Source organism: Thermoplasmata archaeon, from assembly GCA_038851035.1.
Lineage (GTDB): Archaea > Thermoplasmatota > DTKX01 > VGTL01 > VGTL01 > JAWCLH01.
This window is the reverse complement of record JAWCLH010000023.1, coordinates 1-45643: the sequence shown is the minus strand read 5'-3', so window position 1 is coordinate 45643 and position 45643 is coordinate 1. Positions and strand designations below refer to the sequence as shown.

The following is a 45643-nucleotide window of genomic DNA, read 5'->3' as shown; positions in this document are numbered from 1 at the left end:
TTTGTACCTGAACTCCGTGTCCTGCGCAACGCTCTGGTCCTTAATAGGCTCGATGACAGGATAATCATTTACATTCTTCACTGTCAGTTTGAAGCGCGTGCTGCCCTTGCAACCCCGCGGGTCGGAGACTGTGATGTTGACGGTGTAGTTCCCGACATCGTCATTTGTCGGTGTGAAGTTGATTTCGGCGCTCTGGGGACCGCGCGGGGTGATGTTGAAGAGGGGGCAGTCCTCACTCCAGTTGAGCCTGTCGCCGTCAGCGTCCTCTGCGAAGATGAGCAGCTTGAAGTTCTTCCCCTGGCTGACAACCTGATCCATTATCGGGCTGAGGAGGGGATATCGATTTACGTATATGTCCCGTGAGCCAACGGGTCTTTCTGAAACAGCAAGCCAGATCGTGTGCGGGCCGCCGGCCGGTGTCCAAAGATAGGAGACACAGGTCTCTTCAGAGGGGCTCAGGTCCACTTCCCTCGACCAGATCAGGTCCGAGCTATGGAAATCATCCCCCTCACGGAAGGAAACATTGATTCCGATTATCTCTGATATAAGATTCTCGAAAGTAGCATTCAACCAGACACTCTCTCCTTCATCAATGAGCTCGGGCGTGACCGAGAAAGAGACGAATCTGAAGGGTCTCTCTTCCTGCCCGATGCTCACCTGCGGCTCCTGTAAGGCATATTTACGAACTAGGAAGTAGTCGAAGTCTGCGTTGAAGCTACCCCCCGAGGACCAGGATTTACCCCCCAGACCCCAGTAGGCAGGCATGGATGGGAGGCTATAGGAACCGGTATTGGTCCAATTTGTCATATCAATGGACCAATCATAATAAAGGGTTGAAGAGCTCTTTCTGAACCTTAAATAATGCACCGTTGCGCCCGTATCGCCAACGTTGCCTCTGAAGCCATCCGCCTCAAATTTACAGGAAGTAGTGGAGGTGTAGGCTCCCCAATATCCCTTGTTCTCCCTTCCAAGGCTGAAATCTCGTATATATGCCAATAGTGAGTGTCTGGAATTTGCGCCAACTCCGCTCCCATCTTCTTTGGTTTGGACAACGAAATTGGAATTTGGGGATGGATGGGTCCAGTACATAAATGGCGCTACATTCACGCTTTCCCAGGTATCGCTAGTCCCCACGACCTTGATTCTCAACCACCCGGGTCTCTCAGTGAGCGAGTAAGAGTCGTCTCCGCCAGGGTTCCAGAACACCCACCCATTTTTCAGTGAGCTGCTTTCAAAGTCATCATAGAAATCGAATGTCCTGTCACCGCTTGAGGTTGAGGTGGCCGCGGGATTGGCATAGTACATATGAAAAACCGTCCCAGGACCGGGCTGGATGATGGGAACCCTCACCCAGACACTAGCCTCCACCCCATCGTTTTTCTTTTCTACGAAATAAGGCAGCTCTACGTTCGCGCCAGATGACCGATTGTAGAAGATAAAGCGCAAGTCAGAGAAGTCCGTTTTCATCTTGCTTTCGTAGAATATTTTTAATTGAATCTGATACTCGTAAAGGGCCTGTCCACCGCCGACTAGGCTGACGGTGATTGGCTTGCGGGCGATCCAAGCCGCATCCCACCATGGGACGAACTCGCCATTTCTTCCGCTCGTATCGCTTCGCGAGGAAGTTATGAAGTCGTGTGGGGAAGCCGCCTGAGAAAAAATCAAATGTCCGGTGATGAGTAGAGCAATAGCAATCGTGGAATGGGGACAGGGGATGATATGGAACACTTTTACTAATCTCATAATGGATGAATTTAACTCTATATATATAAATATTCTCGCCCGCCTACTCGCTCTGCAACTTGGCATAAAAAATCCACCAGACCAGCCCGAAGAGCACATATCAGCACCTCTCCACTAATTATCCACCTCTATTCCCCATAGAAATCCTCTCATAGCAAACGAAAAATCCATCCCCGGGGGCAATTTAAACTAGACACGTCTCATTAACCTCCTCAAAACAGGCGCTATCGAGCTATCCAGCGCCGGAGCACTGCATGCAACTCAACCCACCATCGATGCTCTCGCCGGGATAGGATAGTCATAATGGGGAATCCAGGCCCCTCTATAAGGATATTGAAAAAAGCCATTGGTCATAGAGCATTATTGCAAAAATGAAGAAGAAATACGTCAGAACCGGCTTTCTCGTGGTTGTTGGAATCACGAAATCGTTCCTCATCCGGACCCCCATCTCCATCCCCCAGTGATGGTCGCAGTTCTCAATCATCCTCGGAATCAGCCCTTCGGAGACATTTCCGGTTGTGAGAAAGACGAACAGCTCGTCCCTCTCGGAAAGCCCCGCTTTTTTTTTTCTGGTTGGGGGGCCATCGCCATCGTGAGCGGTACCGACCTCTGTCCTCCCCCGACTGGGAAAGGGCCTATCGAGTAGCGGAAGCCCCTCTGGAGAGCGAGGTATTTTTTTGACCCGCTCGTTCCGGGGAGCGGTCATCTCGAACACGAGTCTCAGCTCCAGAATGTCCGTTATCACCTCAACGGAATAGAAGCCACTGTCAGCAACACAGCCCCAATGTCGACCAGCGGCATCATCATCTTCAGAACGGGCTTGACCGGCTCATTGGCATCCGCAAGGGACGGGACCGGGAGTATCGCCAGGGTGAACCTCTGACCCTGAACCACAACGTCGAGGACGGGATGCTGATAAGCATAGTTGGTGCCACGGCATTTTTTACTCCCCTTTACCTCCGGAGGCCTTTCGTTTCCATAGTAAGGCTGGTCGTGGCAGTCAATTGCCGCAAGGATGGGCTTTCCCAGCAGACCTTTGCTTTGAGCTCGGCTCTGGCAACGGTATGGACGACAAAAGCATCGAACATCTCGAAGACCTGCTCTCTATCAAGCTTTTCTAACCAGTGGAATACTGCGTCCTGTGAGGTGGTTCTACCCCCCACAACTCCCCTAATCCACTTGTACCTGCCTCTACTGAGGTTCTTTGAGCGGCGGAGAAAAGCAGCGTCTCAACGATGTCCTCGAGGCCGTAAATGAAATGGGGGGAGCTGCGGCTCCCCAGTAACCGGGAAATGAAGGAAGCGAAAAGGTTAACAATCCACGGGCCATTCTTCATCCGGGACGCTGTTGTTATAGTTTTGCCAACATAGTCAACAGCGTCCCACCTTGAATTCCTTTCGGTTCTACTATCGGCAATTCGCGTACCCCAACTTTGGCATTCAACGCATTCAACGCATTTTTACTGGAATGGGACTTGCGGGGGGACTGGAGACAATGTCTCCCGCCGGGGAGCACCCGCCGAGCGATGCGGCATCCCCCCTTTCACCCACCCCCCCGCGCGGGATATATAGCCCCGGAACCAGAGTGATTGCCGTGGCCGTGGAAATCGAGAGCGAGCGCACGCCCTCTCCGGGGCACCCAATCCGCCCTCTACATCGCGAGGGGGTCAGGGCGGCGGGAGAGAGGGGGGGAGGGGCGGGGTCCGCGGCCCCCTCCGCCGGTACGGGCGCCCCTTTCAGGGAGTTCAGAGTTCGCCGCGGCGAGCTGGCGATTCTCAGGGGCGCCGGACCGGAGCTCATCTACGAGATGGCGGTGCGCTGCTTCCTCGGCCTCGGGAGGCCCTCGATTATCGTGGACGGGAGCTGCGCGGCCGACCCCTACGAGGTCGCCGAGCTCGCGCGCGGGCTGGCGGGGAGGCTAGGCCGGGAAGAGAGCGGCGAATCTTTTCCGGGCGGCGCGGGTGGAGGGGGTGGGTGGAGGGGCGGAGGCGGCGACGGGGCGGGTGAGGAGGGGAGAGCGAAAATGGGGGGAGCGGAGAGGGCTGGAGTGGTGGAAAGGGAAACGGGCGCAGGGGGCGGGAGAGCGCTGGGGGCCGGGGAGGGAGGTCGGGGCGGAGGTGGGGGCGGAGCGCTGGAAGACGGGGGTGATGCGACGCACGGAGGGGCGGGTGGAGCGTTCGGGGGGCGGGATGGGGAGTGGTGTGGAGGGGACCGCAGAGCGCGAGAGGGAGAGGATGGGGAACGGGGCGGGGAAGGCCGCGGGGGGGAGGGCGCGGGGGGGTATGGAATTCTGGCGGGCAGGAGCCGGGAGGTTGTCGAAGAGGTCCTGCGGAGCATTTATGTCGCGCGCGCCTTCACCGCGCACCAGCTCGAGTCGCTCATTGTGGAGAGGCTGGGGCCGATGGCGGAAAGAATCGGGCCCGCCTTCGTCGGCGTTCTGGGCCTCGACGCCCTCTTCCTCGACGGCGAGCTGGACCCGTACGAGGCGAGGGCGATGCGCGCCAGATGCCTCCGCTCGCTCAGGTGGCTCGCGAGGGACCGGGGCCTGATGGCCGCGGCGACGGAGGGATTCCGGGCCGGGAGGTTCGAAGGGTGGTGAGGGGGCGTTGCTGGGGAACGATGGGCCGGTTCTGGATGTGGTGTTAAGGATTGGTAGAGTTGGAGATGGAAACTAGTGCGGCCTCGCCGGAGGGGTTGGAAAGAGCTCCCTGAGCCCCGGCTCAGGCTGGACGGGGAGGACGGCTATCGGCGGATAGAGAGTTCGGGGGCCGTACAGGCCATTTGCGACGCGCGGGCGTCGGGAGGATTGAGCAGCCGGACGGAGTCTGATGGTCCGCAGGACAGCAGGGCCCGGATGCGGCGCGGGACCGAGCGCGGGCTGGGCGGCGGCTGCATCGCCCGGCCCTTCCGGAGCTACTCGATCGACGCCAGCCCTATTCCCAGAATCAGCGCGCATATCAGGTTGATGAGGACGACGGCCGCCCCGAAGGAGATTATCCTGTTGCCCCTGGCGGGATTTCCGCTCCGGGTGACGGCTCCGCAAACGCAGGCGATAATGCCGAATATCATGCCCAGAACAAGGAGCTCGAGGGGAATTATCGAGAAGAGGAGATAGCCGATGGAGGGCATTATCATTCCTATTGCACCGAAGACCGCTCCCACAAGGGCCACCGCGATCATCCCGGTGGATTGTCCGGCCTGCGGCGCGCCCGGCTGCTGGCCCGGGTAATATGCGGGGGGAGGGGGGGAGCCGGGGTACTGGGGCGCGGGGTACTGGTACTGGGGGGGCTGGTAATATCCGTACGGCGGCGGAGACTGCGCCGCCGGGGCGTAGCCCTGCGGAGGCTGCTGGGGCTGCGCCGGTGGGGGGTAGTACTGCGCCGCGGGCTGGCCTTGCTGGCCCTGAGCCGCCGGGGGGTAATACTGCGGCGCCGGCTGGGGCTGAGCCGCCGGAGGCTGAGCGGGCGGGTAATAACCGGGATAAGTGGTCTGGCCGTACGCGGGGTACTGGGGGGACGGCTGCTGCCGGACAGATGGTGGTGGCGGGGCCGCCATGGTCACTGCCCCCCTCCCCCGTCCGGTCCTCCCCTCCTCCGCGCCCGGAGCACCACAACTGTCGCGAGGGCCGCGGCCACCGCCAGCGCCCCGAGCCCCGGCTGGCTCCGGATCTCCTTGGGCTTCTCCTTCACCTCGATTGTCACTGTGGAGGAGCGCTGTTGGCCCTCCCGGTCCTTCACCGTCACGAGAACGGTGTAGGTGCCCTTCTTCTCATACCTGTGCGTGACGCTGGCACCGGTGCCGTTCGTCCCGTCGCCGAAGCTCCACTCGAATGTGTAGGGCTCGGTCCCGCCGGACGCGGAGGCCGTGAACTGGACCCTGAGCGGCGCGGGGCCGGAGGTCGGGCTGGCCGAGGCCGCAACCACCAGCTGCGAGCCCCCGCCCCCGCCGACCGTGATGGTGATTACCGGGGCGGTCTTCGTCACGGACTTCGAGTCGGTCACCGTCAGGACGACGTCGTAAATGCCGTCTGATGTGTAGGTGTGGCTGACGGGCGAGCCCGAGCCCGTGGCTCCATCGCCGAAGCTCCAGCTGAATGTGTAGGGCGGGGTGCCGCCGCTCGCGACGCCCGTGAACTGGACGGAGAGGGGCGCCGGGCCCGAGGTCCTATCGGCCGAGGCGGAGGCGGAGAGGGGCGCCGCTCCGCCGGAGGTCACGGTGATGGTGAGCGCCGCGGCTTTCTTCGTCTGGCTCTCGGAGTCCGTGACGGTCAGGACCGCGGAGTACGTGCCAGCGGCGGCGTAGGTGTGGCTCACGGAGGCGCCCGCGCCCGTCTCCCCGTCGCCGAATTCCCACGCGTAGGTATAGGGCGGGGTGCCTCCGGTCGCGGAGGCCGTGAAGGAGACCGTGAGGGGGGCCTCGCCGCTCGTTTTGTCCGCGGACGCGGAGGCCTCCAGCGGAGCCGGCGCGGCGCCCGGCGTTATTGTCTTCGTGGCCGAGCACTCCCTCTCATCCTGGTCCGTCACCGTCAGGCGGGCGGTGTAGGTGCCCGGGGTGCTGTAGGTGTGGAGCGCGCAGAAGCCCTCCGCGGTCGCCCCGTCGCCGAAGTCCCACTCGTATCTGAAGGGGTAGGGCGTCCTGTCGTCGCACACGACCAGCCCCCTGAACTCCACGGTCAGGGGAGCGGCGCCGGTCGTCCTGTCCGCGTCCACGGAGCAGAAGAGGGTCCCGTCGGGGACGTTCCCGCACCTCGGCGGCGGGGTGCTCATGGGTCTCATGTCGGCGGCCATGCCGCCCCCGAGCTCGTAGCCGGTGTCCACGAAGCCATCCCTGTCCGAGTCGGGCCTGCTGAGGTCGCTCCAGTGGTTGCCGTGGGCGCTCGACAGACCGTTCCACCAGTTTTTCTCCCTGTCCCACTCTTTTTCACCGGAGAGGTTCCATATGTTCTCGCTCTTGTCGCAGTAGGCCTGGCGGCCGCCCGCATTGTTGTCCTTAAAGTGATTGTCAATTATCGTATTGTAGCGGCTTCCTTTGAGGCTCACCGCGTAGGACGAGGCGCCTGTGAAGTTGTTGTTGTTTATCGTGCCGTTGGTACAATACGCGAGCTCGATTCCTGTGGTTCCGCGCAGGAAATCGTTGTTATAGACCGGTACGGAGGAGGGGACGTTCGACATGGAGACACCGGTCGGGACATCCTCGAACGTGTTTCTGTAGATGGAACAGAATCCGCTGCCGTTCACGGAGACGCCGACCGTCCCTCCAGAGAAGACGTTGCCGGTGACATGCCCCCACTTTCCTTTATTATAGTCGCCCTTGCAGTTATCCATGCTGAGGGCGGTCTGGACACCGGAGAAACTGTTGTTCATGACATAAAGCTTCTCCAGAGACCCTGTGACCTTTACACCTGCGATCTGGTCCTTGAAGGTGCTGAACTTGATTTTACCGGACGGATGTTCCTCGAGCGTGACGCCCGTCCCGCCGGAGAAGGTGCAGTCCTGCACCTGAAGGGATGTTCCGCACCTGACGCCTATTCTGTTCCCGGTGAAGGAGCAGTTGGAGATTGTGGCTGGATAATACATGCCATTCAGCTGGACCCCGACGTCGTTCCCTTCGAAGACGCAGTGCTCCACGGATATGATGGCATCCGTGAAATTGATAGATAGACCGGCGAAACCGGCGGGGGTGTTCTTTATCCTGCAGTTCCGTATGGTCAGGTAGGTGGTTACGAAATAGATCTCGATTCCGTGGCTCGATGCCGGTGTTATCTCCCAGCCGCTTATCACGTACGGGTCGTCCTCATGGCCCGAGCCCCCGGTGACGCCGTTCTCCGGAGTGAACCCCTCGGAGCCCTCTATTTTTATCGGCGCGCGCGGCGTGTAGGCCCGCGCGCCTGCCGGTCCCTCACCGGCCGGCTCCATCGCCACGGACGGTGGGGCCGGAACCATCATAAATAGCACAACCAGCATACTCAGAAATCCCATTCTGGAGCCCTCTCTGTGAGCCTTCCCTTCCATCCTCTCACCTCTTCACCGTCGGGGCCGCGGGCGGGGGGCGTCGCAGAGTGGCTCATTACTGCGCCGGCCTATCCGGACGCAGCCTCCTACTGATGAGCTTCCTACGCATAGTGAGCTTAGGAAGATAGGGTTTAATTGGTTTTAGAATATTTAATTTTTCATTCTCAACTCCGGACCGTCGGCCAGCGAGCTTTTTGGCTTCAGTTTCGATGATGGGCTTGCGCCCATCGGGTGGTAAGTTGGCTCGGGTGGCTGCGTCAGGTGTCTAGGGCGGGCGCCGGGCGCCCGACCAACATCTATATTATCAGGATTAATGGTATCATAGCCCAACTATGATATTCGGCGACTTGACGAAGAAGGCCGAGAGGCTATCGCGCGAGCTCGGCCCGGCCGGGACGGAGCGGAAGCTCAAGCTCATCAGGGAGCTCTCGGCGCTTGCGGACGAGGACCCGAAGGCCCTCGTGGCGGCGGTTCCGCGCATCGTCGAGGCTCTCGGGGATCAGTCGGGGGAGGTACGCGTTGCCTCCCTCAACCTGCTGAATTCGCTTGCCAAGAGCCGCTCGAACCTCCGGAGGGAAATCGTTGCGGCGGTGCTGGATGGACTGGCCCGCTTCAGGGAAAACCCCGCCGAAGCACTGACCCTGCTGCGCAAGCACGCCTCCTCCGCGAGCGAGGTCGTTGAGGAGCGCATGCCGGAGCTGGTGGGGCTTCTGGAGAGCGAGAAGAGCGACACGCGCGAGGCCGCGGCGATGGTGCTTGAGGAGCTCGGGGTGCCGGCGCGCAGGTACGCTGCCGGAATCGCTGAGACGAAGCTCATCATCGAAGAGGCGGCGCGCTGCGGGGCGAGGGTGGATAAGGCGGAGTACCTGGTCCGGGCGGCACGGACGAGCATGGAAAGGGGGTTCTACGACGAGGTGGATAAGAACCTCGAGCTAGCGCGTGAGTTTGCCAACACCGGGCGGAAGATGGTCAGGCTGTGGAGGGTGCCCTTGCCAGAGGTGAGGGCGGTTGCAATCGCGCCGGACGGCGGCTTCGCCTGCGCTGCGGCGGGCGACGGGAGGCTCCACGCATTCGAGCGAACGGGAAAGCCTCTATGGTCCCAGCCCCTCCCCGAGCGTGGGGTTGCTCTGAAAGTGTCCCATGATGGGAAAACGGTTGTGGCGGGCTGCGGCGACGGAAGCTTGGTTTGCTTCGACGCCGTGGGGAGGAGACTCTGGGCGTTTAGGATGGGGGGAGCGGCGGTCTCACTCGACGTCACAGAGGATGGCACGGTACTCTGCTCCGCTAGCGACAACAACATATACGTCGTCAGCAGGGAGGGGAACCTCACCGGGAAGCACTGGACCGAGAGGCCGGGCTGGCGGCTCGCGGTCTCTGGCGATGGGGACCTCCTTCTGGTGACATTCAAGGACCACAACGTCTACTGCTACGATAGAAACGTGTTCCTCAGGTGGAAGCACATGGGGGGCATCTGGAGCGCCGTGGCGATTTCGCGGGACGGCGAGACTCTCGCGGCGGGCTCGCAGGGAAACGACCTTGTTGTCTTCTCCAAGATTGGGGCGGTGAGCTGGAAGTCCAGAACGGAGGACTCGATAACCCATCTGGCCATCTCGGCGGACGGGAGTGCGGTGTATGCCGCGGATGGCCGGCACCTCTACTCCTACGATCGCGCGGGGAGGCTACTATTCAGGTACTCAGGCCGGGACCCGATGCTCTCGATGGCCTCGAGCGCGACTGGGGAACTCCTCGCTGTCGGCCTGCGCGACAAGCTCGAGCTGATCCGCAACCGAGAGATTCTCAGGATGCTCGCGGAGCGCTCTTCTGTGATAATCGAGAACGCACAGAAGCTGGGGGCGGAGGTCTCGAGGGCCGCCTCGCTGTTCGAAAAGGCGAGGACCGCATTCGATGGCGGCGACTATGATAGAGGGACGGAGCTCACCTCGAAGGCGCTCGAGATAGTCGAGGCCGCGAGGAGCGAAAGGGCGGCGGCGCTCGTGAGCGCGGTCGAGCAGATGATTGCCAACGCGAGGGGAATGGGCGCCGACACTTCGAAGAGCGAGGGAATTCTCTCGGCAGTGAGGGAGGCTCTGGCAAGGGGGCAATTCGAGAGAGGAATTCTCCTCCTTGGGCAGGCGAGGGAGGAGGCGGAGATAGCCCGCAGGGTGAGGGAGGGTGTGCTGAGGGCGGAAGCGGAGGCGAAGGCGAGACGGACGCGTGAGGCGATCAAGGAGGCGATGGACGCCACGGACGAGGCGGTCGAGCTTGGAATGGACCCTGGAAAGGCCGAGCAGCTGCTCCAGAGAGCCATATCAGCCGCCGACGCCGGGGAGCACGAGCGGGCGATGCAGCTGCTCAGGCAGCTCGAGGCGGAGGTGAGGGAGGAGAAGGAGAAACTGCCCGCGAGAATCGAGGAGGGGTTCCGGGCCGCGCTCAAGAGTCTGGAGCAGCCGACATTGACCCCGGAGGAATCGGACAAGACCAGGCGGGCCCTCCAGGCTGCGATTCACTTCTTCGAGAAGTCGGGGGAGCTCCGCAGACTCGCGGAGGCCTACGAGAGGCTCGGTTACCTCGAGGAAAGGTTAGGCAAGCTCCCCTACTCCAAGATGCTATACCAGAAAGCGGTCAACACCTACTTCAGGATAGGCGAGCTCGACCAGATCGTCACGCTTCTGGTCGAGAGGATGAAGAGGATAGAGGCCGTCTCGGACAAGAGGGTCCCTGAGTACACAATCGAGGAACTGTTCCTGATATATAGGGACGGGAGGCTGATTCACCACAACACCCGGAGGCTCAGGCCCGAGGTCGACAACCAGCTCCTCGGCGGGATGCTCGTGGCGATTCAGAACTTCATCGGCGAGTCCTTCCGGCTGAGGGACGCGGAGGTCCTGAACGAGCTCAGGTACGGCAAGACGAGAATTCTGCTCGAGAGCGGGAAGTATGTCTATGTGGCGCTCGTGGTCACGGGGAGGGAGCCGGAGGAGAAGAGGAGGGAGATGAGGAGGGTGATTCAGGAGCTCGAGGAGAGGTACGGCTCCATGCTGGAAAAGTGGGACGGGGACACCAGCAAGCTCTGGGGAGCGAAGAAGCTGGTGGACACGCTGATAACCGGTATCTGATGCGGTATAGGGGCTGGCGCAGGATGGACCTCGCGACTCCTTTTCTTGTCGGCGCGATCGGAATCACGGGGGTTTGCGCCCACTATCTAAGGAGAGAGCCTCGTCTCTTCGCAGCCGTTTATATTTGGTGCATGGGCCTCCTGATTGCAGTGATGCTCTGGAGCCCCGGCCGCGGCGACCGCGTTGCGTCGGCCCTGATGAGCGTTTCCCTGCTCACGGGACTGGTTATGTTGGGCGTGGGATACCTGATGCATAACAAGGCCGAGGGCCACCTCACGTCAATCGTGGGCTGGCAGGCCTTCGGTATCTACTGGATGCTCGAGGTTCCGAACTACGTAAGTCTCCACCCCGACGACCCGATAAACGTGCTTCTGTACGCGCCCGCCCTCGCGCTCTTCACTGTCTTCTCGATATACGAGTGGAGGGCTTGGAAGAGCGGTGGGGACCGTAGGGCGCTGAGGTTCATCACGGGAATGACCTTCGTGGCCGCTGGGACCTACTTCCTATTTGCGAAGGTGCCCGCCCTATCGAGCGCGCTGATATGGGCCACCGCCGCCCAGACTTCCTGGCTCTACAACCTCCTCGGCGCAAGCACGGTGGTCGGGGGTCCGGTCGTAGACGCCGCCACGGGCGAGATATCCGTGCCCGTCATCGGCTCGGGCATCTCGATAATCCTTGCCTGCACTGGCATCGAGGCGATTGTGATTTTCCTAGGGGCCTTCCTCTGCATCGAGCCCCGCGAGAACCCGTGGAGCGGCTACAAAAGAATCGGAAAGCGCATCAAGAAGTACATGAAGATGAGCTGGCCCGAGAGGCGCGCCCGGGCCCTGCTCTACACGATTCCACCAATATGGGTTCTCAACCTGGTGCGCAACATAAGCATCATCTGGCTGGTGAACAGCGGGACAACGAGCTTCGACGTCGCCCACGGGTATCTGGGAAAGCTATTCAGCTTCCTCGTCCTTCTCGCGCTCGCAATGATAGTGTTCGACCTTGTGCCGGAAATATACGACGATCTGCTCGAGCTTTACCGGCTCGGGAGGGCTGAGGAGCCCCGGACGACCGACGGGATGCCTGAGGATGGTGGGAAACCGGTTGAGCGGGTAGCTGGGGCCAAGGGGGAAAGCGCGGTGGTAGAGAGAGCGGGCGGCGGGGTGGAGGGCGTGGAATCGGACGGGGGCACCACCGGCCGCGGCCGAGGGACTGGAGGCACGAGGAGAATGGGGGAGGGGGAGGGAGTTGAGGACGGTGTGTCTGTGTCGGGCGGGGTCGGAGGTGGAGAGGCGAGTCGTACAGGAGAGAGAGAGGAAGAGTAATAAACACAAAATCCAGTTGCACTGCGGAGCGGGGTAAGGGTGCTGGCGAAGGGGTGCCTCCGTATTGTGGCCGTTCCCGCGGTGTTAGCGCTGGTTTCCCTGCTCATCGCCATCTGGAGCGCTATCCCCGCGATCATCCTCTTTGCCGTGTTTACTGGAATCTCAGTGGTATTCGCCATTTTCTTCCGGGATCCGGAGAGAAAAATTGGCCAGGGCATCGTCTCGCCCGCGGACGGCCTCCTCACACGCGCCGAGGCTACGGAGGCCGGAGCGTACTTCTCGATATTCATGAACATACACGACGTCCATGTTAACAGAGCGCCATGGCCCGGGAGGGTGGTGGAGGTGAGGCGGGTGCCCGGCGGCCACGCCCCCGCTTACAGGAAGAAGGCGGACAGGAACGAGAGAGTGGTCATCACGCTCGAGAGCAGCCTCGGTAGAATTCTCATCACGCAGATCGCCGGGGTCTTTGCGAGGCGCATCGTGACGTATGTGAGGGCGGGGCAGGAGCTCTCGAAGGGGGATAGAATCGGCATCATACGGTTCGGGTCCCGTGTGGATCTCTTCGTCCCCGCCGGCTGGCTCAAGCTCAGGGCGCGAAGGGGAGAGAGAGTGAAGGCGGGAAGCACGACTCTGGCGGAGGCCCCCGGAAGGGGGGAGGGGAGGGGGAGCCGTTGAGAATTCTGCGCATGGTCTCGATCGCGGACCTCTTCACCTTGACCAACGCTCTTCTCGGCTTTCTCGCCATTCTTTTAGTGCTGGAGGGAGAGGTGCTCTTCGCCATTTATACGATTCTCCTTGGAATTCTCTGCGATGGTCTCGACGGCCTCCTCGCCCGAAGGTTCAGCCGTAAGTGGTACTTCGGAGACTACCTCGACTTGATGGCCGACACCACCTCTTTCTGCGTGGCGCCCGCGGTGGTGGTCTTCGTCACCTCCCGAGGTGCGATGCGCGAGCTCGCCGGCGCCCATTCGGATATCGTCCTATTCGCTGCATGCGCAACCTCCGTGGTCTGCGGCCTCCTCAGGCTGGCGCGGTTCTGCTACATGGGCGGTGGCCACTCCTCCGTCTTCACCGGCCTCCCCTCGCCCGCAAGCGCCCTCGTGGTGGCGCTGCTCTCACTGCAGGGTGAGCTGAGCGAGACACCATTGCCCGGAATTCTGAGGCCCCTCGCTCTCGCGCTACTTGGGCTGCTGATGATCAGCGACCTCCGGTACCCGAAGGTGCGAGGGACCTATGCCGTCTCCTCTGGTGTGGTGATATTCCTTGTCATCGTCACCGAGAGAGCGGGGGCGGGGGCGCCCCTATTCGAATTCCTCCTCGACCTCGCCCTGCTTCTCTCAGTCGCCTATGTGACCTTTGGCCCATTCGCGACGGGTCGGAGGCCCGGGGCCCGTGCCCCAGCCGCAAGGAACGGCTGAGGGGGAGGGGTCGAGGACCGACGCGACGCAAGGTTCATAGATATGTGGGGCGTTGAGCGGCTCTCGCGGGGTGTTCCCTTGGATAGGGCGAGGAAGTACTTTCACTGCACCGACGCGGAGAGGGCCGTCTTCGAGGGCGGAATCAAGCTCGCGATGGTCTACCACCAGTTCGTGGGAGTTCCCGTGACGATGGCCAGCGCCGGCTCCCTCGAGAAGGCGATTGTGGAAGCTGTGAAAATCCAGCCCTGGGTGGTCAGGGCGAGCGCAAAAATAGATAGAGCCGCCCTTAGGGGGCTTGCCGGCAGGTACAGGTACAAGACCCTCGACGGCTCCATGCTCCGGGTCGAGGTGGTCACGCGCTACGGCAGCGCGGAGGCCCACTGCTGCATGCACTTCGTGAGGGAGATGAGCTATCCCTTGATGTACGTGAAACGCGTAAGGAGCCACGTGGCGAGAGGGGACGGGCGTGCAAGCCGAGAGACTCCGGGGGCCGGCGGCGCGGTGCGGGGAGCACCCCGGGAATGGGCTAAAAGGTAAATAACCCGATGCACATATCGAGCTCAGAAATTGGAATTCGGGGGAGGAATCGTGAGAAAAAGGGAGGGCGTCGCGCTTGGAGTTCCGGGGGAGCTGTCCGAGTTCTTCAGCAGGCCAGGAGGAAAATCGCTCATCATAAAGGGGCTGGCCGGCACGGGAAAGACCACGCTCGCCCTCCAGATTCTCGAGGAGATCGCCGACCCGGAGGCGAGCTTCTACCTGTCAACGCGAGTATCTGACGCCTCGCTCTATGTCCAATTCCCCTGGCTCAGGGAGAAGGACATGAGGGCCAGAATCGTGGATGCGAGCAGGGAGTTCCTTGCCACGATATACAGGGAGGAGAAAGCGGAGACTAAGGTGCAGAAAGAGAAGGCAGTCAGGATAAAGGGGGCGCAGGAGTTCCTCCGGTCCCTCCATGGCCCCAGAGAGGAGGCGCCCGAGGAGGTGGACAGGACCTGTCTCTCCAAGCTTCTCGAGCGCTACACGATTCCCGAGATATCCAGAATCTACGACAGGGTCGAGGCGTGCCTCCCCCGGAAGAGCTTCTTCGCTATTGACAGCGTCGAGGGCATCACGACGCGCTACGGCCTACCGCCCGAGGAGCTGGTCCACGCGCTCCAGAAGGACTTGGTCGAGCACTCCAACGTCGACATGCTGGTCATTCTTGAGAAGGGCGTCGCGACCTCGATAGACTATCTCGCCGATGGCGTCGTTGTTCTGGACATGATGGAGGTCGAGGGGAGGCGGGTCAGGGAGATGCGCATCGAGAAGCTCAGGGCGACGGAGATTCAGCGCCCCCGGTACCTCATCAGCCTTCACGGGGGTAGGTTCAGGACCTTCGAGCCCTTCAGGGCCATTGGCGAGCCAAAGCGCTGGGAACCGATTCCCGACGGCCCGGGCCACTACAGCACAGGCACGCCCGACCTCGACGCCCTTCTCGGTGGTGGCTTCAGGAAGGGCAGCTACAACGTCATCGAGGTCGCAGGGAACGTTTCCACGGAGGAGTACTATTCGCTCGTCAGGCCGATCCTGCTCAACTTTATATCCCAGCAGAGGGGTGCCATCGTGGTCTTGCCGGGCGGCGACCAAGCCGACACTCTGCGAGACGACCTAACCCGCTTCCTGGACCCCTCCCTATTCGACAGATTCGTCCAGATCGCGGACTACTTCATCCAGGAGACCCGGAAGCCCTACATCCTCGCCCTCGGGACCAGAAACAAGGAGGAGGCGCTGCGCAACTGGAGGAACGTCCTCCAGAGCCTCAGGGGCCCGGAGAACAGACCGATAATGGACTTCGCCGCCTTCGACACCTTGGAGTACCTGCGCGGTAACGACATCGCGATAAGGGACCTCTTCAACACCGTTGGCAGAATCAAGATATCCGAGGACGTGGGCGTCGGCATCCTCAAGCCGGGCCTGAAGCTCACGCAGGAGATCATGAACATGGCCGACACATACATCAGAATTCTTGACATCAACAACTCGGTCTGCATGTACGGGGTCAGCCCGAGGACGAACGTTTTCGTGATCACCCCGGACCCGGAGAGGGGCCCGCCCAGCGTCAGGCTGAGCCCCGTTGTGTAGCCCCCACGGGGCACGCGATGGTGCGTCCGAACGAGCCCTCAGGACCCCGAAACGGCGCCGCTCGCCTCGCGCCTCGACCCCGCGGGGCGCAGTCACGGACAGTCAAAAACAATCAGAAATGAACGTCCTCGATGAGCTCCAGCGCCACCTCGGAGGTGTCGCTACGGTAGTGGAGTGACTTCACCGCCACCCTGTACTCGCCGAACTCCGACCTGAACAGCGGCTCCCCCTTCGCCAGCTCCCTCTCGAGTGCTCTCAGCTGCTCGAGAGTCATTCTTCCGGTAAGAGAGAACTCCGCCGACTTCCTGCCCTCGAGAATGATGTCGTCGCCGTCCGCGCCCTGCTCGATTCTCCGGCCTATCCTGTAGTCCTTCCTCATCTCGACCACGAAGCCCGCCAACAGCAGGTCGTTGAGGTAGACGTCCACCGTGCTCCTCCGCCGCTGGCAACACAATCGAGATACTTAAAAATTGGCACTGGGCGGGGTGTGAGGGGCCTTGCGCTCCACAGCCACTAACAGGACGGTGAAGGCGGCGGCTAGAAGAACGGGAATGGTGCAGAGCTCCCAGCCACCGAGCGTCACTTCCCTCAACGGTGACGCAGGAGGAGCCGGGGGGGATGGTGGCTCTGGAAGCGGGAGGACGACAAGGACCACCTCGCTCGTGCTGACGGCCCGGGGCTCCCCCCTCGATGTCGCCCTGAATACCAGCCCCATCTCTCCGGCTGGTGCGCGCTCGGAAACTGTCAGGGTGACCGCGACTGCAGCGGTCTCTCCATGCCCCAGAGGAACTGGACCCGTGAGCCTCGCCACCGTCACTCCCTCCGGGAGTCCGGAGGGGAAAACGTCGAACGCGTCCCTCCCGTTGCCCAAATTGGTCACCGATATATAGAAGAAGGCGGCCTCGCCTGGGTAGACCACTTCCTTCCTGGGCGAGGGTCTGGAGGCGGAGGCGTAAACCTGCTGGACATGGACTTCGAAGCCCTCCCTACGCTCAATGCCGCTCTCTGAGCGCACCGTGAGGGAGACCCGGAAATCGCCGGCGAGCTCGGACGGCGGGACGCGCACGCTCACGCTCCCGTTGAAGCTCTCATATCCCCCTAGTGGGAGCGAGGGCTCGAGCGGCGATTCCCAGCCCGGAGGTAGCTCGAGTTCGACGCTCACATTGTCTGGCCCGTTGCCTCCATTGGTGACGAAGAACAGAGCGGACACGCTCCCACCGGGGGGCGCGGACACCTCGAGCGGCAGGAGGGCAAGGGTGATGTTATAGAACTGCGCAACCGAGACCCTCAGCTCCACACTCGCCGCGAGGGCTCCGGAGCTGGTGGCGGTGAGGATAGTGGTCGAGGAGTTGCCCGCGAGGCTCGCGGGGTGGGGCGTGACCCTGACCTCCAGCGTCTCCCAGCTCCGGGCTGGAATCGAGAGCGTCTGGGCGCTCTGCTCGACAGACCAGTCGGAGCGGTCCCCAAACGCTTCGACGTTCACGACGTCGGGACCGTTGCCGGTGTTCGAGATGGTGATGTTGAAGGAGGCGGTTTCCCAGGGGAGAATCTCGACCGACGGGGGAGAAGAAGGAATGGAGATGCCATAGACCTGTCTCGTAACAGCCCTCGCTGAAGCCTCGGCGCGGTAGCTCGAGTTGCCCGTGGAGACCGCGGCCAGCGTGAGAACGCAGTCCTCGCCCGCGAGTGCCGCCTCGGGGCAGACGACGACCAGGCCGACCTTTGCCTTCTCGCCCGGCCCGATGCTCAGCGATGTCCTCTCCACCGAGGCGCTCCACCCAGGGGACGAGGAGGAGGCGCCGAGCTGGACCGTGTCCGGCGCGGTGCCGGTGTTCTCCACAACCCCCTCCAGAACATAGCTCCCCCCTGGGTCGAGGAGAATCTCTGGCGGCGAGACCGAGGCCCCGACGCCGTAGTGGAGGACCGTCCGGGCGATTTCTATATGATTATTCCCCTCGTCGAGTTCGTCGACCAATCCATCCGGGTCCACCGAGAGCGAGAACGCGTGAGCCCCCCTGAGAGCCGTCCACTCCGCCCCCACCTCCACCGTCTCGCCCGGAGGGAGGGAGGGTAGGTCCCCGGTTGCGAGCGGCTGCCCATCGATGTATATCTTGTAGGGGAAGGCCGAGGCCGTCCCGTGGCCCAGGTTGCGGACGGTGAATGATAGCGTGGCTTTCTCCCCCTCTATTAGCGTCGCCGGCGAGACCGAGACCGACTCCGCCGCCGGGTCCGCCGATATCTCTGTGACAGCTCCGGATATCACGAGGGCGAAGTCCTGGGGGCCGTAGGGAACACTGCGCGCGCTCACATTCACCCACCACTTCCCATTCTTGGGGAACGGGAGCAGTAGGCCCTCGACGTTGTTCCTCTCGTCTGGGGACCCCCCGGGAACGGAATGGCCACCGGCGAAATTGTTTCCGTAGTAGACATTTCCGTCGGGGTCCGTGACGACGAGGTCGAGGTCGTTGACAAGCGCCTTACTCGCGTAGGGCGTCCCAGGCCTGTCCGTCCAGACTAGAGTGACCTTGAGCTCGCGCTCGTTGTGGACCCTGAGCATCTTCGACGACGTCCCGCCTTGGTTGAGAGGAGAAGTCTGGTCAAAGGCGAGGATGCTACGGCCCCCATACGGAACGATTGAGCGGGTGACGTTTACCCTCCCCCAGCCCTGGTCCGGCCCTGGGTAGGCATAGCCGGGAAGAGGCTCGGCCCCATTTATCAGGAGAGCCTTGATAAGTGCCGGAGTGGGGTCCACGCCGTGGTGCTGCCTCCAGAAGGAGGTGACGAGGGCACAGGCGCCCGCGACGTAGGGGCAGGAGGCGCTCGTCCCTCCCCCGACGAAATAGGAGGAGGAGTCGGGGTCGTCCGGGACCGTGCCTAAATAGCCCTTGTATGCGTTGTACAAGGCACTGGTGGTGTAGGTGTCCACGCCCGGGGCCACGACGTCGGGCTTGATTCTTCCGTCGTCGCAGGGGCCGCGGCTGCTGAATGTAACGATGGTGCCGGAGGAGACGTATCCATAGCTCCCGGTGCGGTCGTTGCCGGTCGCGCCCACCGAGATAACGTTCTTCGCCGTCGAGGGCGGGCAGACGGTTATGCTCGTCGGGCCGGAGTTGCCCGCAGAGAAAACCACGACGAGGGGCTGGTCTCCGGGCGTGTTCGGGTCCGAGTCGCGGACGTATCTATCATAGTCCGCGCAGTCGCTGATGTAGTCCCCTGTAAAGTAGTTCAAGCCCCAGCTATTGCTAGAGATGAAGGCCCCCAGCGAGTGGGCGTCGCGGCAGAGCCTCTCGACGCTGTAGGTCCAGTTTGGTATCGCCTGACCGATGAGGCCCGCGCCGGGCGCGATGCCGGCGTACTTACCCGGCTGGCCCGACGGGTCCGAGGGGCGCCAGGCGCCGCTGCCCGCCACGATGCCGGCGCACATCGTTCCGTGCCCCCTCGCAGAGGAATACTCGTCGGTCCACGCGGTGTAGCCGCTGTAGTCTTTGTAGGCGACCTTCCTTCCCTCGAAGGCAGGATGGGAGCCGTCGATGCCTGTGTCAACTATCGAGACATTCACCCCGGCTCCCGTCGTTCCCTCGAAAGAGCCGCTGTTGTAGCTCCAGAGCGACAGGCCGTTGTTCTCATAAGGGCCGTCGTTTCTCTGGCGGGCGCCCAGGGTACGCGTCGCGAGGTCGTTCAGGAACTCGGGGGCAGGGGCTGGCTCGAGCCAGTATACCTGTCCGAGGCTGGCGAGCGCTAGAACCTTGTCCTCCCCACCCCTCGAAACGAAGTATCCATCCCCCCAGAGAAGCACCTCGACGCCAAGCTCACGAATTCGGGGCTCGATTGCAGCCCTCTCCCCGGCGAAGAGGACCTTCAACCTCTCATAACCCTCCGGGAGCTCCCGCAGAGGGGGAGAGAGCTTTTCTTCGAGAAGCAGGTGGCGCAGGGATTCGATGTGGAGCAGGGGGGAGGAGGAGAGGGGACCGGGTCCTCGGGGCAGGAGCAATAAGAATGAATAGGGAGGTAGGTAGCCGATGACCTCTGCCCCTAGCCCTTCGATAATACGCGCGCAGTCTGGGGGGAGCGGCCCCGCGAGCTCCAGAATGATAACGGGCTGGGAAGACGAGGGTGCAGAATGAGTGGCGAGGGAGGGCGGGGCGGGGGCTAGTATTAACGCAAGGAGGAGAAGGGAGGGGAGGACAGCAGCCACGCTGAAAAGATTGCGGTCTTTCTATATAATTTATGCGGTGCGGGTATCACGTAAACGGCGCGTGAGCAGCACGAGATAATTCTCGTTCGTCTCAGCCGCGACTTGCCCAGTCAGTCTACAATGGTACGGGAGGCTTAGGCGGTTGGAGGAGACACACCACATGTCCGGGCCGTCTAGGGGCCCTTGCACCTACAGAAAGAACTCGGAAGTAAGAAATTGGGCACTCGCGAGAGGCCGGAGCCCCATTTGAGAGAAGAAAGCAGGAAGCTCAGTTGAAAGGGTTCTTATTCGAAACCGGCCGAATGAACCGAATCGAAAGGCCGGCCTTGTTCACGAGCTTCAACTCTTGGAGCTTGTGAAGGGTCTCGTTGAAGGTCTTTCCCGAGGCCACGACCTTCTCATCATTCAGCAGGGCGACGAACTTGCCCCCGAAGTGCTTCTGCATTTCTTTGAAGTTCGTTACATCCATCAAGACCTCTATTGCATTTCATAAATATAAATTTTACCCAATATACAATTCAAATTTTTCTGATTATTTTGGTTTAATCCCCGTTAGCGGCCCTGTGAAAATAAAATTCATGAAATATAAATATAGCATTGCAATTGTTTATCATGGAACTGCATTGACATGGCAAAGCATGGCAGGGGGCTGAGACGTCTGCTTTTCCATCACCCCGTTAGTATCAGGCCAGTGGGCTCGCCTTATAGTGCCCTGCACGCCAGCGCCCTGCAGAACCTCTCCCGGGCCGCCCTCGCCCCCAGCTCGAAGGCCCTCAGATTCGCCTCCACGGCCTTTGCCGGCACCATTCTTCGGATGGCATCGCGCAGCGGCTCGGGAGGAATCGGGAAGGCCTCGAGGACGCACATCGCGCCGAGCAGGACAACATTCTCAGTCAGCGGGTTCCCGGCCCGGTTCGCGAGCTCGAGAGCGTCGAGGGTGAGCACGTGGGGCGTGACGGTCTCGAGACGCCTCACGACCTCCTCCAGGCCCAGGTACTTCTGCGGAGCCTTCCTGTCCCTGACAAGCTCCGAGGTTTCCGTGACGGGGTGCATGACCCGGGAGTTGATGATGGCCACGCCCCCGTCCCTCAGGTACTCTATATACCTCAGGGTCTCGAGTGCCTCGAGCGAGAGGAGGGCGTCGGCGCTGCCCACGGGAATCAGCGGGGAGCGAACTCCAGGCCCTATCCTGAGATGGACCTGTATCGAGCCCGAGCGCTGGGAGAGGCCGTGCTGCTCGCCCGTGACGACGCGCATGTTCGAGAGAGCGCCCGCGCTACCTATGATGCTGGACAGGAGCACGAGCCCCTGACCTCCGACCCCGGCCATCATCAGGCTGAACTCCCCCTTCTGGGATGAGGGGCCGGGGCGCTTCGGGAGCTGTGATCCGGCCGCCTGCGGTCCGGTTTCGCCCTCCGGCATCAGCCACCACCTCCCCGCGGCTCCGGAGCCTCAGTCCTCTCCTCCCTCGCCCCCCCTTCAACCAATTTCTCCCGACCCGCCCCTCCTCCCGGGCCCCCTCTCGTATCCCCCCCGCTCCCGACAGGCCTGATGGCCCCGATGGGGCAGAGGCGGGCGCACATCATGCATCCATCGCAGAGCTCGCGCGATATTGCGGCCTGTCCATCAGCGTCCAGGGATATCGCGGGGCAGTTGAAGTCGCGGACGCAGGCGTAGATTCTTTTACACAGTTTTTTATCGACCTCGTTTGGAGTAATTGCCACACCCTTCCGGCGCTTGTTCCTGTCCCCATACAGGGCGCACTCCCTTCGCGAGATTATCACGCCCAGTCCCGGCCTCGCGAGGGCCTCCTTGATTTTTCCGGGGGTGTTCTTGATATCATACGGGTCTATGACGGTGACGTCCCTCACGCCGATTCCCCTCACAAGGGCCTCGAGGTCTACTCTCTGCTCCCCCTCCTCGCCCTCCTCGTGGGGGCTGGCGGGGTTGTGCTGCTGGCCCGTCATTGCCGTGACCGAGTTGTCCAGAATCACGAGCTTGAAATTCGCCCTCTGATGAACGGCGTTGACGAGGCCGGGGAGGCCTGCGTGCAGGAAGGTCGAGTCGCCGATCATCGCAACCACGGGCTCCTCTACAGAGTGCTGGAGGCCCTCGGCGACGCCTAGCGACGCTCCCATGCTCAGGAGCGTGTCACCGTAGTTGAGGGGCGCGAGAGGGGCCATGGAATAGCAGCCGATGTCCGTGGGCTGGACGTGCTTCATACCCCTCAGAGCCTTCCTGAGAGCATATATTGTGCCGCGGTGCGGGCAGCCGGGGCAGAAGGTCGGGGGGCGGGAGGGGAGGCCCTCCTTCAGCCTCTCGGCCCTCGCCAGAACCGCCTCGTAGTCCACGGGTGTCTTGAGACCGAGGACCCGAGCCAGCGCGGAAGCGACGATGTTCGGGTTGAGCTCGAGTGCCTCGGAGAAATGCCCGCTCGCCTTGCCGATTATCTCCAGCGACGGGTTGGCTTCCTTCGCCAGCGCCCTCACGCTGTTCTCGAGATAGGGCGCGAGTTCCTCCACGACGACCAGCCTCTTCAGGGGCCTGATGAAACTGGAGAGGAGCCCCCACGGAAGGGGAAATGTGGTTCCGAGCTTGAGGATTGGTATCGATAGCCCTAGAATTCGGCAGGCCTCCGCGGCGTAGTTGAATCCGGCGCTGGAGGCCAGAACACCCGTCCCCCTCGCCTCCCCGGCCTCCTGCACGCCCGCGTCCACGCCCGTCTCGCCCCTGCCCAGCCCGACCCAGACGCTGTTCAGCCCGGAGGCCTCGAACTCCTTCCGGACCTCCTCCGTCCTCCGGAGCATGTTCTGCTTGAAGGCCCTCGCCCTGTCTGCGACGGTAACGAAGCGCGCGGGCCCGTGGGGCCAGCTCACTTTTTTGAACGGGGTCCGCTTCAGCTCATCGAGCTCGACGATACCGCTCTGGTGGTTCACCCGGGTCACCGTTCTTATCAGGAATGGCACGGCAAATTTCTCGGAGAGCGCGAAGGCCTCCCTGACCATCTCCTTCGCCTCCTGCGGGTCGGAGGGCTCCAGCATCGGAACATAGGCCGCGGGGGCGAAGAAGCGCCCGTCCTGCTCGGACTGGGACGAGTGGGCGTGGGGGTCGTCGGCCATGACGATGACCATCCCGCCCTTGACACCTGTGTACGAGAGGGAGAAGAACGAGTCCGAGGCGACGTTCATCCCCACGCTCTTCATCGAAGTCATCGAGCGAAGGCCGGCCATCGCGGCCCCGGCGGCGGTCTCTAGCGCGACCTTCTCGTTCGCGGATATCTCGGCGACCATGTCCATCTCCTTTGCCACTGACGCGAAGGTGTCGAGAATCTCGCTCGTCGGAGAGCCGGGGTAGCCGGCGTAGAGCTTCACGTCGGCCTCCAGCGCGCCGCGCACCATCGCCTCGTTCGCCATCATGAACGCCCTGCCCGGTTCCCTCGAGACCACGTCCCGCTCGCTCAAATCGCCACCCCGTTATGAAGATGCTCACATAACATCGTGTGTTGATTTAATGTTTTTGAGAAGGGGATGGGAGGCTCCGCGCGTGAGCGCGGTGGACAGTGTAGACCTCAAGGGCAGGTTACGGCGCCGGGCCCCGAGCAGCCCGAGCGCCCTGAACGCGCTCCTCTCCTTGTCCTTTATCTCGAGCATCAGGTCATACCCCATGCCCACTGTGCTCCTGAGAAAAGCGGAGAAGTGCGCTGCGTCAAGGGTCCGGGCGTGCGCGCCGGGCCGCGCCCCCGGCTCCTGGCTGCTGTAGTCAACCATCGGCGGCCCGTCGGCCCCCGTCCATGTCGCGGTGGCGAGCGCTAGCGCCGCGCGCGGCTCCCCATCTCGTCCCCTCCTTCTCTCCATCGTCTCGTGGTGGAGGGCGTCGAAGACCACCGGGGCCCCCGTTCTCCTGTGCAGCTCCATGACATCCTGAATTCCGAAGAGCCTGTCGTCGTTCTCGACGGCGAGTCTGCGCCTGACCTCCTCCGGGAGCCCGAGGTGGACCTCCGCAAACCTCCGCAGCGCTCCCTCCCTGTCGCCGTAGAGACCGCCGGCGTGAATCTGGACCTTTGCGTCCTCACCGAGTCCCATCGCGTCAAGAAGCCGGGCGTGGTAAACGAGCTCCGCGACGCTGCTTCTCACGACCGACGGCCTCGGGGAGTTCAAGAGCACGAACTGGTCGGGGTGCATGGAGATGCGCATACATTTTTTCCGGATGAAGTCGCCCAGCTCGCGCAGCTCGCTCCCGAAGACCCTCCACCACCTCACGTCGCACACTTTGTGGGAGGCGAAGGGGACGGTGTCGGAGCTTATCCTGAAGAACAGGAGGCCGCGCTCGGCGTTCCACACGAGGATTTTTCGAAGGCAGGAGAGGTTGGAGGCGACGGTGCTCAGGAGCCTCCGCTCCGAGTAGTGCGCCAGCCTGAAGCCAGAGGCTGGTGTGCAGCCGATGGAGAGGTTGATGCAGGGGTATCCGATTCTCATCCTCCCCCACCGGCGATGCCTGTGAGGTCGGGGTGTGCCCTCAGTTTCAGGCGCCTTCAGTCTCACGGGTCCAGCCCAGAGCCGTGAAGGAAATTAACTTATTGGTGGAGGGTGGGGTGGGCGGGAACGGGGGCGCGGCTCCGGCCCCCATCACGCGCGGGGTCCCGGGCGCGCGTGAGGAGTAGGGCCACGAGAACGAGATAAACCGCCGCCACGGCGAAGGGCAGGGGTCCGATTTCCGGCCCGTCTGAAAGCTCTGCCGCGGCGCCTAGAACCAGCGGCCCGGCGACGAAGCCCGCGTCGTTGAAGGTCCTGAAGAAGCCCATCGCCGCAGGCAGCCTCTCACGAGGAACGAGGTCCGTAATCCAGGCGGCCATGGGCCCGGAGAGGCCCAGCGTCAGGCCATAGCCGAGCATCACCAGTGCGAAGGAGCCCACTCCCCTCGTGAAAGGAATCATCGCCCCCAGCAGTGCCGTCAGAAGAAGGCAGGCCATCATCGAGGGCTTCCGGCCGTGCCTGTCGGTGTAGGTTCCGGACGGGGTCATGGTGGTGAAGGTCGCGAGCGCGGTCAGGGTGAGAACGCCGCCGAGGGCAGCCTCGCTCATTCCGAGGTTCTTGTAGGCGAAGAGGGGGACGAGGGTGCTGGTGACGCCCGCCCGCGTGAAGAAGAGGGAGAAGGTCGCGAGATTGACCAGCAGCACGGAGCGGTCCCCCATCACATTTCTTATGTCGGCGAGGGCTAGGGCCTCCCTCGCCCGGGGCACCTCCGTCCTCTCGACGAGGAGGAGCACGAGGAGGAAACCGACGGCGGTGACCAGAGCGTAGAGCAGGAACGGAGCCCTCAGGCCGAGGGCGGCCGCGGTCAGGCCTCCGACGCCCGGCCCCGTGATTCCGCCGAGGAGCAGCATGGCGGTGAAGACGCTCATGTACCTCCCCCGGCTCTCCTGAGGCACGGACATGGCGAGGAGGGTTGTGGACATGGTGGTGTAGAAGGCCGAGCCGGCCCCCTCGAGAATTCTTCCCGCGAGAAGGATTAGATAGTTCGGCGCGAGGGCGCAGACGACGGATGATGCGCTGATGAGGGCGAGACCGAACAGCATCAGGGACTTGGGGTGGTAGCGCGAGCCGAGGAGGCCGGCCGGGATGTCAAGGCTGAGCCGGGCGACGGCGAAGGCGGATATCAGGAGGCTCACGCCCGTGACGCTCGCGCCGAACTCCAGGGCGTAGAGAGGCAGGATAGGCGATATCAGGGTGTAGCCCATCATCACCAGAAAGACGAAGGCCGAGAGCGTCGCGACCATTCTGAGGTGCCGGTCCATTGCGGACCGGGCATCGCCTCCGGTGGGATTAACTTTTGGAGCGGCACAATAATGCTTCACATGGTAGGAGACGGCACAGGAGGGAGGAAGGGCCAGAAGGAGGATTGGAAGGAGCATGGGCACCAGCTGGTAAGAGTTCAAATAGGGTAAGGGCGATTGGGACCACGGAAGATAGGGATGGGGGGCCAGCGTTGTGGCCTGCAGAGTCGTCCAGTCCTTTCTCTGGTGGTGAAAAGATGACGGAAGAGGGAAAGAGGGGAATGCCTCTCATCGGGGACAAGATGCCGAGGCTTGAGGTGCACACGACCATGGGCAGGAAGACCATACCTGACGACTACAAGGGGAAGTGGCTGATACTCTTCAGCCACCCCGCGGACTTCACGCCCGTGTGCACCACTGAGTTCGTGGCCTTCGCGAAGCGCTTCGAGGAGTTCAAGAAGCTCAACTGCGAGCTCCTCGGACTCTCGGTGGACCAGGTATTCTCGCACATAAAGTGGGTCGAGTGGATAAAGGAGAACCTGAAGGTGGAGATACCATTCCCGGTGATAGCCGACTCCGCCGGAAAGGTCTCGGAGGCGCTCGGGATGTTCAACCCGAACAGGACCGCCACCGTGCGCGCGGTCTTCTTCGTGGACCCCGAGGGCACGATTCGCCTGATGCTCTACTACCCGGCGGAGATCGGCCGGAACTTCGACGAGATTCTGCGCATAATGAAGGCCTTCGCAATTTCTGATAAGTACGGCGTGGCAATGCCTGCGAACTGGCCGAACAACGAGCTCATAGGCGACGAGGTCATTGTCCCTCCGGCGAACAACGTCAAGGACGCGGAGGAGAGGCCCAAGAAATACAAGTGCTACGACTGGTGGTTCTGCCACAAAAAGCTCTAGCCGGCTTTTTACCCAGACCCCGCCCCTCCGAGCTGCGGGACGAGCCAGCGAGGGCACTGAGGCTGTGAAGCGGTCCGGGGCAATCGTTAAGAGCCTACACGACATATTGACAGGCCAAAGGGTGAAATGGATGCGAAGGCGCTTGGTGGAGGTAATGGTCGCGGCCCTGCTCATGCTCGCGCCGGCCATTGGCCCGCCATCCGGCGGGGTCTATCTGGGCCCGAGGGTTGTGGTCGACGTCGGCAGCACAAATCTCGACGAGGGCGCCTCGACGGTCGTTTATGTGACCGTCTACAACGATTCAGGCGTGAGGGTCGCCGGGGCCACGGTGAACGTCGAGGCCGAGCTGGGCACCTTCGACCGCACCAGCGCACAGACAGGCTCGCAGGGCGTGGCCAACTTCGTCTACACCGCCCCGCTCGGCATTTCCGAGGCGAGGTCGGTCAGAATCAACGCCACCGCGATCTACGACCTCCCCCCCTACACGAGCGGCTTCGCAATGGTCTGGGTGAGGACGGTGGCGCGGGTGGGAATTGACGGCCCGGACCAGGTCCGGTCCGGCGGCCCGGCGGTCCGCTACACCATCCGCGCAACAAACGGGTCTTCGCCAATCGCCGGCGCATCGATATTCGTGGAGGCGCCCGCTCTCGGCGAGGTCGTGGACCAGCAGAGGATTACAAATGACGCCGGGACGGGGTGGTTCGACTATCGCCCGCCGGCGTCCCAGACGGGCGAGGTGGTGCTCCGGGTGAGGGTCCAGCCCGAGACCGGCCCGCCTGTGACCGGTTCCAAAACCATACAGGTGGTCGCGGAGATCGCCCAATTGACCGTGTCCATCGAGACGGACAGGGACCCCCTGCCCTGCTGGGGGAGCTCGAACCTCACCGCCACGGTGCGCAGGGGCGGCCAGCCGGTCCCGAACGCCACCGTGACGTGGCTTGCGTCGCAGGGGTGGAGGTCGGCATCCAGCACTGTGACGGATTCCGACGGCCGCGCCAGGATACATTACACGGCCTCCAACTCCAGCGGCTCGCTCTGGGCGGGTCCGGTGACGGTCTCCGTCACGGCGACATACGGTTCCGAGAGCGCCCGGGCCAACCTGACCTTTCAGGTTGCCCCATACGCCGTCGGTTGGACGGCCGAGCTGGTCTATTCCTCCGAGGGGTCACAGCTCGTGCCCGGGGAGAGGCTCGTGGTCAACCTGAGCCTGCGTCTCCCGCCGAGCAGGTCCTGGGAGTTCATTACCCCCGTGTCGGTGCGGTTGAGGCTCTGGACGGAGGGGGGCTCGGTGATTCACAACCGCACCGTCGGGCAAGGGCTCTCGATTCTTCCCGGGCTCGACTGGAGTTCCGGGCCGATTGAGCTCCTGACGATTCCGGACCCGCCGACCGTATCACGGTACTATCTTCAGGCCACAGTCTACTCGGAGTATGGAGGTTACATATATCACGAGTTCGCCGGACCGGTCGTTATCCGTGTGATAACACAGCGCGGGGGCTGGACCTTTCTGCATTATATGGCCGATGACAACGACCTCAGGGGCTGCGCCAACCGGTCCCTGAACAGACTGGAGACGGGCGGGCCCGATGGCCAGTGCCAGTATCTGGTGGAAAAAAGTGGTGTGTGGGGCGAAACCTACCGGTACAGACTCAGAAGGGACACGGACGAGCGCAACCTCAATCTGCAGCTGCTGGCCACGCTCCCGGAGCTTGACATGAGCTCACCGGAGACGCTCCTGGACTTCCTGAAGTGGGGCGCTGACTACGCGCCCGCCGAGAACTACTTTATCGTCATCTGGGACCACGGGGGCGACTGGAGGGGCGTGTGCTGGGAGGGCCCCCTCGACAGCCACATTGACCCCCTCGAGCTCGAGCAGTGCCTCAGGGAGTTCAGGAGCCACGCCCGGAAGCCGCAGATTCTTCTCTTCGACGCGTGCCTGATGTCGTCGGCGGAGGTCTACTGGAGAATTCTGGACGATGTGAACTACGTCGTGGGGAGCGAGACGGTGATCTACGCCAGCTCCGAGATTCTCACCCCGGAGGGCCTGAGGCGCTTCTTCTCGCACTACCCCCCGACTCCGGAGCAGGCCTGCAGGGATGTCATGAACGGCTTCAGGGAGAGCGACCATCTCAACTATCCGATGGGCACTGTCAGGACAGAAATGGCGGTTCCGTTTCTGGCCGCCCTGAACAGATTCTGCGACAGGTTTATTGAGAACTGGGACGCGCTGGGGGGCATATTGTTCCAGAGGGTCACCCTCGCGTGGAAGGTGGATTATTACGCCGCAGACCTGAGATCCCTGTTGACGCAGATCCGGAGAGATATTCTTTCCCTCCCGGATGCGGGCAGGTACGCGAGCGTTGTGGCCTCGATTGATGATACGGTTTCGGCAATGGATGCGATGTTCCTCGACAGGCATCTCGAGGGGGATTATAAACAGCTGGGGTTCGGCTGCGTGAACATCTTTCTGGCCATACGCAACTCGACCTATCAGAAGCTGAGGGATGAGTACCTGAGGACCACATTTCCTCACGACTACGGCTGGGTGAGGCTTTTTGAGCTCCTGTTCCCTCCGGCCCCTGAAGAATCACAATCACATGACTATACAGTATGGCCCCCCGTCAGGGGAATCGTCCATTTCCCTCTTGTGAATGTTTCACTGACGGGTATCGGAACAGACGGGGAGAGCCTGACGGGGAACATCAGCGTCGGCATCGACGTCAACAACAGCGGGAACAGCGCGGGCTTCAGCATCGTCGTGGACCTGGTGTCCCTGAACGGCACCCTCTCAACATTTCCGTCCAGCATTGTGCTGAGAAAGGTGATTCCGGTGGCGCCGGGAGAAAGAGGGGGAACGAAAAAAGTAATGGACCTGACGGTCCCATCCGATGACATGGTCCTCACAATTCTCTCCCTCGTTGCGGAGGACGGCACGGTCTTCCATCAGCAGGAGCTCGGAAGGCTCATGATGCGCTCCACTCCGCGCAGCGGGAGCCCGCCTGGGCTGGTCATAAATGCGTCCAGAATCGCGCTGCTCGAGGGCGAGAGTGTCTCGCTGAGCGCCGCCGCCACCGACCCGAATGGGGACCGCGTCGACGTGTGGTGGGACCTCGACCTGCGGGACGGGGTGGGCCTCGACGCCTCCGGCCTGTCGGTCACGGCCTCATTCAGGGGCGCGTGGAACCGGACCGTGACCTGCATCGCCTCCGACGGAAACTGGACGGTCGTCCGCCAGCTCGAGCTGAGCGTGAGCCCCGACCCGTCCAATCGCCCCCCGTCGGCCGTCCTGAGCTTTGAGCTCGTTGACGCCTCCACGGTGCTCTTCAACGCCTCCGGCTCCTCGGACCCGGACGGAGACCCGCTCGAGTTTTTCTTCCTCTTCGGCGACGGGAGCTCATGGGGCTGGACCTCCTCGCCCCTCGCCACCCACATCTACGAAAAAGGGAGTTATGAGTGCGTCGTGATGGTGCGCGACAGAGCGGAGTACGGCGGGGCCTGCGCCGCTGTTGCGTTCAATATCACCGGCGGGCCCCCCCGGCCCGGGAACCGGGCGCCCGTCGCCTCCCTCTCGCTCTCCGCAGTGAGAGTGAGGGCCGGTCAGGCCGTCACGGCCGACGCCTCGGGCTCCTCGGACCCCGACGGCGAGACACTTGAGTACAGGTTCGACTGGGGCGACGGAAACGCCACGGACTGGTCGCCCTCGATGACAGCCAGCCACGCATACGCGAGGCCCGGGAGCTACAATGTCACGCTGAGCGTCCGGGACGCCGGAAACCTGACAGCCGGAAACACCACCACCATCTTTGTCAGGCCGGCGCCCGGGACCGGCGCCCCCGGAAAATTCATTCCGGGCCCGGGCGCGGCCGCAGCCTCCCTCGCCATCACCATGGTAACCGCGATACGGGCTCGCCGCCGGAAGCTCTCTCCTGATGCAACAGACCAAGCCCCGGCCGGTCTCTACCGGCGCGTGTGGAATTTCTGGTTGGGTGGTCCGGCGAACTTTCGAACAAATCCCTTCCGGATTGGTAGAGATTGAATTCTCAGGCACAGTGGAATCGGCGGTGCTGGCAGTCATAGCATAAAAAGAGACTATGAATCGCGCAAATAAAAAAAGAAATATTTTAATATTAAAAAAAACAATAACTTTCATAACGTTATATAAGTTAAATAGGTGTGTTGGTACAAATATTATTTTGAAAAAGCCCTGGGCATCGTCAGCATCCCGGGCAATCTGGGGTGACAGAATGAGTGAGAGGAAGGAGAAGGCGTTGGACAGGCCCTTTGTGCAGGGCCAACTGGGACGAAGTCTTCTAACAGAACGCCCGCAGGATGGGGGCCATGCCAACCGCGCTCTCTTCGACCGCTTAAGTCTTTTAAATGTACCCGGCAAGAAAAGACTTCAAAAAAATATATCAGCAGAATTTAATCATTGAAAAAGGGTGGCAATTATGGGCGTTGACCTTGTACCGAGATTGAAGAAGATGAGGCGTTACGGCATTCACTTTACCGCTGGAGGTGGGGACATGATCGCGTGCTTTATGCTGTTCACGGGCGCCGGCGGGAGCGTTCTGGAAGCGATTGAAAAGAATTACGGATACGTGAAAAAAGCTGACGCCCTTCGGCTGGCTGATAGACTTGAGAGTCTCTATGAGCGTCTCAGGAAAGACGACCTGCGCCCTTACATTGAGCACAGAGCCCCGGTTTCGAAAAAGAAGCTGGAGGCGTTGGTCCTGTCCATTGCGAGGGATATCGGTCTCCCGAAGCCGCCGAAGTAGCTGAGGGACGAGATGGTGGGGGTCATCTCCGACCCTTACTGGGAGCCGCATATTGACTTCCCCGACCTGATAAACCTGTGCCGGAAGGGCGGGGGCTTCTGGTGGTGCTGAGACAAGTGTGAGTTGGCCCATCCGGATTTCCGGGAGACATCTGCCCACGCCGCACATGTCTCCCTCTCTCGGATTTGGTCTTCCCAATCCAGCCACCAAATCCTCGATGAACCGGGGTTCAAATCCGGATTTCGTGAGTCGGTAAAATGGGATAGTGGGCCCATCCGGATTTGAACCGGAGATCTCCTCCGTGTCAGGGAGGTGTCATACCAACTAGACCATGAGCCCACGGGTCTACGGGTCACCGCCGCTGCAGCGCGCCATAATAATCTGCCTGTTCAAATTTCTTTCGGATGAAGATGGGTGATGAAGAGGCTCGAAATGAAACTGATGGGCAGGAAAGACTCGTGTTCGGAGCAGGGTTATTCGTTATCGGTCAATGTGCCTGACCGAGCGGACAGACCGCGAGGACGAGCGTCGGGCACAACAGCCGAGGCCGGATACGGCCGAGGCTGCGAGCCGAACGGAGTCTGGCAAGCACGCTTAGCCATTTTCATCCAATTTTCTCTTCCCAACTTCGGGGAATAAAGAAGCCAGCGGGAGGGCAGTGACTCGTTGGAATTCTTATATTAACTCTTGCCGGTTCCGATAATGTATATATATTACACAATTGATAATTATACGGGTTGATGGAATGAGCCTACGGCTCTTTCTCTGTGCGGCGCTTGCACTCCTCCTCTGTGCTCCCACACTGCCTCCGGTGGGCATCTCCAGCGGGACTGGAGGCAGGGCTCTTTACACAACCCTCACAAGCTTCGATGACGGCAGCACGGAGGTGGTGATGCACTTCTATGAAGCCGGCAGCAACGCCAGCGCTTCCATCTCCATCCCCGCTAGGGCCATAATGAAGCGAGCGACAGTCCAGCTCTGGGGCCACATGCTAGGGACAATGGGCTGCTTTGTTGACGACACCACGGAGGACTTCCTTGCCGGCAACGCGACGAACATCACGGTCCACAACGGCAGCCTTCTCCTCAGGCCATTCTTATCCACCAAATGGTACAACACGGGCAGCAGGCCCTCTTATATCGCCACCGGGGACCTCAACTCCGATGGCCTGACCGATGTTGCCGTCGTCAACTCGGGCTCGGACACAGTCAGCGTCTTGCGGCAGAATAGGACCTTTCGGACTCTGGAGGCCCAGCTCACCTATAATTTCGGTCCAGGACTCGCGGCCGCGGCCATCGGGGATCTCAACGGCGATAGCAGGGAGGACCTTGCCGTCGCCTGCGCGGGTTCTGGGACCCTCGAGGTTCTCTATCAGGCCAGCGACGGCTCCCTGGGCTCAGCGACGAGGTATGTTTCCGGCGGCGGCGCCCGGGGCCTCGCTATCGGCGACTTCAACCGGGACGGGAGAAAGGACGTCGTGGTCGTGAACTCGAACGACGGGACCATCTCGCTCTTCCTCCAGAGCCCCCCGGGGCTGCTCGAGAGAAAGGCCGTGATCCAGGCCGGCTCTGCGCCATGGGCGGTTGCGGCCGGCGATGTGAACCTCGACGGCAAGGACGAAGCGGTTGTTGTCTGCAGGGGCGATAGCACATTGGTCGTTTTCAGGCAGGACCCATCCGAGTTCCTTGTTAGGGATTCAATATACGAGGTCGGCGCGGGGCCGGTCTGCATCGCGATTGGGGACCTGAACCGGGATAGCAGAAAGGACGTGGTAGTGGCCGAGCAGAACTCGAGCTCCATCGGCCTCCTGCTCCAGTCCTCCAACGGCAGCTTAGGCCCGAGAACCGCGGTACCTCTGGATAGCGCACCCGCTTCCGTCGCGTGCGGCGATGTTAGCTATGATGGGAGGAGCGACGTCGTGGCTGCATGCCCAGCCTCCAACCGCACCGTCGTTCTCCTCCAGCAGAGCGAGGGCCTGCTAGCGCCTCCTGACGACTACAGAACAGGCAGCTCCCCCTCCTTCTCAACAATCGCGGACCTCAACCTGGACGGGAAGTGCGATATCGCGGTCGCGAGCTCCGGCGACGGAACCCTAGGCGTGCTGCTGATGAGGCCCACGCCCCCCGCGAAGCTCAACCAAATGGTCTCCTACGCGGCCAGCTCCGCCCCCATCGGACTCGACATCGCCGACCTCAACGCCGACGGGCTCGAGGACGCTGTTGTCGGAAATGCCGGGAGCAACACAGTCGGCGTCTTCTTGCAGGGGCAGGATGGCAGGCTCCAGGCGCAGAGGAGCTACTCCCTGTCCACCCCGCTCGGCCTGACCACATGCGATCTCAACTTGGACGGGAGGACCGACATCATAGGAGCGAGCCAGGGCTCCAACGAGATTGTGATTCTCTACCAGACATCGAACGGCGACTTCACCGGATCGCCGGTCAGGTGCCCCGTGAACCTCTCGACTGGGGGCCTATACATCGTGGACGCTGGCGACCTGAACTCGGACGGCCGTCCCGACATCGCCGTCTCCGGCGTGGTCACGAACCTCGACGAGCCCAATGTTGTGGTCGTCCTGATGCAGAACCCGTCGACGGGGGAGTTCGACACACAGCTAAACCTCACCTGCGCAGGCGCCAGAGGGGTTGCGATCGGCGATGTGAACCACGACGGCAGGAACGACCTCTGCTGCGTCGCCTCCACGGACACGGAGCTCCATATCCACCTCCAGCAGCCCGACGGAACCTTGCGCGCAACGCCCGTGCGCTATTCCACCGATTCCTACCCCCACGGTCTCAGGGTCGCGGACATCAACCACGACGGAAGAAATGATGTCGTTGTGGCGTGCTGGAACGCCAACTCCCTCAATATATTCTATCAGACTGCCTCCGGAGAGCTCGCTCCGAGGAAGGTGCTCTCCGTCTCCAGCCTTGGAGTGGACGTCGAGGTTGGGGACTACGACAGCGATGGCCTGAGGGATCTAGCCGTGAGCCACTACTCCGGCTCGAGCACCCTCAGCCTCCTGAACCAGACGAGGGAGGGGGCGTTTCTGGGCCCGACGAGCCTCTCCACTGGCAACCGACCTGCGATGATCGCGTCGGGGGACTTGGACGGAGATGGGAAGCTCGACCTCGGCGTCGCCAACCAAATCAGTGGGAACATCGGCGTCTTCACTCAGCAATTCTCTGCTGACACGAACGGCATCTATGTATCTAGAACCGTCGAGCTCCCCTACGAGGTCTCCGAACTCACGCCCTCTTGGCTCGCCACCCTCACGGGCACAAACCAGAGCCTCTCGGTCGAGGTGACGAACGACGGCGGAATGAGCTGGACACGAGCCGTGAACGGCCACCCCGCGACATTTGCGGAGCCAGGGCACATTCTGGGCTACAAGGTGGCGATGAGCACGATATTTCTAGATCGGAGTCCACGCCTAGAGAACATGACTATCCATTACATTATGTCTAGTTATCCCGTGGACCCATCGCTGGACATCGGCGATGTGGGCCGGCCGATATGGAGCTGGTCTGGGCCCTTCGGCCCGGACCCGCGCCCCGCGATCATCGACTTCACCGAGAGGGTCAACGCCACCCTCCACACCGTCTCCCCGGGCGGGGACGGGCTCGTGAGAATTCCGATTGTGGTGCGCTCGGGCTCTCTAGGTACCCTCCGCCTCACGAACCTAAGCGTGAGTTACGACTTGGCTCCTGAGAGGCCGGTGCTCCTGGGCCCCGTCGGGGGAGAATTCGTAACCACCCTCACCCCCGCCTTCCGCCTCCTGGCCAACGACAGCGACACGACCGAGCTCCAATTCAAGATCGAGATTTCCACGGACAATTTCACCACATTCAAGGTCCACAGCCAGGTGGTGACAAACGATGGGTGGGACAAGAGCGCCTACAGGCCGGGGGAGCCCGCCACATTCCAGCTGAGCCACTTCGACAGGCTCCAGTCCGATGGACCCTACAGCTGGAGGGCATATGTGTGGGACGGGAGCGTCTGGTCCCCGCCATCGGAGCCGGGCTTTTTCCGCGTTGACACAAGGCCTCCGGTTGCGAGGGTGGAGCAGCTCTCCTCATACCAGAACACCACCAGATTCACAGTCAGATGGAGCGGGAGCGACCCGGAACCCGGCTCCGGCCTCGCACCCACCGGCACGTTCGACGTTCAGTTCAAGGACCGGGAGAGCGCACCGTGGCAGGACTGGCTCACGGGCACGAATCTCACCTCGGCCGAGTTCCCCGGCGCGCAGGGGAGGACCTACTACTTCCAGGTAAGGGCGAGGGACGCGGCCGGGAACACGGGCACCTTCCCGATGGGCAATGGGGACACGCAGACAATGGTTGACGCGACCCCCCCATCCGGGAGCGTGGTTGACGACGGCGACGTGACCCAGGAGCACACACGGCTCCACGCGATATTTTCTTTCTCGGACGTGGAGAGCGGGATAGTCAGGTACGAGTACTGGATAGGGACCGCGCCGGGGAGTTCCGAGAACCTGACCCTGCCTCCCACGGTGACCGAGAGCAGCGAGGTCACCGCCACCAGCCTCTTTCTTTTCAATGGAACCAGATACTATTTCACGGTCCGCGCGCTCAACGGCGCGGGTCTCTGGTCGCAGCCCCAGAGCTCCGACGGAATTCTCGTCCGTCTGAGAGCGCCCGCAGCCTCCGTGACCTACACGGGCGGGGTGCAGGCCGAGCGCCTTATCCACCTCAATCTCGCATCCTCCGACCCAAACCTCGTCGGAATTCTCGACGGGGACCTCGAGTTCCGCTCGGCGCCCGTAATCGGGAGGGCCCCAGGCGAGTGGACTTCCTGGACCGAGTTCGGCCAGGGGGACTGGGGTGAGCCACCTAGCCAAGTGGCACCGCTAGAGTTCGAGGGAGAGCCGGGGAGGTTCTACAGGTTCAGGTACAGGACAAAAGACGCCGCCGGGACCTTCTCGGACTACACTGAGCCGGGGGTCTTTGTCAGAATCAACCGCGCGCCACAGCCCCAAATCGGTGCGAAGAGCCGCGCGGAGGTGGGGCAGAAAATCGCTTTCACGGCCGCGGGCTCCAGCGACGAGGACGGCGACCCGATGCGGTTCACATGGGACTTCGGCGACGGGGCGTGGGGCTACGGGGCGGAGGTCAAGCATTCCTACAAAAAGCCGGGGAGGTACACGGTTACCCTTTACGCCGACGACGGGGTTGAAAACTCAACCACCGCGCTCACCGTGAGGGTCGAGGCCCCGCCATCAGGTGTCAATGCCCTCTACATCGCGCTCCCGGTGGTCGCCATAGCGGCCGCGCTCGCGGGCTTTCTGGTATATGCGGTGGTCTCGAGAAGATCTAGGGCGCGCGCTCAGGCCCCAACGGTTGTGCCGGGAACGGAGTATGTCCCCCCGCCGCCTCCCGCAACGAGAGAGGAAGCGGAGGCGGAGATCGCGGCGGCGAGGAACGCGATAAAGGAGCTCGAGGAGGTTGGGGTGGACACGGTCCGTGCGAGCAGGATGCTCGCTCTAGCGGAGTCCTTCCTCTCTGATGGGAACCCAGACATGGCGGCCCAGTACGCCAGAAAGACGATGAGGCTTGCGAGGGACCAGAAGGAGAGGAAGGAGTCGGAGGTGGACGAGGACACGGCCCGCCAGTTCATCAATCTAACCCAGCGAATGCTCGAGGACGCCGAGGAGGCCGGGCTCGAGGTCAGGGAGGCCAAGAAGCTCTTCGGCCTCTCCATGTCCTTCCTAGCAGAGGGGAACTACGTCACGGGCATGCAGTACTCGAAAAAGGTTCGGAAGATTCTGGCGGAGCTGAGGGAAAGGAAGGCCGTGACGCTCACGAGGGAAGCGGTCGAGAAGGAGCAGGCGGAGGCCGGGAGACTCCTCGCGCTACTGGAAAAAGAGGTGGGGGAGGAGGAGTGGCCAGAGCTTGAGAGGGTGAGGGAGAGCATCGAGCTCTCCCGGATGTTCTTGGAGGAGGGGGACCTGGAGCCGGCGATGGAGGCGGCGTCGAAGGCTAGGGGAGCGGCGAAGGCCCTGAAAGAGGGTGGCAGGCCCCTGAGTCCGCAGGAGTGGAAGGAGAGGCTCAGGGCCCTGAGGGCAAGGCTGGAGGAGCTCAGGGGGGAGGGGCTCAAGGTCTCCGAGCCGCAGAAAATGCTGAAGTTCTCAGAGTCATTTGCGATGTCCGGCAACATGGAGATCGCGACCCAGTACCTCCGCAAGGCCGAGAAGCTGGTCAGGGACATGGAGGAGAGGGCCGGGGCCGAGGCCGTCCCGGAGGAGAAAACGGCAGCGCCTGCCGAGGCGCGGGCGCCAGCGCCGCCCCCTGCCCCAGCACTCTGTCCGGAATGCGGCGAGAGAGTAGAGGAGGACTGGGTGGTCTGTCCGCTCTGTGACCACCCCCTCAAGAACGCGCCGCCCCCCGCCCAAGCCGGGCAGGGCGAAGGTGCCCCAAGGGTGGCGAGACCGGTAGAGAACGGTGGGGAGCCGAGAGTGGCCAGACCAGTGCAGAAGTGAGCTATCCGTGTGGTCTCATGGTGGGCCGAGGAGTGGACAACCCGCAATTCCGGCGGGAAACGGTTGGACACATTCACGTTTGTGGTGATGGACGACATCGCAAAGCATGGTGCCGTCCCCCCCTGCGCGCCTTTTTATAGCCCATAACGGCCTCTTCCAATAAAGCAGGGTTGATGCGGTAAATTATGGAGTGAATCTGCTCTGAAGGCCGAGTGCTGTCGTTTCCATAGGAAATGGAGGTACCAATGTTGGAACTCACGCCGCACAAAAATTAATATCGTCCTCTCGGTATTGAGACGTTTATGGAAGGGGAGAGGGGCGAACCTCCTGAACAAGCCGCTGAGCTTCCGAAGGCCGTTCTTGATTTTTTCTCATCCGGCGAGCCGAGGCTACTAGTCGTGTCAGGGAGGCCGCGGGTTGGAAAAACGATATTTGTCCTCGGACTCGCTGGCTGCATCGCGCCCCCACGCGAGCGCCATATCCTTTTGACAAAGAGGCTGGAGCAGGAGGTGCTCGAGGCCCATCCCTGGGTCAGGGATGCACTCGAGCGGGAGGAGACCGGGGAGGCGCGCGCTACAGCCGTCGCGGGTTCAATGCCCAATGGGACTCCGGAGGATGTGGGGGAGCCGCCGAGGATGAAGAGCGCGAGAGAGCTCTTGGACAAGATTCTTGAGGAGCTCTCCGCGGGGTCTCAGCTCGATACCGCCCTGGAAAAAGCGGTCGGAGAAGGCGAAATCGCGACCCCCGGTGCAGAACGCGCTAGAAGCCCGGCCAGCCCCCCGCCGGACATGAGCGGCGTGAAAAAGGTGCTCGGCGAGAAAGAGGTTCCGGAGCTCGAGCGCCTCTTCCGCTCCATCGACGCTTCTGGAGGGAGGCGGGGCGTGGCCATCGTCGACAGAATCGATAGGCTGGCGGAGAAATACGGAACGAGCCCGGCCGGGCTCTGCAGGGCTCTAAAGGAGGAGATCGTGGGCCGCCGCAGAATTCATCTCATTGTTGTCCCAGAGAAGACGGGCAGCGAGCTTGAAGGCCTCGCCGACGCCGTGGTGAGGCTGAAGGACGTCAGCCAGGGCGATGAGTTCCTTGGCCAGCTCGAGCTGTGGGGGAGTGTAGGCTCGAAGAAAACGCGCTGCATGTACGCGCTGCGGGGTGGCAGATTCATGACCCTCAAGGGAATAGACACCTGGAGTTGAGAGGGGAGGCAGGCCGCGCCGCTGGGCGAAGTCTGGTCGCCCTCCCCGCTCGCCCCAAATTGTGGAGTCCTGAATTAAATCCCTCTCGTTGATTTGAGTTCATGCCCAGGGCTTCCTATGCACCTTGAATTTTCTTGTAAGTTGATATGTAGATGCCTTACCCTTTTCCATCTCCCTGATGAGCCATCTGAACTTTCTCTTTGTGAGCTTCCGCATGTATTGATATGGTTTTAGGGCTCTTTATTTGCCGAGAGGAAGTTATTTCGGGATTCGACAGCCACCGCCACCAATCGAAATTTATAAATAGTACATAAAATAAACATCGAGATGCCGTGCCCGGCGGCGCGGAACCCGGGCCCGAGGGGAGGAAGTTGGTCGGAAAAGTCACCCGAATTCGGACGAAGGGCCACGCTCCAGGAATCCCCCCCGACCACAACGGAATCGGCCGCTATATAGCAGTGCTGCATAGCCATGGGTCTCTTATCCGTGCCACGGCGTCGCGCAGGTCTTTGCAGGCCGGCAGGACTGAGAGGGACGGCAGAGTGGAGGAGCTCCAGCACGCGCTGGACAGCGAGACCCGCCAGAGGCAGGAGCTCGCGGCCTCTCTGAAGAGGGCGGAGGACGAGCTCCAGCAGCTCAGGCAGAGAACGGACCGGGGAGGCGGAGCGAATGGCCTCACGCTGGAGGAGGAGCTCAAGGCGAAGGAAGAGGAGCTCAACAGAATCAAGAGTGACTATGCGACAAAGATGAAGAACTCCCTCGCGCTCCAGAGAATCAAGTACGAGCGAGAGATCGATGCCCTCCGGAAGGAGCTCCGCAAGCTCACGATGGGGCGCGACGAGGTCACAGAGGAGCTCTCAAAGAGGGAACAGGAGCTGACCGAGAGGGAGAACCGGCTCAAGCACCAGATAATGGAGCTGAACGAGCAGCGGAGGAAGCTCGAGGCTGATGCCGAGCAGCTCAGGAAGGCCAGCGCAGCCCTAGCGAAGCCCTCCCCGGAGCTCGAGGAGAGAATTCGAAACCTAGAGAACGAGGTCCTCCGCTACAAAACGAGCCTCGAGGTCAAGACCGAGGCCCTCAAGCGAGCCGAGGAGCAGCTTGCGGCCAAGGAGGCTGAGTTCAAGGACTACATGGCCAAGATGGAGGAGCAGCTCAAACAGAACGACTTGAAGGCCGAGCTCGAAAATGTGAAGAAGGGCTCCATCGCCATGATGAAGTACATCACCAGCCTCCAGCAGAAGAAGCAGGAGGAGGAGTTCAAGGCGATTCGGAAGGCGCTCGAGAATGAGATTCAAAAGAGGCTGCAGATAGAGGAGGAGCTGAGGAAGAAGGAGGAGAGCTTGGCGGCGCGCCAGAGGGCGCTTGGGGCGGAGATAGAGCGCGTTGCCTCCACAAGTAATGTGGACCTAGAGGCTGTGCGCAGGCTAGAGGCCGAGCTCCGGATGAGGGAGGAGGAGGTCAGGCGCAAGGAGGAGGCACTGACGCAGAAGGAAAAGGCGCTGGTCGAGAGAATCAAGGGTCTGGAGGGCGAAATTCAGAAGAAGATTCGCGATGGAAGAATGCTGGCGGACATCAAGAGGGAGTTCGCGCTAAAGGCCGAGGAGCTCAACTTGCTTAGGATGGAGCTCAAGCAGAAGGAGGAGGAGCTTCAGGCGCGCGAGAGGGCCCTGAACGCACGAGCCCCGCCCCCGGCCGGGGTGCCAAAGAACGTCGAGGCCGAGCTCAAGCGCCTCAGAGATGAGCTTGCATCGAAGGAGGCGGAGCTCAAGAGGCTCACCGAGCCCATCAAGTACAAGGAGCAGGAGTTCCTCAGGAGAGAGGAGGACCTCCGATACAGGGAGGAGCTGCTGAAGAGAGAAATGCTGAAGCTCGAGGAGGCCCGTAAGCAGCAGGCGACCATCGAGGAGAGCGAGCTGAAGAAGAGGCTGGAGGCGCTGGAGGAGCAGATAAAGCACAAGGAGGAGGAGATAAAGAGCAGGGAGAGCTACCTAAGGAAGAAGGAGGAAGAGCTCCGCCTCAGGGAGTCGAGAGTGATATCGAAGGAGATTCAGGCTAGGGAGGAAGACCTCAGGCTAGAGGTCTCGTCGGAGAAGGCCAAGACGGGCAATAGCCGCCTCGACGACCTCCTAATGGGCGGAATTCCGTTCGGGTCGAACGTGCTCTGCATAGGGCCGCCGTTCATCGGCAAGGAGGTGCTCGTTGCGCGATTCCTCCTCGAGGGCCTCCAGAAGGGGATTCCGGCGATCGTCGTGACGACCGACATCTCCCCACAGGAGATAAGGGAGGAGCTCAACGCCATCGTTCCCGGAACCCAAGAGTTCGAGAAGCTCGGCCTGCTCAGGTATATAGACGTCTACTCGAAGAGCATGGGTCTCGCTGAGGAGGACCCCGCCACGATATACGTGGACTCCCCGACCGATTACGCCGGGATAACACGGGCGATAGAGATGCTTTCGAAGCAGTTCAGGGAGAAGAGTACGACCTACAGGATGGCGGTGAGGTCGATATCGACACTGGTCACCTACTCCGACCCAACCTCGACCTATAAATTCCTGCAGATGACCACGGGCCGGGTGAAGCGCGCCAAGGTCGTGGCGATGTACACGATGGACAGAGGAATGCACAGCGAGACCGAGATACAGACCCTCGCCCACCTGATGGACGGCTCGATCGAATTCAAGACAGACGGTGTCAAGACCTACCTCAGCGTGCAGGGCCTGACAGACGTCCAGTCCCGCGCTTGGATTCAATACACCTACACCAAGAAGGGGCTGAATATCGGCTCCTTTGCCCTGGACCACATCAGGTGATGTGCAGAGGGCGGCGGCTCAGGAATGGTTCAGGAATGGTTTTAAGACAGCACTCCGATTCACGTCAATACGAGGAGGAGTAAAAATGGTCACCGGAAGCCGCAGAATTCTGATAGCATTGATGAGCGCCGCGCTGATTCTCACGGCATCGGCGGCTTGTCTAGAGAGCCCGCCCCAGCCACTGAACAAGCCCCCCGTCGCTAGAATCGGCTCGCCGGTCGAGAACGGTAGCTACGAGACTGGTCAGGAAGTCGTCTTCGACGGGAGCGGAAGCTACGACCCCGAGAAAAAGCCACTCACATTCAAGTGGGACTTCGGCGACAACACCACCGCCTCCGGAAACCTCACAAGGCATGCCTACGCTCTCCCGGGGAAGTACGTTGTAACGCTCGAGGTGAGCGACGGGAGGAAAAGGGGAATCGACAGGGTCACGATTCACGTGGCCCAGGCCAACCGGCCGCCGGTGGTCAGCTTTAGGACTAGCACCTCCACGGCTTCGAACGAGGAGGAGGTGGAGTTCAATGCGACCGAAACCCGCGACCCGGACGGAGACGCGATGGTTTTCAGATGGGATTTCGGCGACAACTCCAAGGCGGAGGGGGCCGTAGTCAGGCACATCTTCACAAAGGTCGGCATTTACAACGTGACCCTGACGGTCTCGGACGGGAAGACTCAGGCGAGCGGCGTCGCGGCCATCATCGTCTATCAGGCCAACCGGCCCCCCATGCCCGTGCTCACGGTCTCCGCCCCCGCCGCTTTTCTGGGCGATGAGCTCGAGTTCAACGCCTCCGCCTCCACGGACGAGGACGGAGACACGCTCTCGGTCCACTGGGACTTCGGCGACGGGAGCTCGGCCGAGGGCATGGTGGTCAGGCATGCGTTCTCCTCCCCGGGCGAGTTCAACGTGACCGCGACCGTGAGCGATGGAAAGCTCTCGCGAAACGGGACACTCTCTGTTGCCGCGCTGCCGAGGGCCTCCATCCTTATCGACTGGAACCAGAGCGACTACGGGTACATCGTGAGGCTGGAGGCCCCTGTCGATTCAACCAATCTCTCATTCATGGTCGTCGATGATTCCGGCGAGCGCGACGCTTCTCCGAACGTGACCGCAATCTCAGCGACTGAGTACAGGGTAAGGCCCTCAGTTGCGCCGGTTGTCGGGAGGACACTGACCATCACCGTCCTTTATCTCGATAGGCCGGTCGGGAGCCGGGTACTGCACATCTACGAGAACTCCCCATTCCCGGGCCGGGACCTCACGGCCGAGTACACAATGGAACTCCGTTACAGGACCACTGGCGAGATGAATGAGGAGTGTCTGAACCTTACCAGCCGGGCCGAGATTCAGGTCCGGGGCCCCTCGGCAAAGTATAGGGTGTTGATCGTCAACGGGACCCAGTGGGCGAGGGAGGTGGACGAGGAAGGCAACGTTATGTTGGGGGAGAGCGTGATTGTGGGCTGGATGGACCGGAGCCTCTTCTGGGGGACCGAGCTCAACTCGAGTATGGAGATGGCCGGCAGCGGGAACATGAGTTCGTGGAACTCGACGGGGGTCGAGAGGGCCCGCCTCTACGGAGAATCGGTGATGAGGACGGTCAACGACAACCGGACCTATATATACCAGTCAATGAGGGGCAATCAGGGCTTCTTCAATCTGACATGCACGGTCGAGACCCTCGGCATCGAGGACCACGCCAACGGGAACGGCAGAATCTACCGTTGTATAAAGACCAGAACAAATGTATCCGGGGATGGCTTCTTAGACACTGGTTTCGGGGTTGTGCATCTGATGGTCTTCAACGAGACCATCGCGTGGCAGGTGTGTGAGGAGCGCTACAGCAACACCACGATATACATCCAGTTCGAGCAGAATATGTATCTCGTGAACGACACATCTGGCGAGTGGACGTGGCTCGACGATGAGAGCGTTTCCGGAGAGCGCTACGAGGACTCGAACGGCGACGGTGTCTACAACCCCGACCCGGTGCCGCTGGATCTTGACGAGGCCTTCACCTTCCACGGGCCGATGCCCCGGGAGCTCGCCGTCGGAGACAGAATCGTGGGCGTGAATAAGTACGGTGTCCGTCTACAGCTCGAGGTGACCGAGGAGGGGGTGAGAGTGGTGGAGGGCTCCGAGTGCGGGGTGGTGAAGATTGTGACGGTCTACTCCTCGGCCTCGGGCAACGCCACGGGCACGGCGACGAGCTGGGTGGTGTCGGAGGGGAACCTTACGGGGCTCGTTGTCGAGTCCTTAGAAAGGAAGAGCTGGATGGGCGAGATTGCGACGGAGACTAATGAGATGACCATGAGACTCGAGCGGGTGAGGGAGGACTGAGGCAGCGCCACTAGGCCGGAGCCCCTCTTGGGGGAGGCTCCGGCGGAGGATGGAGGGGGGATTCAACGCACGAGCTCGCGGAGGTGGTGAGACGGATATTCGTCTACCACGGCTTCGATGTTGAGGCCGAGAATGGGCTCCGGGCCCTGAGGGCATGCCGGGGCGGGATGGAGGTCCGGCTGGAGCTTGTCGAGAGTGGGGGCGAGGTCGGGGAGGAGGAGCTGTCTCGGCTGATATCTGGAAAGACCGGCCCGGGCAAGACAGTGGTCATATCGCTTGGCTGCTTCTCCGCCGGCGCCCGGCGGCTGGCCGAGGAGAGGGGTGTCCAGCTCTGGGACAGGGGCCGGGTCGAAGAGGAGGCAGGGCGCGTGATCGTGGCGGAGCTCGACACCCGCAGGGCGAGGCTGCCCGAGGACAGCCTGCTCGAAGCGCTTCTCGGGCGGAGAGGGGCGAGAGAGGAGGAATTCCGGGAACCCTCTCCAGAGACCCCTCCAATAACGATGGCGGGGGGGGAGGCGATGGTCAGGCCGAGGGTCACGCTCGAGGAGGCGCGGCGGCTGGCCGGAGAGCTTCTAGACTGCGCTTTTCGATTCGACCTCCGCTTCATGCCGTACTACTGCTTCAGCTACTCCGTTGATGCAAAGAACTCCGACCTCCCGGGCCACCGGAGCGCGGGCGTGGTTCTCGTCAACGGAATGAGTGGAGAGGCATCCGAGTGGAGGGGGCGGGAGCCCCTGAGCCCGATGAGCGAGGATGTGCCCCGGCTCGAGCCCGCAATTGAGCAATCGCGTGCAGAGGATAGAGCGCGGGACCGCGTGGTCGAGCTCTCGACTCGGGTCATCCATACGAAAAGAGAGAAGAAGAATGTGACGATTTACGAGAAGAAAACGGTTAGGCCCTCGCCGGAGGCTGTGCGGCTAGAGTTCAGGGGCCTACTCTACCTCCCGGTTTGGTGCATCGAGGGGAGCGATGGAGCTATTGTCCTTGACGCCCTTGAGGGAGGGGTGCTGAGGCGCGAGCTGCTCCACCCACCGACTGGTGAGGCCGCTGGTGACTCCATGAAGGTCTGAAGCCAGTTTTTTCCTCTCAGTCGGGCGAAAATTGTCAATTTAAGTAACTTTTATATTATAGCAATGTCATTCCATAAAAGATAACGATGGCTGAGGAAGATGAATTTGAGTGCCCTGAATGTGGAGCGACTGTTGGCGAGGAGGACACGAAATGCCCCAAATGCGGCGTCGAGTTCGCCACGGAGGAAGAAGGAGCTGAGAAGGAGGAAGAGGAGGCGGAAGAAGAGGGTGAGGAGGAAGAGGAGGCGGAAGAAGAGGGTGAGGAGGAAGAGGAGGCGGAAGAAGAGGGTGAGGAGGAAGAGGAGGCGGAAGAAGAGGGTGAGGAGGAAGAGGAGGCGGAAGAAGAGGGTGAGGAGGA

28 protein-coding genes and 1 tRNA gene are annotated in these 45643 nt (G+C 61.7%); 16 read left to right on the top strand and 13 right to left on the bottom strand.

What is annotated here, in order from left to right; all coding sequences use genetic code 11:
- From QW379_07915 to QW379_07905, 3 genes are all read right to left on the bottom strand, one after another.
- Positions 1–1743: DUF2341 domain-containing protein (locus tag QW379_07915; protein ID MEM2870325.1), on the bottom strand; the 1743-nt coding region annotated here is incomplete at its 3' end.
- Between the two features lie 322 nt (positions 1744–2065).
- Positions 2066–2488: a hypothetical protein gene (locus tag QW379_07910; GenBank protein ID MEM2870324.1), complete on the bottom strand. Its 423-nt coding sequence runs from the start codon at positions 2486–2488 to the stop codon at positions 2066–2068.
- 208 nt (positions 2489–2696) lie between these two features.
- Entirely contained in the window at positions 2697–2906 is a 210-nt protein-coding gene (locus tag QW379_07905; protein MEM2870323.1) for a hypothetical protein, read from the bottom strand.
- Positions 2907–3336: 430 nt separating this feature from the next.
- Here QW379_07905 and QW379_07900 point away from each other — a divergent pair, with 430 nt between their 5' ends.
- The gene (locus tag QW379_07900; GenBank protein ID MEM2870322.1) at positions 3337–4341 is read left to right on the top strand and encodes a hypothetical protein; all 1005 of its coding nucleotides are present in this window, start codon (positions 3337–3339) and stop codon (positions 4339–4341) included.
- 314 nt (positions 4342–4655) lie between these two features.
- Here the strand turns inward: QW379_07900 and QW379_07895 are convergent, their stop codons facing one another.
- Both QW379_07895 and QW379_07890 read right to left on the bottom strand, forming a co-directional pair.
- Positions 4656–5303: a hypothetical protein gene (locus QW379_07895; GenBank protein ID MEM2870321.1), complete on the bottom strand. Its 648-nt coding sequence runs from the start codon at positions 5301–5303 to the stop codon at positions 4656–4658.
- Positions 5300–7720 (bottom strand): PKD domain-containing protein, encoded by a 2421-nt coding sequence (locus QW379_07890; protein MEM2870320.1) that lies wholly within the window; start codon positions 7718–7720, stop codon positions 5300–5302. The genes QW379_07895 and QW379_07890 overlap by 4 nt, the downstream gene beginning before the upstream one ends.
- Before the next feature lie 365 nt (positions 7721–8085).
- Here QW379_07890 and QW379_07885 point away from each other — a divergent pair, with 365 nt between their 5' ends.
- The 6 genes from QW379_07885 (at position 8086) to gvpD (ending at position 15727) form a co-directional block, all read left to right on the top strand.
- Entirely contained in the window at positions 8086–10869 is a 2784-nt protein-coding gene (locus tag QW379_07885; protein MEM2870319.1) for a PQQ-binding-like beta-propeller repeat protein, read from the top strand.
- Positions 10869–12185 carry an archaeosortase A gene (artA, locus tag QW379_07880; protein MEM2870318.1) on the top strand — a complete coding sequence of 439 codons (1317 nt, stop codon included), beginning with the start codon at positions 10869–10871 and terminating at the stop codon, positions 12183–12185. The genes QW379_07885 and artA overlap by 1 nt, the downstream gene beginning before the upstream one ends.
- Before the next feature lie 39 nt (positions 12186–12224).
- Positions 12225–12863, top strand: a complete 639-nt coding sequence (locus tag QW379_07875) for a phosphatidylserine decarboxylase (GenBank protein ID MEM2870317.1) — start codon at positions 12225–12227, stop codon at positions 12861–12863.
- Complete coding sequence (locus QW379_07870) at positions 12860–13606, top strand: CDP-alcohol phosphatidyltransferase family protein (protein ID MEM2870316.1); 747 nt, start codon at positions 12860–12862, stop codon at positions 13604–13606. The genes QW379_07875 and QW379_07870 overlap by 4 nt, the downstream gene beginning before the upstream one ends.
- 78 nt (positions 13607–13684) lie before the next feature.
- Complete coding sequence (locus QW379_07865; GenBank protein MEM2870315.1) at positions 13685–14143, top strand: dihydroneopterin aldolase family protein; 459 nt, start codon at positions 13685–13687, stop codon at positions 14141–14143.
- A gap of 51 nt (positions 14144–14194) precedes the next feature.
- A complete protein-coding gene (gvpD, locus tag QW379_07860) occupies positions 14195–15727 on the top strand; it encodes a gas vesicle protein GvpD P-loop domain-containing protein (protein MEM2870314.1) in 1533 nt (510 codons plus the stop codon).
- 112 nt (positions 15728–15839) lie between these two features.
- Here gvpD and QW379_07855 read toward each other — a convergent pair whose 3' ends face one another.
- The 7 genes from QW379_07855 to QW379_07825 all read right to left on the bottom strand — a co-directional run bounded on the left by QW379_07855 (position 15840) and on the right by QW379_07825 (position 25716).
- The gene (locus tag QW379_07855; GenBank protein ID MEM2870313.1) at positions 15840–16154 is read right to left on the bottom strand and encodes a hypothetical protein; all 315 of its coding nucleotides are present in this window, start codon (positions 16152–16154) and stop codon (positions 15840–15842) included.
- A 36-nt stretch (positions 16155–16190) separates the two neighbouring features.
- A complete protein-coding gene (locus QW379_07850) occupies positions 16191–19922 on the bottom strand; it encodes a S8 family serine peptidase (GenBank protein ID MEM2870312.1) in 3732 nt (1243 codons plus the stop codon).
- Positions 19923–20190: 268 nt separating this feature from the next.
- Positions 20191–20391 (bottom strand): DUF5678 domain-containing protein, encoded by a 201-nt coding sequence (locus QW379_07845; GenBank protein ID MEM2870311.1) that lies wholly within the window; start codon positions 20389–20391, stop codon positions 20191–20193.
- Between the two features lie 233 nt (positions 20392–20624).
- Positions 20625–21344, bottom strand: a complete 720-nt coding sequence (locus QW379_07840; GenBank protein ID MEM2870310.1) for an indolepyruvate oxidoreductase subunit beta — start codon at positions 21342–21344, stop codon at positions 20625–20627.
- Complete coding sequence (iorA, locus tag QW379_07835) at positions 21344–23383, bottom strand: indolepyruvate ferredoxin oxidoreductase subunit alpha (GenBank protein ID MEM2870309.1); 2040 nt, start codon at positions 23381–23383, stop codon at positions 21344–21346. Before iorA ends, QW379_07840 begins: the two co-directional genes overlap by 1 nt.
- Positions 23384–23407: 24 nt before the next feature.
- A complete protein-coding gene (gene uvsE / locus QW379_07830) occupies positions 23408–24463 on the bottom strand; it encodes a UV DNA damage repair endonuclease UvsE (GenBank protein MEM2870308.1) in 1056 nt (351 codons plus the stop codon).
- A gap of 32 nt (positions 24464–24495) precedes the next feature.
- A complete protein-coding gene (locus QW379_07825; protein MEM2870307.1) occupies positions 24496–25716 on the bottom strand; it encodes an MFS transporter in 1221 nt (406 codons plus the stop codon).
- A 236-nt stretch (positions 25717–25952) separates the two neighbouring features.
- Between QW379_07825 and QW379_07820 the strand changes: the two genes are divergently transcribed.
- The 3 genes from QW379_07820 (at position 25953) to QW379_07810 (ending at position 31378) form a co-directional block, all read left to right on the top strand.
- Positions 25953–26603, top strand: coding sequence for a peroxiredoxin (locus QW379_07820; protein MEM2870306.1), 651 nt, complete (start codon positions 25953–25955; stop codon positions 26601–26603).
- A 130-nt stretch (positions 26604–26733) separates the two neighbouring features.
- The gene (locus tag QW379_07815; GenBank protein MEM2870305.1) at positions 26734–30639 is read left to right on the top strand and encodes a PKD domain-containing protein; all 3906 of its coding nucleotides are present in this window, start codon (positions 26734–26736) and stop codon (positions 30637–30639) included.
- A gap of 403 nt (positions 30640–31042) precedes the next feature.
- Positions 31043–31378 (top strand): hypothetical protein, encoded by a 336-nt coding sequence (locus QW379_07810; GenBank protein MEM2870304.1) that lies wholly within the window; start codon positions 31043–31045, stop codon positions 31376–31378.
- A 266-nt stretch (positions 31379–31644) separates the two neighbouring features.
- Here QW379_07810 and QW379_07805 read toward each other — a convergent pair.
- A tRNA-Val gene (locus QW379_07805) sits at positions 31645–31717 on the bottom strand.
- Between the two features lie 382 nt (positions 31718–32099).
- On the opposite strand from QW379_07805, the gene QW379_07800 reads away from it, so the two are divergent.
- From QW379_07800 to QW379_07775, 6 genes are all read left to right on the top strand, one after another.
- The gene (locus QW379_07800) at positions 32100–37877 is read left to right on the top strand and encodes an FG-GAP-like repeat-containing protein (protein MEM2870303.1); all 5778 of its coding nucleotides are present in this window, start codon (positions 32100–32102) and stop codon (positions 37875–37877) included.
- A 302-nt stretch (positions 37878–38179) separates the two neighbouring features.
- Complete coding sequence (locus QW379_07795; protein ID MEM2870302.1) at positions 38180–39070, top strand: hypothetical protein; 891 nt, start codon at positions 38180–38182, stop codon at positions 39068–39070.
- A gap of 332 nt (positions 39071–39402) precedes the next feature.
- Entirely contained in the window at positions 39403–41880 is a 2478-nt protein-coding gene (locus QW379_07790; protein ID MEM2870301.1) for an ATPase domain-containing protein, read from the top strand.
- A gap of 85 nt (positions 41881–41965) precedes the next feature.
- Positions 41966–44215, top strand: coding sequence for a PKD domain-containing protein (locus tag QW379_07785; GenBank protein MEM2870300.1), 2250 nt, complete (start codon positions 41966–41968; stop codon positions 44213–44215).
- An 86-nt stretch (positions 44216–44301) separates the two neighbouring features.
- Entirely contained in the window at positions 44302–45285 is a 984-nt protein-coding gene (locus tag QW379_07780) for a hypothetical protein (protein MEM2870299.1), read from the top strand.
- Positions 45286–45371: 86 nt separating this feature from the next.
- Positions 45372–45643: zinc ribbon domain-containing protein (locus QW379_07775; protein MEM2870298.1), on the top strand; the 272-nt coding region annotated here is incomplete at its 3' end.

Coding starts and splice junctions, on each gene's coding strand:
- QW379_07815 (MEM2870305.1), top strand. CDS start 26,734: ATGCGAAGGCGCTTGGTGGAGGTAATGGTCGCGGCCCTGCTCATGCTC.
- QW379_07840 (MEM2870310.1), bottom strand. CDS start 21,344: ATGCCGGAGGGCGAAACCGGACCGCAGGCGGCCGGATCACAGCTCCCG.
- artA (MEM2870318.1), top strand. CDS start 10,869: ATGCGGTATAGGGGCTGGCGCAGGATGGACCTCGCGACTCCTTTTCTT.
- QW379_07845 (MEM2870311.1), bottom strand. CDS start 20,391: ATGGATGTAACGAACTTCAAAGAAATGCAGAAGCACTTCGGGGGCAAG.
- QW379_07825 (MEM2870307.1), bottom strand. CDS start 25,716: ATGGACCGGCACCTCAGAATGGTCGCGACGCTCTCGGCCTTCGTCTTT.
- QW379_07785 (MEM2870300.1), top strand. CDS start 41,966: ATGGTCACCGGAAGCCGCAGAATTCTGATAGCATTGATGAGCGCCGCG.
- QW379_07890 (MEM2870320.1), bottom strand. CDS start 7,720: ATGGGATTTCTGAGTATGCTGGTTGTGCTATTTATGATGGTTCCGGCC.
- QW379_07795 (MEM2870302.1), top strand. CDS start 38,180: ATGGAAGGGGAGAGGGGCGAACCTCCTGAACAAGCCGCTGAGCTTCCG.
- QW379_07820 (MEM2870306.1), top strand. CDS start 25,953: ATGACGGAAGAGGGAAAGAGGGGAATGCCTCTCATCGGGGACAAGATG.
- QW379_07885 (MEM2870319.1), top strand. CDS start 8,086: ATGATATTCGGCGACTTGACGAAGAAGGCCGAGAGGCTATCGCGCGAG.